Below are 57,671 nucleotides of genomic sequence, written 5' to 3' on the forward strand. Positions count from 1 at the left end.
GCTTTGTTAGGAAATGCCATTTACACAGATTTTGTGACAGGCTCTTCGATGAAACTGTATAGCTTTTATTTTCTTACATTAGTTATAATTCATTATCTTAGTATGATGCTGATATGTACTATCCAAGCAGGATTTTTTTTGCAGATATTAATACCTTATTATTTTATTGTGGGTATTCTTATATTTTTATTAGGAAAAAAAATATTCTATATTAAGTTTTATTATTTTTTGTTTTTTCATATTATCATATCGGCCGGTTCATGGGGATTATTCCTTTGCATGATGAGCATATCATATTTTCTAATATCTGATTTTCTTGAATATTTTTGGATATTCATTTTTAGGGCAAAACAAGATCCTCTTAGTGTTGTAGTTCTTGGTATATTAAATATCTCTTCATATTTTTTTTGTGTACTGGTAGGGTATATAGTTTCAATTTTTAGTGAAAAACTACTGAAAAAAATAAATCAATGAAGGGCAAACCCAAGTTCTGCTAACAATCTTATAAGGCTTTTTAGTATAATTAGGAGTGAAAAATGAAAAAAATAATTATTTTCACTGTTTTTATAATTATTTTATCGTTTATAATGCTTATGCCGATACATGTAGTTACATATGAAGATTTGCCTTCTGAAGAAATTAAAATATATCAGTTATGTATTTATCTTATAATTTTCAGTAGATATAAACTTTTTATTATAAGCAGTTTTGCTATTATATGTATTTTTTTATTAAAAATATGGAGATTGTTCTTCTAAATTATGTATGTTTTAGGAACGTTTATATAAGAGTGTGAGGGATTGCAGCGATATGGCCGTGCGTGAAGTGCTTGCATTAGAACGACACGGCCATACAAGCGAAAAGCCCGACCGCCTGTAAGGCGGGCACGCCCATACAGAGAAGGTATAGGAAGTGGCAGAAGGTAGGCGAGTTTTTTCAGACGCAACACAGAGCAGCCCAAGCGGCTGTAAAAAACTCGGTAAGCACGGCTCACGCAAGGGAGCCGTGCGACCCGGAAGTGCCGGGCACACGAGTACCGCAGAGGCAAGCACGTATTACTACCACAGTGACCACTTGGGCAGTGCACACCTTATTACCGACTACAGAGGCAACGAGTACGAGCGCATAGAATATACACCCTACGGAGAGTACTGGGTGGAAAAAAGAGCGCCGGAAAACAAGACGCTGCCCTTTAAATTTACCGGCAAAGAGCGCGATGAAGAAACGGGACTATATTACTACGGAGCGCGCTACCTGGAGCCGAAGACGAGCAGGTGGCTGACCGCCGACCCGGCGTTGGGGGAGTATATGGCGGGCTCCGCTATCGGTGAAGGCGGGATTTATAATCAGGTAAACTTTAACCTTTACCACTATGCAGGAAATAACCCAATTAAATATACTGACCCGACGGGGATGTTTGACTGGGAAACGAATACGATTGAAGCAGGTGATACTCTGTCAAAAATTACCGATGAGTTTAATAGAAAAAATGATACGAATTATACTTATGATGATATGGCAAAAGCAAATGGAATAGAAGACCCGAATAAGATATATGCAGGTGATAAATTAGATTTTTCAAGTTTATTGCCAGAAAAAACTGTAGCAACCACAACTCTTTCTGAGAAATCAAATAATACATTAGACAATATGCTAAATAGTTTTGAAAGGCCTATTGATGATATAGGGAATTTTTCTACTTATGCATATGAAGGATTAAAGCTCTTTGGAAATGATTTTAAATTTCTAAAAAAAATCTCTAATATTTTTGGTAATATTTCTCTTGGATATGATTTAAAGAATTTTTTTCAAGATCCTATGTTGTCAGAAAATCAACAAAATTTAATGACCGATATTGCAGGAAAAATACATCCATACTATGGCTTTGGTTTGCAGGTTTATTATTCTTATGTTAATTACAGTCTTAATTCTGATTCCTCAAAGAATGCTTTTAATCTTCTGGAAAATAATTTGCTTTCTGGTTCTTATGGGTGTAAGATAGGATGGTAGAATGAAGATACGAGAAAAAACTTTTATTGTTTTAATATGTATACCGTGTTTTATTATTATTTTCTTTGCCGTTAAGTTCAATAATACTTTACTGTTATTGATTTCATTAATTCTTATAGCTTTTCTTACCTTTTTGGGAGGGTTGATTTATGATTATTATATCTTGGATTTTCAATCGACAAGTTTTTTATATGCAGGCCGTGAAGCATTAAAGAGAGGGTACGATCCGCGAGTACAAAAAGGAACGTATCTTGATCCAGAAAAATATTCTGTAAGCGAGATTTACAATTCTTTCCCCTTGAATCGAAGTGCCTTACCTATGAAAGGTACAGCGGGTTTAATGTTTACAACATATGCAAAAGGAAAAAAAAGTAATAAAGTTGAATTCTATATATATAACTCAAATGATGACTGTTTTTTATATTGGCAATTTTTCTTTGATGTATATGAAACTAAACGGGATTTCACACGAGAAAAAAAGATGCAATTAGTAAACATCCCTAAAAACAAAGTTTTTATTGTTTTAAAACCAAGATCATATGAAAGAATCGAGTGACGGAAGACACACCGTATACTACCGCTACGGAGCCGACGGACAAAGAGCGCTTAAAAGCTCAAGTCAAAGCGAAACCTTATACTTTAACACCATGTGGAGCTGGATACACAACTCAAGCGCGTACAATACCGACAGGGAAATAAAGCACATTTATCTGGGAAGCGAGCGCTTGGTAACACGGACGAACGGAGCCGGAAGTGCCGGGCACACGAGCACCGCAGAGGCAAGTACCTATTACTACCACAGTGACCACCTCGGCAGTGCTCATCTTATTACCGATTACAAAGGAGATGAGTATGAGAGAGTAGAATATACACCTTACGGAGAATACTGGATAGAAAAAAGAGCGCCGGAGAATAAGACGCTGCCCTTTAAATTTACCGGCAAAGAACGGGACGAGGAAACCGGACTGTATTATTACGGCGCACGGTACCTGGACGCTAAAACAAGCAGGTGGCTGACAACCGACCCGGCGCTGGGGGAATATATACCCGTGGCACCGGTGAACGATGAGGCGAAAAAGCATAATCAAAATTTGCCGGGTGGTGGTATTTACAACACTCTTAGTACACATTTATATAATTACGCAAATAATAATCCGATAAAATACGAAGATCCGGACGGACGTATGCCGCAAGCTGTAGTTGGTGCTATCGTCGGTGGTATTACTGGTGCTGCTATCAATCTTGCAGTACAGACAGCGTCTAATATGATTAACGGTCAAAGTGTTGGAGATGCTATTAAAAATGTTGATGTTAAATCGGTCGGAGCTGCATTTTTAGGTGGTGCCATTACTGGTGCCATAACCGGTGGAGTGAGTTCAATAAAAGCAGTAGGAGATGTGGTAAAAGTTTATAAGGCAGCAAATATAGCTTTGAATGCATCTGCTAATATGACTGGTGCCGCTATCGGCACAGTTGCGGATAATGCAATGCATGGTGATGAATTGACCAAAAATGTCGGAGTGAATACTGCTATCGCGGGTGTTGCAGGTATTGTAATGGGAGCAACGACAACTACGGGAGCAAAAGTAACATATAAAGATCCTATAACTGGTAAAACTGTCTCGGAAATAAAGTACCTATCAAAGAATGGATTAACGGATATTGCAAAAAATGAAGCGGTAAAAGATACGCTTATTGGAGTATGGCAGGAAGTATTATCCAATTTACCATTGCAGGATAAAAATAAAGGTGGAAATAATGATTAAGATTATAAAAGAAATGGGATTCTATTTATTAATTCTCAGTTATGGGATTTTTATTTTATATGTGACAAAAAACTATGCATTTATCTTTAATTTGTATAACGTTATTTTGAAAATTGTAAAAAATATTCAATTTTCAAGATTTATATTGTTTCTATTTGTTTTAGCATTACCAGAAGGTTTATTAATATGGATATACAGAAGGATCGTTAATTGTTAAGCAATAAAACAATTAATAATATACAAGTTAAATTCACCGTTAAAGAATGCGATAAAGCACGCACAATAGCCAGCCTCTTGTGCGTGGGCTTATACTACTACGGCGCACGGTACCTGGACGCTAAAACAAGCAGGTGGCTGACAACCGACCCGGCGCTGGGGGAATATATACCCGTGGCACCGGTGAACGATGAGGCGAAAAAGCATAATCAAAACTTACCCGGAATGGGGGGAATATATAACACGGTAAACATGCACCTGTACCACTATGCGGGCAATAATCCGGTGAAGTATATAGACCCGGATGGGGAATCTCTTTTAGCAATAGCCGCTGTTGGATTTTGTATTGGAGCTGCAATTGAAACAACATCCCAACTATATGATATTTATAAAGAAACTGGCTCTTTTGATGTTACTCAATTAGATGGCAGAAAAATAGCTATTCAAGGTTTATCAGGCATGGCATCATCGCTTTTGTATGTTACCGGTGCTGGCTTGGCAATACAAGTTGCGGGAAATGCTATGATAAATACTGTTGCAGACTTGGCAGATCAGTTAACTGATAATAAAAAAGGTGTTGATGGTTGGAAGGTTCTTTCTTCCGGTATTTCTGGTGCAATTGGAGGATTAGTCGGCGGGAAAGGAAATAAAGAAATAGGTTCCCAATTAACAAGGATGGAAAAAAGAATTTTTGGTGCTTTGAAAAAAGGTGATTTTTCGGAAATAGGAAAGGCAGTTGCGTATTTCCAAAAAAATACAGGCACTCTTGCAAAGCAATTCAATAAAAAAGCTCTGAAAGATGCTCTAAAGAATTATTTACCTGAGAAAATCCGAGATAACGTAATTGATGAAATTCTTAATTATGTAAAGAAGAATTCAGAGGATTAGCTATGAAAAATATTGTAGGTTTTTTGCTTTTATTTTTTATACATCTGTTTTTTCTGAATCTAGGCATAAATGGAATTTTGTCAAAGAGAGAAAGAAAAATGGTAAAAAATAATATGCCTCTGTTATTAAAATTGTCGGGTTTTTATATTTGGAAGTTGAAGGATAAAAAAATATATAAATTTATGATATTTTTGATTTATTTTCTGCTTTTCTTTAATACTGTATGTGTTTTTATGCTTAAAATTTATGAAACGGATAGAATACATATTCTATTAGATTTTTTCATTGAAACATCATTTTTCTTAGTTCCAATTTTGATAATTGTAAATTTTTGTTACCCAAACAAATAAAAGTAATTTGATTTTTTTCTTAAAACCCCGTAGTTCTCGAAGAAAACTACGGGGTTGCTGCCGCAGGCCCATACAGCAAAAGTGTGCTCTTTTTTGTAGGCGCACAGGCACAGCATACAGCATTTTATGTCCGTGTGAAATACTTAACCGGAACGCCTGTTTGTGCGGGCGTTCAGTTGTTCTAAAAATGTTTTGCAAGTCTGCGGCAGCGACTTTTGCAAACTTGCTAGATATAAAGAATAAAATTGTACAACAGCCTGTAGACAACAGGATTTTTGTATCATACAATAGTTGAAAGAAGGTATAGGAAGTGGCAACAGGTAGGCGAAACGATATGTTTTAATTACCGGAGAAAGCGGTATTCTTATCGGGAATATTTATTAGAAAACATGTTCGTTTTTATACGATAAAAAAGAGATAAGATATGATAAAAAAGATATTAAAGAAAATACTACAGATTTTTTTGATTCTATTGGCCGCATGCATCGGACTATTTTTAATTATGGTGGTGTATGTAGTTATTGACGATAAAAAACAAGCGGAAGAAGAGCGGGTTGCAGAAAAGACATATACGTATGAACAGTTGCAGGAATTTACGGACGTTTTGAATCCGTTAGGGACGTATTTTTGGGATGAGTTTCCGGAATTAAAAGCGCAATATAATTTATCTAGTGAAGAATCGATGATATTAGGACGTTGGAATGGATTTGAAGCATGGGATGAATGGGGCGTAATAATAAGTGAGTGTTCCTATGAATTTTTTCCAAATAGGCTCGCTGTAGTAAATGTTAGCGGACATCGTTTTAAGAATAATGCTGATGTTTGTTTAGGCTTTCTTATAGGCACATGGGATATTGAAAATAATATTTTGAAAATGACTGTTTTTAGTTATTTTACCGCCGGAGGGGCGGAGCGAGAGTATATTAGATGTAATCGCTATAGATTTAACATTATTAATATATCAGATATCGATCCGATCGGGTATACAAAAAAAACGATGGCTCTAATAACAATTCCTGATGAGTTGAAAGAAAAGTTAAAACCGAAAACTATGCGGTATAAGTCGGTTCGAATGGCACGTTCTCTTGTTTCTTACAGTCCTTTTAAGGAAGGGTATGCTTCATATGGCTATTTCAAATATGTTGAAGAAATGGCACGAGAGAATTTAAGCGGGGAAGAAATAGCGAATAGCCCTGAATTAGTATATAGATTCTTTGGGAAACCTTTCTTTTTATGAAATATGAGAGCAGCTAGCGAAGAGAATGCTCGAATGAAAACGGTGCGCTTATAAGGAGGTGATTTTGACTTTGAATATACTTTTAAAGATTATGTGCATTTTGCACAAATAGATGTTGCCGGTAAAAAAAATATTCCAAATGAGCTTATTGCTACCAAAGACGGTTTAAGTTTTGCATTAAATTGGGATGGTGACGGATCCGTTTAAAACGATGTGGAATGAATTGTATCCATCCAAGTTACATAAAGACGATGATTACGGATTTCCCCTGGGAACAGGAGAATATGATTTTTCTGTATGGTCACGGATGGAGGATAAGGCTGAAGAATGGGCACGTAAAAAATACATGGAGCAATTTCATAAACATTATTGGGAAGAGGCTTTGAAAAGACCTAATTACGGGGGAACTATTAGATGAAAAAACGATTAATACTTTTATATATATTTTTTTTCGTATTATTTTTTTTGGGCTTACTGTATGCCGAAGATACGGCAAAGGTACCGGTAGATGAGAATCAAAGCATAGAGGAGCTATTAAATACCAATAGAGTTGGCTTTGATTTTATTGTTGATGGGAGGGCTACGAAGGGATATCTTATTTGCGATAAAGGAAGGTTTCAATGCGGTTTTATAGGTAGTTGGCAAACATATGTTTTCCAGCGGGTCGAATATGTCAATGCGGAGTTATGTAATGTGTATTTTATGGTTAGTACTGAAATTTTCGATACGCCTGATTACAACTTCGATAAATTGGAAACCGGTGACTCCGGTTACTCCGGATACACGCATTGGGATTTCCCTTACGGTTACCGAACTGCTCTTACGAAAGCCGTTGTTTTGGATTATATACATAATGAACGAGGTTTGAAGGTGTTTTACAATTCAGATGAGCGTTATCCGTCTCAATGTCAGGCAATAGTTATTGATAATTTACGGATTCGCAGTAAGCCGAGTATAAATAGTGAAATAATCGGAAACCTTGCGAAATTGTCCGAGATCACATTGTATGAAGAGAGTACCCATGAAGATACTATAGACAATTTTAAGTCACCGTGGTACAAAGTTAAAACGACAGACGGGAAGGACGGTTGGGTTTTCGGCGCTTATGTGAGAATATTTTTTACCGATAAAAAAGGGGTTCAGCCCAGGGAGGCTATATTGAGGAAATTTGGCGGTTAGGCTAGTTTGTAATAGCAGGGGAGTCGTGGTATTGGTACAAAGTAGAAAGCGAAAATTACCCCGTCAGGTCGGGTATACGGCAAGTATCTAGACATAGAAGAGGGTAACGAAGGGGAAGCGGACAAGGGCGGCTACAGTGAACGGTAAAAACTGGGTAGGAGCGGAAAAGCTGGGTGCATACGCGAACATTACAAACAGAAAGGTTTTGGAAGGCTCAATAGTAGCAAAGGTAAACAAAGACGGCAGCTTTACCTATGAAACGGTGGAAGAAAGAATAGGCCGTGATACGAGAAGTTATTATATATACAATGCCGAAAAAAATGAAACGCGGTCGGAATATGGAGGCTTGGATACTCGTACAATAATTTCACGTGATTTAGAGGGAAATATTATTCCTGAAAAGACAAAGAGCTTTGGCGGCTGGACAACAGTACAAAGCATGCTTCCCGGAAAAGACAGTAAAGGAAAGATTCCGTATACGGCTGATGCCTTTATATCGATGAATGTCAGGGATTTATATGGCGGGAAACGCACAATAAGGGTGGGGCCTGAAACTATCACAGAAGGGGCTGTCGCGTATAAGATTTTAAAAATGACACAAAATAAATGGGAATTGAATAAAGGTGATATTTATTTACAAGCCGTTATGGGGAATTTGCTTGCAAAAGGCTATCGTATAGGGGCTGACGGTAACGCAGGTTATGCAGAGGGTAAGCATTTAGGTCATCCGACGAAGAAATACGGAAATACGGGCTGTGAAGTAACCGGAGGGGATAATAATATGACAAATTTTTATAGCTATACCAACTTTTTAACAAAGACACTTGGATTACCGGTAGAAACGGTTCTTTTCGGAAAAATTTATCAAAAAGATAACCCCTATGAACGGGTGTATCGATAAGGAGTATTTGCATGAAGTTAAAACAAATTTGTGTATTCTGTATATGTTTGACTGTATCGTTCCTGTATGCAGAGAATGTGTGGTTTTTTCCTTCTCCTACATATTTTCAGTATCAACATCGCTATAAACAACCGTATTTATTTTCTACCGAAAAAGACCTATACTCTATTAACGGGACGACCGGAGAGTTTCCTGCTTTTCCGTGTTTTGTTGGCGATGATAAGTATATCTATGTTGTATATGAAGTAATAAGCTATAGATTGGATAGAAAAGATATACATATGGATAACGATTTATATCAAAGAGTGGATTTTGATAAAACGCATGCCATAATTATTGAGGGTGGAGGTTTTTTTACCAGTCAAAACAATTTTATCATAACCTCAGAAAAAATAAATAAAGAATTTATCGAACTTCGAAAAGACTTGCTTAAAGATAGCTATGATCCATTTTCAGACAGATATTCTGATTTGCTTGACTATGCTTGGATAATGCCGAATATGGTAAAAAGCATTAAGATGTCCGTTCCGTTTTTAACGGAAACGGTTAAGGGGCACCGAGTAGTATATGATGATGATATACTGCGGTTCCGTTGGTTTCTCAGATGTATAGATAAATCTTCAGATGTTTCGGCATTCTTTGTAAACGATTCGACTCCTATGGTAGAAGGGGCAGCAGGGAATGGAAAGGGTGTCGTATTGGACATTGATTTTCATATTCCCTCGGATAATCTGGTGGTTTTAAACGGTTTTGTAGATACGGATAGGCCGCATTTGTATAAAATGAATGCTCGAATGAAAACGGTGCGCTTACAAGGAGATGATTTTGACTTTGAATACACCTTTAAAGATTATGTGCATTTTGCACAAATAGATTTTCCCAAACAGGTAACGAAAGTAAAACTGACGGTTGCGGATGTGTATGACGGGGAAAAATGGGAGGATATGGCGATATCGGGACTATGGGTAAACCCCGATATATTAAAAACAGCAAATACCGACCTTGCACGAGAGTATCTTAAATATGCTGAAGAAGGGATGACGGAACGCATGTTGTACGGCTGGCAGTTTGAGCGTGATAAGAAAAAACAAGCCGAACGGGAACAAACAGAACATCAAAACTTGGAATAAGACAGGCGGAGTATCTAGACATAGCTTCAAATAACGAAGGGGAAGCGGACAAGGGAGCAAGCTTCTAAAGAACAAAGAGATGTATATACAAAAAAGGGTTAACGATATACAAAAGAACGTAACCGTCTGCGAGTTTTTGCGCAGCAAAAACTCGGTAAGCACGAGCTCCCGTAAGGGAGCCGTGCGGCGGAATGGGCGGAATCCGCAACATAAAATACAATAGCTAGGATTATCATTTATTGCAGGGTGCATGCTGTGACCGAATATTTTAACCGTATTGAAACACTCTTAAAAAATTGCTATATTGTCAGGGATAATATTGAATATGGATATACAAAATACCGCGCCGGTTGACCGGCATAATCTTATAGCTTTTTTTGCCTCTCTGTGTCTTTTTTTATCGGCTATAGAATACGTTATTCCGAAGCCACTGCCTTTTATGCGGCTCGGTTTAGCGAATATGCCGATTCTCTTGGGCCTTTATATCTTTAACCGCAAAGAAACGGCTCTTTTGGTTTTGTTTAAAGTGCTGGGGCAGGGCTTTATTACGGGAACTCTTTTTTCCTATATTTTTTTATTTTCGGCGGCAGGATCCTTTGCTTCGGCCTTTGTTATGCTTATTTTACATCGGACGGGAAAAAAGCGTATCGGAACTGTCGGTATCAGCTTGGGAGGAGCCCTTGCAAATACGGCGGCGCAAATCCTGCTTTCGCATTTTATCCTCTTCGGTAATGCCGTGCGTTATATCGCTCCGGTACTTTTAATTTCGGGTTTTGTAACCGGTCTTGCGTTGGGTTTTATAACCGGCGCTTTTGCCGCGCAGTCAAAGTGGTTTGCTCTGTTGCCGAAAAATGCCTACGCACAAAATCTGTGAGGCGGTGTCTTTATGAAAAAGGTCTTTGATTCTTTAAATCCGTCCCTGTTGTTTATCACGTCTCTTTTGTGTTTGCCCGGTATTCTGTTTCAGCAATCGCTTGCATATTTATGGATAGATCTTGTTCTGTTTGCCCTTTTGTCCGCTCTTAAAAAGGGACGGTTTCGTATTGTGCCGCCCTTGGCAATCTGTTTTTCAATCGTGTTTTTTAATTTATTTCAAGCCGACGGTTATGTTTTGTTTTCGATTTTTTCTTTAAAGGTTACTTCGGGGTCACTTCAGGAAGGCTTAAAAAAAAGCGGGGTACTTTTGGCTATGGTATTCGTTTCTCAATACGCCGTAAGCCGAAACTTAAACTTGCCCGGAAGGACGGGCGGCTTTTTAAGCCGTGTATTTTTGTATTTTGATGCTTTAAGCCAAAAAACCGACTCTGAACGGGAGAATGATTTGCAAGAAAAAACGGGAATCAAAAATAAAAACGCAAAGAAAATAAAGCCTTTTAAAGCAATCGGCGAAAGCGTTTCGCTTCTTATGAAAAAAACGGATGAACGCCTTTTAAACGTATTTTTTTCGATTTCCGAAAACGCTGAAAGCTCTGCATCCCCCGAAAACGCTGAAAACGGAATCGGGGGCAAAGCCTGCGCAAGTACGGGAAAACCGCCCCGTGCGCAAAGGGGCGGCTCCCGCGTTGCGGGCCTTTTTATCAGCGTTCTGCCTCTTTTTCCGGTATATCTTTTGCTGATTTTGTCTTATTTTGGAATCTTTCCGGTATAATAACGGCCGCTACAATGTAGGCTATTAAGCCGCTTCCCACTCCTGCAAATAATAAAAATACGGTTATAAGGCGCACAAGGGTAGGGTCTATGTCGAAATATTCGGCAATTCCCGCACATACGCCGCAAAGCATTTTATTCTCGCTTTTATACAATCTTTTTGCCATTGTCTTCTCCTATGAAAAAAGTGTCATCTTTCATTTATTGTATCGATACATCAATGCTGCCGACCGCTGCCGACAAATCGAGGTGGTTTATTCGTGTACTTCCCGAACTGTTCAGGTTTGCAAGTCCCGACGAAACCGAATCGTTTACCCGTATGTTGCCGAGGGCGGCCTTTGCATCCCATGAATAATCTTCGCCGCCGCTGTCTATGGTCAAGTCGATTTTTCCCGCATTGCAATCGGCTTCGGTTTTGCCGCGCAGGCGGCCGTCAATACGTACTACACCTGCATTGCAGTCTATATCGGTATGCAAACTGGTTACATCCCTGATTGAAACGGAACCCGCATTTAACTCGACGGATAATTCGTTTGCCGTCAGCGATCGGTGGTGTAACGACAGGGCACCTGCGTTCACCGCTATGTCCAATTCATCCAATACCGTGTTTTCGGGAATCGTTACGTCTATATAGGCGGTATCGGGCTTTTTCCGTTTTCGCTTCCAATTAAAGCCGCCTTTTTCATCTATTTCCAAAACGCCGTTTTTTAAGCTGCTGTACACGTTTCTGTGCCGTCCCTGACGAACGGTTACGGAAAAAGTCGTTCCGGTTTTTATGTCGATACGGGCCGCGCTTACATCGATTTCGATTGCACTCACGTTTTTCCCCTCATAGCTGTTTGTAAAAGCGACCGGCAGGGATTTTAATTCGCCGTTTAATTCATCAAAAGCTTCTTTTAATTCATCGTATTCATCGCTCAGCTCTTCCCTTGCTGCCCGTAAATCTTCTTTGGCGTCCAAAATGTCATCAAAATCTTCATCCCAAACGTCATCGGATAAAATAGCGTTTAAGTCATAGATTATGTTAAAAAGATTGTCCCGAAAACGGCGGTTTCCGTTTATTGTATAATTAAAATATTTTAAGTCTTTAAAGCGCGCACCGCCTGCAAGGGCTGCGGCCATAAAAACCGCCCCGATACCCATTAAAATGAGCGCCCATATTACTATTTTTTTTGTTGTCGATTTCATATCTACTCCTATAAAAAGTCATGAAGAAAGTGTCAACTTTCGAATGACTTTTTAATCACGTTCACAGCGAAGCGAGAACGTGCACGTAATAAGCGATGTTTTGCGCAAAGCGCAAAACTCAACGTTGAAGCAAGGCGCGCTATTTGAGCGGCGAGCTTCAACCCATCTCCTATATATTGTCGATAAGCCCGCAGCTTAGCTTTTTCGTCTAAAGGGCAGGCTGCATACTTTTACAATGCCGCGCATAACGGGCGGAAGAATCTTTGTACATATCCGAATAAAAATGATACCGCACAGCAATGCAAGGCCGACTAAAAACAAGCCCGCTCCCAACCCCAATAAGGCGATAAGGGGTGCGCTGAAAAAAAGCGAAATACCCGTAACGACAACGACAATGCCCGCAACAAAGAGGGCCGCCGCTGCAATAACGCCTGCAAAAATAACGGCAATAATTGCGACAATAATACCGAGCGCCGCTGCCAGTAAGCCCAAAACAACCGGGCCCCATACCGGAAAGGTAACCGTCAAAAGCAGTATAAGAAGCAGCATATTGATGCCGCCGGCATTATCCCTAATCGTTTTCGGTTTTCCTTTCGAATTTTCCCCGTCCCTGACCGGATTTTTTCCGGGTACGCAGGCAAAATTCGACCGTATATATGCACCCAATTTTTCCGGTGCTCCCAATTCTTCAATTACGGAAGCGTCATCGCCGGCATCTTCAAAATAATTGCGGTAATAACTCATTGCTTCCTCTTGTTCATCATGCGGTAAAGCCTGCAATTCCGTACGCAGCAGGTTCAGATATTCATCTTTTGTCATCAGTATCCTCTCCGAAAAGAACGTATTCTATGTTTTTGCGGTACGACTTCCACTCGTGTCTGTATCCGTCCAGCCGTATCATGCCGTTTGCCGTTATCTTATAATAACGGCGATTCCGGCCGGCAAATTCCATATCGTAGGTTTCAAGACAATTATCTTTTTGCAAACGTCTTAAAACGGGATAGAGGGTACTTTCCGATACATCCATGATACCGCGCACATCTTGGGTGATTTTGTATCCGTATGTACCTTCAGCTTCGCGGGCAACAACCGCTAAAACGACGGCATCCAAAAGGGCCGCACCGGTGTTAAAGGCCAAACCTATACTCCTATTAGAAATCTTTATAATATAATGTATCTTTTTATATTATATATTATATAATATAAAAAAGTCAATATTATTATGAAAAAAAATGTGTTTAAAATAGCGGATTGTTCCGACCGGTGCGGAACGACGGATTTTTACAGTCCGCTAATCTTACATGCGGCTTTATGAAAAAAGGTTTTTATAAATCCCGCCTTAGCGACATCTCGGTCGGCTATAAGGGGAATTTCTTTTACGATAATTGTATCTGCGCTATAGACGGTTTTACCGATAATATCTCCCGCCTTAAACGGGGCGCGAAGACAGTTTGCATTTTTAAACACAAAAGTGCGCGTCACTGCGGAAGCCGAGGCGGGCAGGGTAAGGGTGTGCGGGCCGCTTTTTCCCGCTTCTCGTGCAAAAACCGCATTTTCGGTTCCGCACGAAACGGCGACGGGAATTGAAATTCCGCGTTCGACCGAAACGCTTTGAAAATTATCGAAAGCGTAAGAAGTTAAAATGCGCGCGTCTTCCAAACGGTATGCGTTTCCCTGTGCGGTTCCCTTTCCCGGCCCGCCGAGGGTAACCGAAAGAATATTCATAGAACCGCGTTCCGCCGTCAAAGCGAGGTTGTAGCCCGATTCGGGAATAAAACCGGTTTTAAGCCCGTTGACGCCCTCGATGCGTCCTAAAGCAGGGTTTGTGTTTTTTTGTATAATCGGCTTTACGGCAGGATAGCGGAACTCTTGTACCGAATGAAAATCCCGTACTGCGTCGGGATACAGCTGTAAATAGGCGCGTGCAAAGACCGCAAATTCGCGTGCGGTGGTACTGTTGTGCTCGCTGTAACCCGAAGAATCGACAAAACGTGTATGCTTTAAGCCCAGTTTTTTCATTTCTGCGTTCATACGTTCTATAAAAGCGCTTTGCGATCCTTCGATATAATCCGCAATCGCAATTGCCGCATCGTTTCCCGAAACGACGGCAAGGCCTAAAAGCAATTCCCGTAACGTTACTCTCTGTCCTTCGGCTAAAAACATTAAAGAAGAACCCGGCGGAGCATTTACTGCCCAAGCGTCGCTTTTAAGCGGTACAATATCGTCAAGAGAAACCCTGCCTGTTGTAATGTCTTGAAACACGACATACATAACGACCAGTTTTGTCATCGATGCGGGCGGTATCATCCGGTCTGCATTTTTTTCGTATAAAATAGTGCCGTTTTTTACGTCTATTAAGATTCCGGATTGTGCATGTATATCCGCTTTTTCGATACCGGCCTTTTCGGTATTCCAAAACAAGGATGAAAGCGGCGGTTCTGCAAAGCGTACCGCTGCGCTTTGAAATGCCGCTTTTTGTTCGGCCGTCAGCGTACCGGGTTTCGGATTTTTAAGCGTGTATACGGAATAACCGAGTAAGGCGGCACACAAAAAAAAGAAGATGAGAAAAACGGCAAGGGCGCTTTTGACATATATGCCGCGCGCCGTATTTGATTTTTTTTTCGGCATGTAAATACTCTCGTTCAGTGTATATGTGCACTTTTGCTGCGAAGATACATATCCGCAAGGCAAATAGCCGCCATAGCCTCTATGACGGGGGCAATCCTCGGACACAAACACACATCGTGCCGGCCTTCTATAACGAGGTCGGTATTTTCATAAATTTTACCGTCCGTATCGGCGGTTCGGGTTATTTTTACGGTTTTTTGCGGCAAAAAAATACTCGGAACGGGTTTTACGGCAGCGCGGAATACAATAGTGTTTCCGTTGGATATGCCGCCTAAAATGCCGCCGGCATTGTTTGTTTCAAAACATACGGCGTCGGCATAGCCGGCATTTTCAGCGTCGGTTGTGTCCTCGGTTTTACCGGCGACGGCGGCTTTATCGGTTGTATGCACGCGCATAGGGTCATTCCATTCGGAGCCTGTCATCCTGCACCCTGCAAAGCCCGATCCGAATTCGATACCCTTTACCGCACCTATAGACAATACGGCCTTTGCAAGTTCCGCATCCAGCTTATCGAATACGGGTTCTCCCCAGCCTGCGGGAATTCCTTCAATGCGGCATTCTACAATCCCGCCGGCACTGTCGCCTTGTTTGCGCAATGCTTGTATACGTTCAAACATTGCCTTTGCACTGTCTTCGTCGGGTACCTTAAGCGGGTTTTGTTCTATACGATTTTTATCGAGGGGCTTTACCGGCGGCAAAGAGCTTGCCGGGCAGTCGATTCCGGCAGCCTGTACCGTATATGCAAATATATCTATATCGGCTGCCGCCCTTGCAGTAGTCGCCGTCCTTGTTTCACTTGTTGTGTGTGCCGCATTTGTCGTACTTGTCGCATTTGCGGCGGCTTTTTTTAAAATAAGACGGGCGACGGCTCCTGCTGCCACCCTGGCTGCGGTTTCCCTCCCCGATGAGCGGCCGCCTCCGCGGTAATCGCGGATGCCGTATTTTTTTTGCCATGTATAATCGGCATGTCCGGGACGGAAGGTATGCGCGATGTTTTGATAATCGGCGGAGCGCGCGGAGGTATTTTTTATTTCAAGGGCGATGGGGGTACCCGTTGTAACCCCGTCGAAAACCCCACTTAAAATACGCACCTCATCTTTTTCGGCGCGGCTTGTAACGGCAGGATTAACCGTTTCGGTACCGTCGGCGGCAACAAAGACGGCGGACGGCCGTCTGCGGTTTAATTCATATTGGATATCTTCAACTTTGAGAGGAATTCCTGCAGGACAGCCGTCAATTAAAGCGCCGAGTGCTTCTCCGTGGCTTTCGCCGAATGTGCTTACACGAAATATAGTACCGAATGTGTTTCCCGACATAAGCTTACTGTAGCATATTGTGCGGATTTTGTCTGCCGTGCCGGATATGTTTTATAATATTATAGGCACCGTCATACATTCCCGTTTTTGCGTTTTTTATAATATGCGTGCAGTATAAATCCAAAAGATCGGTATCTGTCGTTAAAACATCCAAGGTTCTGTACAAACCCGAAGGGGATGATGTTTCTATCGTTCCGTCTCCGCATTCGGAACTGCGGATAGCTCCCCATGCTTCATGGCGTCCTACGCGGTGAATAAAGAGCTTGGGAACGGGGTAAAAGGACAATTCGCTCGGTTTTGTTATCAGCACATCGCATACGCGCATAAGCAAGTTCGTTGCATAGACGGCGGCATAAAAATCATCGTGCAAAAAAATATGTACCCCCGTAACATCTCCTTCTCGTACTTCGTTTATAAAGTTGCGCGTTTGTTGCCAGTCGGTATGGAACGTCCATTTAATGCCGCTTGAGCGCAGTTCCTGTTCCAATAAAGCCCAGCGTCCCTTGTGATCTCCCATATTGATAAATAAAACCGCTTTTCCGGCTTCAATCGCACCTTTTCCTTTTCGGGCAATGTCGGCGAATTTCATTACTTGAGCACCGGCTCCGCCCATGCTGAGCAAAAAACGGCGGGGTTTGCCGTCCTTTATGCGTTTGCGCCGCAGATCGCAGTCGTATTCTATATTGGATACGATTTCGTGATCCACAAAATGTCCGGCTTCAAAAATATCGCCGGGCGGCATACAGTTTTGTATGCCGAATCCTTTGTCGCCCATCGCAAACAAGGTTCTGTAGCCCATAAAGCTCGACGGCGACTGCACCGCATGAGTTGTTCCTTCGACAATGTGAAAGGCGAGGGGAAAGTTGTCGGGAACGACGGTGATAATGTTTTGTAACCCGGCGCGTACCGCCCCCTGTCCCACCCAAGGATGAGTCGATAAAACGCTCATGTTTGCCGGAATATCGCGGAAAAGAGCGGCATATATGTCGGCCATAGCGGCATTTTTAAGCGAAGCCGAAAGGGTTTGTGCCGAAACCGACGTAATTTTTTCCCAAAACAAGGTTTCGAACAATTTTGAATGCTGTGATATGCGCGATCCGAGATTATACCAGTGTTCAAGACTGCGTATTGTTTTTCCTGCGGTCGTATCGGGAAACGAAAGCATATCGAACCAATAGGGAATAAAACCCGCATGTTTTGCGGCGGAAGCGAGGGCAATGGCCATTCTGCAATGCCCGAATCCCATGCGCATAGTACCGAGTAAAACACCTTTTTCGGTGTTCAAAGCGGTTTGTTTGTCTTTAGCAACGGATTTTTTTTCAACTACCGCCATTAAACCGAAGTCTTCATAGCCTCCGGTATGCGGAACGGCCGTAAGAGAAGGCGGCTGTTCGCTGTCGAATCCGTATGCATGTGCATAATATTTTGACAAAAAATTTCCGATACGCAGTTTTTTAGGTGGAACGAGGTTTCCGTATACAGTATAGTTCATCCGCTGACATTCCTATTCTATAAGATATATCGGTGTATAAAAGAATTTACAAGAGGCCGGGTTTTGTTTATTGACTTTTTTTATATAAAGTTTTATAAATACTTAAATACTTTAGTGTAAATAAAATTTTAAGAGAATGGTATGGGAAAAACGATAGCCGAAAAAATATTCGATGCACATCTTGTCGATAAACCCTTTGAAAACATGTGCGTTTTAAAACTGGACAGGGTTTTTTGCCACGAAATAACCACACCGGTTGCAATTATGGATTTGACGGAAAAAGGAAGGGATAAGGTATTCGATCCCGAAAAAATTAAAGCCGTTATCGACCATGTAACGCCGGCGAAGGATTCGAAAACCGCAGAACAGGGAAAGATTTTGCGCGATTGGGCTAAACGCAATAAAATTCGTGATTTTTTTGATATAGGTTCAAACGGCGTATGCCACGCTTTGTTTCCCGAAAAAGGCTTTGTGCGCCCCGGTTATACGATTATTATGGGCGACAGTCATACCTGTACACACGGAGCGTTCGGCGCTTTTGCGGCAGGGGTCGGTACCACCGATCTTGAGGTTGCCGTTTTAAAAGGCGTGTGTGCGTTTTACGAGCCTAAAACGATTAAAATCGAATTGAACGGTTCCTTAAAAGAAGGAGTATACGCAAAGGATGTTATTTTACACATCATTGCACAACTCGGCGTAAACGGAGCTACGAACTGCATTATGGAGTTTTCCGGCACTGCCGTACAACAGATGTGCATGGAAGAACGCATGACTATTTGCAATATGGCTGTAGAAGCCGGTGCTACATCGGGAATATGTATGCCGGATACGGTAACGGTCGATTATTTATGGCCTTTTATAAAGGACGAATTCGAATCCAAAGAAGCGGCTTTAAAAGAATATACCGCATGGGCTTCCGATGTAGATGCCGTTTACGAAAAAGCGTTCAGCTTCGATGTAAGCTCTTTTGAAAGCGTGTGCACCTTCGGTTATAAGCCGGATCAAGTAAAAACTCTCAAAGAAATGGCCGGAACAAAGATCGACCAAGTGTACATAGGCTCCTGTACGAACGGCCGTATAAGCGATTTACGCATTGCCGCCGCCGTGTTAAAAAAAGGACTTGATAACGGAAAAAAAGTTGCCGACGGTATTCGCGCCATCGTATCGCCGGCTACGCCCCTTGTGTACCGCCGCGCTTTACAGGAAGGCCTTATCGACATTTTTATGGAAGCGGGTTTTTGCGTTACCAATCCGACATGCGGAGCCTGCTTGGGTATGAGTAACGGCGTCCTTGCAAACGGAGAAGTATGCGCTTCCACAACAAACCGCAATTTCAGCGGCCGTATGGGCAAGGGCGGTACCGTCCACTTAATGAGTCCTGCCGCCGCCGCAGCCGCTTCTCTTGCAGGCCGTATAACGGCAGACTGGTAGCATTTGATTGTACACGTATTTTATGTAAAACGGGGAGACTTCCATGACAGTTTTTGAAGGCAACGTACTTTTTTTAGACAGATCCGATATAAATACCGATGAAATCATTCCGGCCCGCTATTTAACCGAAATTTCAAAACAAGCTTTAAAACCCTATTTACTCGAAGATTTAAAACTTGAAGGTTTTAATCCGCAAACCGATATAGACGGAAAAAGCATTATCATTACGCGCAATAATTTCGGCTGCGGTTCTTCACGCGAACACGCCCCGTGGGCATTGGAAGTAAACGGTATTTATGCCGTCGTAGCGGTTAATTTTGCGCGCATATTCCGTCAAAATATGTTTAACCGCGGAATGCTTGCCGCCGAGCTTGACGAACAAAGCGTTGAAAATATATTTTCTCTTTTTGCCGATAAAGACTGTAGATGCCGTATCGAAGTAGGGGATACGGCATCTACAATAGCTGTAAATACGGCTGCGCTCAGTAAATTGTATCGATTCCATTTAAACCCCTTTGATAAGGCCCTTGTCGAAAGCGGCGGCTGGCTGGGGTATGCGGAACGTCACTATTAAAATCCTGCAATACGGCAGTGTATCGGGCGGCTGCTTTTACCCCAAAACATCAAAACCGCATAACTGTATTGCGTTTCGTATTGCATGTTCGATATCGGGTATTTTTTCATCATAGGTTACAAAAACTTGGGCTTTTTCATAGCTGACAACACAGTGAGAAACGCCCTGTACCGACAAAACCGCCGAAGCGGTTTTTTGTTCGTCCTCAGTACTTCCCAATCCTTCTACGTAAATCTTTTGTTCCATTTTTTAACTCCCTCTGTTCACGATCTTTGCGTATAAAAACATTGACAATCCGTATGTTCACCTTTGTCAATCCGCTTTATTCCGATTGTGTTTTTCCCAATTGGCCGCACGCTCCGGCAATATTTGAGCCGCGTTTTGTCCGTATTGTTACGTTAAGCCCGGCACCTTTAAGCTGCCGATAAAACGATGCAATTTCTTCAGCGCTCGGAGTTTGATAGGGTAATCCCTCCGCCTTATTCCACGGAATAAGGTTTATATGAACGGGAAGGCGGCGGGCAAAATTAATTAAATTATGCGCGCTTTTTTTTCCCGTATTGACACCTTTTAACAATGCGGCTTCCAAAGTACAGCGGTGCCCCGTTTTATCACTGTAATATTGTATCGCTTTTGCCAATTTTTCAAGGCTCTGGGACCGTGCAATCGGCATAAGTTCTTCGCGCAAATCGGGATCCGCCGTTGTAAGCGATACCGCCAAACGGACAGCCGGGCCGCGGTCGGCCAAATCATAGATACCGTCAATGATACCGCAGGTAGAAAGCGTTATTCTGCGTAAAGACAAAGCGCGCCCCTTTTTATGCGAAAATATACATACCGCATTTCGCACTTCTTCCAAATTTAAAAGAGGTTCGCCCATACCCATAAAAACGATATTTTGCAGCTTTCCGGCCCTTTGTTCAAGATATAAAAATTGTTCGACAATCTCCGCTGCCGATAAATTGCGGGCAAAACCTAAAGAACCCGTTTTACAAAAAGTACAGCCCATAGCGCAGCCCGCTTGAGATGAAAGACAAGCCGTTTTTCGCCCTTCGCCGTCAAACAGTAATACGGTTTCTATCATTAAACCGTCGCCTAAATCTATTTGCAGTTTTGTCGTACCGTCCGTATCTTCCAGTATTCGGCTTACGGACGACGAAAATAATGTTGTTTTTTCGGCTAAGCTGTGCCGCAATGAAAGCGGAATATCGGTCATTTGATCGAGGGACTGCGCGCCCGATGCAATCCATTTGAATATTTGCATACCTCTAAAGGGCGGCTGCGACGGGATAAGTTCGGCTATACGTTCCGGCAGCAAACCCGATAGAGCAATCTGCGGTGATTCGACGGTCAACACGGATTCCTTACTGTTGTGTCAATTTGTCAAGCATTTCGGTAACGGCTTGGCTGCGAACGCCGTGCTTTTGAAAACTTTGCAGCACATCTACCGCTTTCGCTTTTTGGTTTGTTTTTATATAACAGTCGGCAAGATCCATATATAAACGGTAATTTTTGGGATCCGTTTGTATTAAGCGGCTTAAACTGATAATGGCTTCTTCATATCTGCCTTCACCCTTGCTGATAAGGGCGAGTCCCAATACTGCATATAAATCGTATTCGATATTCAATGCCCGATTATAATAATCGGTTGCGGTTTTGTAATCGCCCATATTGCGGTATGCATCGCCGGTACGGGTCAATATTACCTTGTTTTTAGGATCCAGCTGTAAGATTTTATTCCAATGTTCTATCGAGCGGAACTGTTGATTCATTCCGCGGTAACAATCGGCTAAGCCGAATAAGGCATAAAAGTTTTTCGGATCCATTTTTAATGCGCGCTCGAAATAAGAAACGCCCTTGTCGAAGGTTTTTAATTTACGGTGACAGTTTCCTATTGAAGTAAGGACGCGGATGTCTACGGCAGCTTCATTTACTTCAAGCATTTTTGTCCAATAATATAAGGCATCTCTGTATTCTTTAAAATCATAATGTAAATGCCCCAAGCCGATAAGGGCATATGCATTTTCTTCTTCCATATCCAAAACACGTAAATACAGCTGTTTTGATTTTTTCAAATCGCGGATTTTCCGATATGCATCGGCGACACGGGTTAACACTGTTATGTTTTTATCGTCATGAATTAAATACTGTTCCCAAATTTCTATTGCCTTATGGTATTGATTCATAGCTTTGTAACAATCCGCAAGCCCGAACAATGCATAATTGTTTCCCGGATGCGAGGAAAGGCATTTTGAATAATATACGGCGGCTTCGCTAAAATGATTTTCTTTACGTTCGGCATCGCCTAAACCGACAAGGGCATAGTTGTTGTTTTCATCCAATTCCAAAATGCTTTTAAAGGCTTCTTTCGATTCTTCTATTTTATTTTCTTTTATTAATGCATACCCTTTTTTTGACAATTCGGCTATTTGATTTTCCAGCGTGTCGGCGCCTTCCTGCCCGCTTTTTTGAATTGCATCTTCATCACATTCCGTTGAGGTACTTGATTTTAAATTCAAATCTTCCTGCATATATTAATCCTTTTGTTTTAAATAAAATGAAACAGTATCCGCTATTTTTTCATATAACAGTTCGCTTTTTGCCGTATTGTGTGCAAGCAGGTAGAATTTAAGAGCGGATAATATATCTCCTTCTTCCTGATATACATCGCCGACTCTTGTAAGTCCGTCGGAATAACCGGTTGTTATAAACAACCGCTTTGCATTTTGAATATCTCCCTGATTGAAAAGAACATTACCCTTACGGTTTAACAGTACTTTTTGCTCGGAAGTTAAAGAACCTACGGGCGTATCCGATGTTTTTATAAAACCGCCGGATTGCTGTTTTTCAAATATTTTTTTTAAATCAGAGGGCATTTTATTTCCTTAACTGATTATTTTACATTATATGATAACCGAAAAAGTTAAATTAGTCAAAACCTTTTTGATAAAAATCGACAATTGAACGTCCGTATACCCGTTTATCTTTTTTTACAAGGCATCCTATAGTGTCGGGCATATCGATTTCGGCGGGGCGGTGTATGAGGACGGTACCGTTTTTCTTTAATAAAGCGTTGGGCGTACGGCTTTTGTCGGCTATGCTTTGTATAAGCTGAATGTGAAATTTATAGGGGAATGGCGGGTCGCAAAAGATAATGTCGAAAGAATTTTTCGAACGTTTTATAAAAAGTTCAACGGGCATAAAACGGCATTCTATTTTTTTATGCATTTCTTTTTCACTGAGCGAAACGTTTTGCAAAAGAGTAGTAATTTTTAACTTATCTTTTTCACATAAAACCGCGCATTCGGCACCGCGGGAAACCGCTTCAAGCGCGATAATCCCGCTGCCTGAAAACAAATCCAAAAAAGATTTTCCGTCAAGCGGTCCCAGTATCGAAAAAAAAGATTCGCGCATTTTATCCATTGCAGGTCTTATAATGCCGTCGGGGCACTTTATAAGCCGCCCCTTTAATTGTCCGCCGGTTATACGCATGTGTAAACTATAAACAAAGTTTTTTTATGTGTCAAGTTTTATACAGTCGAAGGGGGACGATACCGGAAGGGGCAAAAACGCTCTTTTTCGCTGCGGCATATCTTTTAAATGATATATTTTTTTTTAAGGATACATTTTTTTTATTGCAAACCTTTGCAATAGTTATTAAAATAGGTTTTGTGTAATTGCTATATCTAAAAAGCTGTGTTTTCGGATTTATAATGAGGAGAAAATATGAAAAAAACATGTTTTATGAAAAATTTTGTATGTATCATATGTACCGCTTTTTTGATTTTTACAACCGTATCCTGCGGTAAATCAAAATTAAAAAACGGAACCTATACGGCTTCCGTTTACGGTAATAATGATTACATAAATGTACAAACGGTTTTTAGTGCAGGTAAAATTGCTTCGGTTAAGGTTTTACAACATTCCGAAACACGTTTTATCGGAGATTTTGCAATTGACACGATATCAAAAGATATTGTGGATTATCAAACGGTAAATGCGGATACTGTAAGCGGAGCGACGGTTACAAGTGCTGCGCTTAAAGCTGCCGTTCAACAATGTATTACAGATGCCGGCGGCGATATATCCGCTTTTAATAAACCCGTTCCGCCAAAGGGAACTAAAAAAGATACGGTTACTGTAGAAAAAGCCGATATCATTGTAGTCGGTTCCGGCGGTGCCGGATTATCCGCTGCCGTAACCGCAGCCGAAGGCGGTGCAAGCGTTATCGTTATAGAAAAAATGCCCGTTATAGGCGGCAATACGATTCGCTGTGCAAGTGCGTTTAATACTGCAGATCCTGAATTGCAAAAGCTTTTACCGATGACGGACACATTAAAAAAAGCGGTTCTTAAAGCTATCAATGAAAAACCCGTACATACGGCTCACGCACAACTTATAAAGGACGTAAAAGCAAAATATGATTTATATATATCGTCGGGAACGTCTACACTTTTTGATTGTCCCGAATGGCATGCTTTACAAACCTTTAACGGCGGCGATAAGGTAGCGGATGTTGCATTGATACGAAAATACACTGAAAATACGTTGGATACCCTGCATTGGATGGAAAGTTTGGGTATGCCTGTGCGCAAAAAGGTAAGTCAGGGTGCCGGTGCATTGTGGCAAAGAACACATCAGATGGATTCGCCTGCGGGAACGGGTATTATAGGTCCTTTATATGAAGCGGCCGTAAAAATGAATATTCCGATTATAACAAATATGCGCGCCGATAAGCTGATTGTCGAAAACGATAGAATAACGGGCGTTCATGCAGTCGATAAATTCGGCAGCGAGTATACGTATATGGCCTCCAAAGCCGTTATCCTTGCTACGGGCGGATACGCCAATAATAAAGAAATGCGTCAAAAATCAAATCCCGGTTTAACGCCCGATATGGTATCCACTAATCAGCCCGGTACGACAGGCGACGGTATTGTTATGGCCCTTGAAATCGGTGCGGGTACTACGGGTATGAACTACGTTCAAACCTATCCTCTTGCAACTCCTCGAACCGGTACATTGCAAGGGCGCGCACGTAAAATGTCCGGTCTTGACAATGTGATTAATGTCAATAAAGAAGGCAAGCGTTTTGTCAATGAAGATGCCCGCCGAGACGCTTTTGTAGCTGCAATTAAAAAACAAACGGACGGTATGTGTTATGATATCAATGATTCAAGCATCGTAGAAGTAAAGAATTCTTTTAACGAAAACGTTGAAACCTTGGTTGCCTTAGGACGCATTTACAAAGCCGATACCTTAGCCGCCTTGGAAGAACAACTAAAAATGCCGGAAGGCAGTTTACAAAAAACGGTTTCCGAATATAACCGAATGGTAGCGGCAAAAACCGATCCGGAATTCGGCCGCAAACTTTTTGCAAATCCGATTGAAAAACCTCCGTTTTATGCAACACCGCGCGCCCCTTCTATTCATCATACGATGGGAGGCCTGACGATTAATACCGACGCACAAGTATTGGATACATCCGGAAAGGTCATCAAAGGTTTGTATGCGGCCGGTGAAGTAACCGGCGGAATACACGGTTCGAATCGCTTGGGCGGCAATGCGACTGCCGATGTACTTACCTTCGGCCGTATCGCAGCTAAAGCGGTTTTGAAAAACTGAACCGGCATGTTCGAAAACACGGCTTTTTTCCTACTTGCAAACCTTTGCAATATTTGCTATAGTATATGCACTAAACCCCTTGGGGCGGGTTTTTTAACCTGCTTCCAAAGACCGTAAGGAGTATACATGAGAAAGTACGAATTGATGACAATCTTTCCGTTGGAAGAAGATTTGTCGAAAAGCGGTATTGAAGCTGTGCGGCAAACGCTTGCTTCCTTCGGTGCCGAAATCCAAAGCGAAGAACCTTTTGGGGATCGCGATCTTACCTATGAAGTAAAAAAACGCAATAGAGGCCGTTTTGTTTTACTTAATATTAAAGTCAATCCTGCAAAGATTATCGAAATTGACCGACAGTTTAAGCTGAATACAAACTTATTGAAATTTATGTTTGTACGGATTGACGAATAAGAGGGTTTTATGACTGACCTTAATCACGTTATGCTGATCGGACGGCTTACCCGCGATGCCGAATTAAAATACACTGCAAACGGTTTTGCCATATCCAATTTTTCCATAGCGGTAAATCGCCGCCGTAAAAACGGCGAACAGTGGGTCGAAGAAGCCAATTTCTTTGATATTACCTTGTACGGAAAATCGGCGGAAAGTCTTAAGCAGTATTTGATAAAAGGAAAGCAAATCGCCGTAGACGGTGAACTTCGCCAAGACCGCTGGGAACAAGACGGTCAGCCTCGCAGCAGAGTGGTTATAGCCGCCAATAATGTACAGCTTTTAGGCGGCGGCTCGGCTTCCGGTTCGGGTTCATACAATGCCGGAGCAAAACCTTCTTATGATAAGCCCGCTTACAATGCGGATTATCCGGTAAAAAATGAAGGCCCCAACTACGACAATCCTCCCGTTTACGGCGGCAACGAAGCCGATTTTCCCGAGGATATTCCGTTTTAACTAATTATTATAGGAGATTATTATGTCTGATGAAATGAATACAAATAGCGAAACAATGGATCAAGACGATTTAAAAGAAGATGTTATAACCGAAGAGCAAATGAATGCCGCAATGCGTGACGACGGCCGCGACGGAGAAGACCGCAACGGACGTGCAAAGGGAAAACAGTTTTTCCGCAAAAAGGTATGCCGCTTTTGTGCCAATAAGGTGAAAATCGATTATAAAGACCCCGATGCATTGCGCCGTTTTACAACCGAACGCGGCAAAATTCTTCCGCGCCGCATAACCGGTACTTGTGCAAAACATCAGCGCCGTTTGGCTTTGGAAATAAAACGCGCGCGTTCTATTTGTTTATTGCCCTTTGTTGCCGACTGATTCGCATAATCGTGACAAATCGATTCGGCTGTGTTTTTGCAGCCGCATAATTTTAACGGAACGATCCCACTCCTGGTAACGTTTCCGTTTATTGTATAGGAGCTTGATAATGAAAGTAATTTTAAATGAAGATGTAAAATACCTCGGTGAAATGGGCGATGTAAAAACCGTTGCAAACGGTTATGCACGAAATTATTTGTTTCCCCGTTCTCTTGCCCTTCCGTATAACGATGTTACGGTTGCATGGTTCGACAGCCGCAAAGAAGAAATAGAAGCGCGCAAACAGGCAAAACGCGCCGATTCGGCCAGTTTAAAAGAAAAACTTACGGCTTATACGCTTACTATTGTTATGACCGCAGGTCCTAACGGAAAGCTTTACGGTGCCGTTACGGCGCAAACGGTTGCCGACGCTTTGGCAAAAGACGGATTTGAAATTGAACGCAAGCGTATCGACGTCCCCGGTGTAACGATAAAAAGTGTGGGAAAATATACCGTTACAGTGCGTTTATATGAAGCCGAAACGGCGGAAATTCCTCTTATTGTAGAAGCACAAAAAGAACCCGAAGCGGCTTCATCCTCTAAAGCAAAAAGCCCCAAAAAAGACCGACGGTCTTTTGATGCAGCCGCAGCCGATTCGACATCGGCACAAGATTCTACTTCAGCCGAAGAATCATCGGCTGAGCCGGCCGCCGGCGAAACTGCGGACAGTGCAAATAACGAAACGGACGAAGAAAAAACCGATATCGATACCGATCAAGGAGAATAAAGTTGGCATCTCTCAAGGATAAGGTTCCTCCCCATAATCTTGAGGCCGAACAAGCCGCTTTAGGAGCCTTGCTCCTTGATTGGGATGCCGTCGGAACTGCAATACGTTTTTTGCGTCCCGAACGCTTTTATTCGCTTCAAAACCAAAAAATATTCGCCGCGATACTTAAATTATATAATGAAGGTGTACGCGGCGATTTGATTACCCTTATCGAAAAATTGCGTTCCGAAGGCGAACTTGAAGCCGCCGGCGGCCCTGCCTATATCACTTCTTTAACCGACACGGTAGCAACCAGCGCGAATATAGAATACTATGCACAAATCGTTTTCGATCAAGCTATCAGACGCGATTTAATCAGAATTTCGGCGGAAGTTGTCGCTCAATCTCATAATGAAACCGTAGGCAGCCGTGCCGTTTTGGAAGACGCACAACGAAAAATTTTCGAACTTACCGATTTAAATACCGTTCATTCTTCCGTTTCCATACAGGATTTGGTTACCGATGCGATAGACCGAATTCAAAAATTGTATGCGGATAAAAAAGCATATACGGGTATTCCTTCCGGCTTAACCGACTTGGACAAATTAACCAGCGGCTTTCAGCCTTCGGAATTGGTTATTATCGGAGCGCGCCCTTCTATCGGAAAAACGGCAATGGCTCTTTCGATGGTTCAGCATATAGCGATTTCCAATAAAGTATGCACGGCTTTTTTTTCGCTTGAAATGTCGAATATGCAGATAATTATGCGCCTTTTAGCCCAAGAATCGGGTATAGCTTCGGAGCGCATCCGTACCGGCTATTTACGCCAATCGGATTTTTCAAAACTGCAAGATGCGGCGGGTAAAATATACGATGCCCCTCTGTATATTGTCGATACTCCGAATATGAAACTTTTGGATTTACGTGCTATGGCGCGCCGTCTTAGGGCGCAAAAAAAAGTTGAAATTATCTTTATCGACTATATAACACTGATTCAAAGTGAAAATACCTTAATTCCGCGCCATGAACAAATTGCCGAGATTTCGCGGTCACTAAAAAGTTTAGCGCGCGAACTCGGTATACCCGTTGTCGTCTTGTCGCAAGTTCGCCGCGATGCCGAAAACAAACAGCCGAACCTTTCCGATTTACGCGAATCGGGGTCTATAGAACAGGACGCCGACGTTGTTATGTTTATACACCGCGACAGAACGGATAAAAAAGAAGCTTCGGACGACGATACCGAAAAGGGAATAGAAACGGAATTGATTTTGGCAAAACAGAGAAACGGACCTACCGGGCTTGTAAAAATTTTATTCCAGCCGACATATACCAGATTTGTAAATGCCGACTTTTCGGAACACCGGTAATTTATCGCACAATTTAAAAATCAAACTATTTAAAATTCAAGCCATTCTCCGTCGACGGTTATATACCAATTTTTATACAATTGCTTTGTGTCGGCATCGTACCACGATATGCTCCCGTCTTTGTTCAATACGGCCAGTACCGAATCCGTTCCGGTAATTTTTACGGGTAAAGATGCGGTACGTTCCAAAAGCGTATCTTTATTTTCGGCGATATTGTATGCATGGATTTGCGTTTTTCCGATATTGGTAAATAAAGTGCCGTTTTTTACCCATGTAAAGGCATTGTTGTCTTCATCCGCCCATTTAAAAATCGTTTTATATTGTTTTGTTTCGGGGAAAAAAGCGAATATTTCGGTTTTTCCCGCCGAAGATGCCGCTGTAAGAGAAACACCGTATACGGGGCCTTTTTTAGAATCGTCTTGCGAAAGCGAAAACATAATATCGATTCCGTCCATAAGGGCTGTTGTTTCTTTTGTAGACGGATCTATTTGTATAAGGGGTGTTTTAGGATGGGCGGCGGAACTTTTTGCCGCATATAATTGCTCCGGAGTATATAAGAGAACATCCTGAATACCCGTACCGTTGTAGGGCTGTGTCATTGTACCCGTTTGTAAATCGTATATTTTAACCTTTGTATTTCCTTCAATCATTACCAGTTTATCGTAATATACGTGAAGTACTTGCAGCGGCTGTGCAGGCGTAAAAAGCGTTTTCGCAGGTTTTCCTTCGGATACAAGCTGGACGCTTTTTTTAGTATTTTTTGACCACAAAATAAGATTGTCACGATACGGCTCCATATTGGTTTGATTTATGCCGGAAAAAAGCGAATAAACGGTACCTTCTTCATACGAGGCTTTAAAAAGCATTTTTTCGGTTAAAAAATAAAAGAAATTTTCTTTGCGGGCAATATCGCATATTTTATCGTATATCCGTTTTGAAATTTGCATTGCCTGCGTTATTTGTGAATCGGCTTCGGCGCTTAGCGTATACAATTGCCCGTTTTTGGTACCGATATATATATTGTTGCCGTTTTTTATTGCAAGGACCGGAACTTCTTTTTGCGGAAGAAAAAAAGTTTTGACGATTTGCGGCGACTGCTTAATATAACCGTTTTCAACTTCAAGCATCTTTAGATACAGATTTTTTCCGCTTATATCAAGATAATACAAGTTCGTATCCGAAACAGAGGTGCATAACAAAGCTTTTTTTTCGGGTACAAAGGCGGCTTTTTCTCCGGTATCCGATCGGAAAACATAGATACTGCCGTTTTTTACTCCGGCAAAAAGAATATTATTATAAAATAAACAATTTTGATGCAGGTTTTGTTCTATGGAAAAGCGGGCTTTTTGCTTTCCGCTTCGCAAATCCGTATAGATAAGAGAACCCAATGCCGAGTACATTATGCATGTGTTTTCACTGGGACTTGTCAGTGCAAAACCGACGGCAGCGGCTTGTTCCTTTATTTTATGCTGCACAAGTTCACCGTTTTGTGCATTAAAACAGAGTATGCCGTCCATATTCGACATACCTACAAGCACATAATTTCCTTTTGCCGAATAATTCAAGCTAGCCGGCGGGGCATTTAAACGTTTTGCGAATTTTCTTTTTTGCGAATGCCAATCCCATACCGATAAGCGATTGAGCGCGAAGCCGTCCGTTTCATAAATTGCAATTTCCTTACCGTTGGGGTGAACCGCCATAAGTTTTATTTGATTATCCGAAAATTGAAAATGCTCTCCCGATTCAATGTCCGTCCATTTGATAATAAAACCGTCTTCGCCGGCCGTAAATACGGGTAAAAAATGATTGTCGGAATCCCGTGAGGATTGCGGCATTTGCACTGCCGCGGTAAGAGCTCCGCTATGCGGATGGGATGACATATGTACTTGTGCATATAAAAGGCAAAAAAAACTTTGTACAATAAGTCCCGCACATACATACCGGAGCTTTCGCATTTTCGTATAAAAAAAATTGTTCATAATTATTGACCTTGTAAATGTTTAATAATACGGCTTATATCGGTAAACATACCGAACATAAATATAACCGCTATAAAGGCGATTCCTATAAATTGAATTTTATAAAGGGTTTGCGGTTTTAAGCTTTTTTTTCGTATAAGTTCGACAAGCGCAAACACTATAAGGCCTCCGTCAAGAATCGGTACAGGCAAAAGGTTCATTAAAAACAGCGATATGCTGATAACGGCTAAAAAATTGCACACGGTGACAAGCCCGGCAAAAAAACCGACCGAAAACCCTTCTTTTGCCGTTTCGCCGAGCATAACGGTAATTCCGATAGGCCCGGAAACCGCTTGCTTTACGTCCACACCTTTAAATAACAATCCTATACTTTGCAGTGTTACACCCAAGAGTTTAAACGTTTCCTTTGTACCTTGAATAAAAGCCGGAAAAAACGAAAACGTTTTTGAGTGCACTTTTTCCGTTTGCCACTGTATGCCGTCTATAAGGGGAGTCTTTTCGGTAAGTTCGGTATTTTCGGGAACTGTCAGCTGTGCCGAAATCGTTTCGCCGTTGCGTTCGTACCGTATATGCGCATTGCGCACGCCTTTGAGCTGTGTGTATATGTCGATTGTATTATAGACGTTTTTACCGTTTATTTGAACGATACGGTCCCCGCTTTGTAAACCGGCGCGTGATGCCGGACTGTCCTCCGAAACAATGTGTGCAATAAGGGGATCGGTCCAGCTTACAATTCCTATTTTGCCGGCACCGGTGGCTTTGTCAAGTTCCGGAATAACGGTGTAATTTATAAAACCGCCGTTTCTTTCGACTTCGATATGCAGGGGCTTTTTTGCCGAAAGGGCTACGGTTTCGACTATATCGGAAAAATACCGAATCCGTGCACCGTTTATCGCCGTTATTTTATCTCCCGTCCGCAATCCGGCTTGAGCAGCCGCTCGGGAAGAGTCGGGGTATACTTCCGTTGCTAAAATTATTTTATTCGAGGATGTATAGTATTCATAACCGATCATTGCAACAAAAGACAGTGCGATAATTGCGGATACAAGATTGGCAAAGGGACCTGCGAAGGCAATACCTATGCGCTTTAAAGGATGTACCCCGTAAAACGAATCTTTTTCGGCCCGTATATAATCGAGCTTTTCGTCTATCGCTTTTTGAAAATCCTTTTCGCCTTTCATGCCGCAATAACCGCCGAAGGGAATAAGAGAAAGCCGGTAATCGGTGTCCTTTATGCGCTTGTGCAATAAAACGGGACCCATACCGATTGAAAAACTTTCAACTTTTACGCCGAAAAGCCGTGCGACGGCAAAATGTCCGAGTTCATGAATAAAAATAATAATGCTTAAGCCTAACAGCCCGTATATGATAGTCATAATATCCTTTTTGTGCCGATTTTTTCGGCGGCCTCAAGCGATACGATGCGCACTTTTTTATCCGTTTCGAATACATCTTCAAAAGTTTGCGTTTCGCCGCTCCAATCCTTTGAAAGCACGTCCAAAACCGTTTCGGCAATTCCCGTAAAGCTCAGCTTTTTTTCCAAAAAAAGAGAAACCGCAACTTCATTTGCCGCATTGTAAGCAATCGTATAGGACGCTCCGCGTTTTTGCGCTTTATAGGCAGCCCCCAAAAGCGGAAAGTCATCAAAACGCGCGGGGAAAAAACTCATTGTAACGCCTTCGGCGTTTCCGTCCGGATTGCCGAGTGCGGAAAACAAATCGAGTTTTTTAAGATTGTTTTCGATCATTTCAGGATAGGTAAGCGCGCTTATAATCGGCCGTTTCATATCGGGTTCGGATATTTGCGCATATAAGTCGCCGTCAACCGTTTCTATAAGGGAGTGGACGAGGCTTTGCGGGTGAACGGTAACCTTAACTTTTTCAGGCTCCATATCGAAAAGGCGGCATGCTTCGATAACTTCCAAGCCCTTATTAGCCAAGCTTGCGCTGTCTATGCTGATTTTTTGCCCCATATTCCATGTCGGATGCTTTAAGGCGTCTTCAGGCTGCGCTTTTTCTATTTTATCGCGCGTCCATGTGCGAAAAGGCCCGCCTGAAGCGGTTAAAATCAACGAATCGATATGTTTTTTACCGAAACGTTCGATAAGCGCGAACAGTGCCGAATGTTCCGAATCGACGGGAATAAGGCGGCGGCCGTTTTTTTTTGCAAAATCTTCGATAAGATGGCCGGCCATTACAATTGTTTCTTTGTTCGCAAGGGCAAGATCGATACCGTTTTTTAAACATAAAACCGAAGGCATAAGGCCGGCAGCTCCGGCAATGCCGTTTACGGCGATATCCGCCCCGGATTTTTCTATCAGCTTTGCTATTTTTTCGTTTGATGCTGCCGCTGCGCTCAAATCCCGGTGTACAGCCGTATTGTCCGCTTCGGCTTCGGTTCCCGTAAGCGCCGTATTTTTACAGCCGAATTCGGCCGCCGCTTCTTTGAGTTTTTTTTCGTTTCGGTGAGCGCTTAAACCGCATACTTCAAAACGGTCGGGAAAAGAGCGTATAATATCAAGGGTGCTTGTACCGATAGAACCGGTACAGCCCAACACAAGAACCTTTTTTTTCATAAAATGCACCGCTTACTCATAAACCGCCGTTATACAAAGAAAAAGTTTATAACGATAAAATAAACGGGTGCGGAAAATAAAATGGAATCGATGGAATCCAAAAAACCTCCGCGGCCGGGAACAACCGCCCCCGAATCCTTACATTCGGCAGAGCGCTTTATAACCGATTCGGTTAAATCTCCGGCTATTGCCGCTAAGGATACGCATAGGGCGGCGATAATCAATTCGACCGGTTTGTGTAAAAATACTTCGGGGAAAAAATAATATACGGCTAAAGCCGCCGCCGCCGAACCTGCAATGCCGCCTAAAAAACCTGCAATGCTTTTATTGGGACTTACGGCAATCAAGCCCCTGTTGCTTTTGCCGAACAGCATACCGAAAAACCACGCAACCGAATCGCATGCAAACACAAGCAAAAAAAACAAGGCGATAAACACTTGCGAATGCTGCAAAACCGTTAAGCGCGATATATACGTAAGCAAAAAGCCGATATAAACAATGGTAAAAGTTGAAGAACACAAACGCGAAATTGCATTTGCAAATGATTTTTTGTTTTCGGGAGAAAATATTTCATAGCTGTAGCTTGCCAAAAGCGAAACGATGAGCGCTAAAGAAATCCATGACGGCGAGCGGTCCAAAAGGCAGGTGAGGGCGGCGATAAAGGGAATAAAGGCGGCCGAAAATACCACCATAAATTTCGGCTGGCTGGGCAGTTTATGCTTTAATATACCGTGCAGTTCCATAGATGCGATAATTGCTCCGCCGACAATCGCACAATGTAAAACAATATGGTGTGCAAAGGATATAACGGAAACGGAAACCACAAGCGGTACGCCGATAAAAAAAGTCAATAAACGTTGGGTGATTTTATTCATGTTTCCTCCTCGGTATTTCCGCCGAAACGCCGGTGCCGTTTTTGAAAGGCGGCAACGGAAGTATAAAATTCTTCTTTTGTATAATCCGGCCAAAGCGTATCCGTAAAATCGAATTCCGCATAAGCCGCATGCCACAATAAAAAATTGCTTAAACGTTTTTCGCCGCCCGTTCTGATAATAAGATCGGCGTCCGGTAAAAAGGGAATATCAAAAAAACTGCCGATATGTTCGGCAGAGAGCACCGCTTCGGTGTCTTTTGCCCCCGGTTTTTCCGCGCCCGGTTTTTCCGCGCCCGATTTTTCCTCTGCCAAAGCAATCATTTTTTGTGCGGCTCTGATTATTTCATCGCGGGCGCCGTAATTAATTGCCAATACCAAATTCATACCGGTAAAATCGCGGCTTTCGTTTTCAACCGTTTCGATTTCGCGCACAACATCTGAAGGAAGGCCTTTTTTGTCGCCCAAATGTAAAACTCGTACCCGTTCGTTTTTATAAAATTCGAATTCGGCGCGCAAGTGAGCTTTTAAAAGTCCCATTAAAAAAGAAACTTCTTCGGCTGTCCGCTTCCAGTTTTCGGTTGAAAACGTATACAGGGTTAAATACCGCACACCGATTGCCGCAGCGGCTTTAATTATTTCGCGTGCGGTATTTACACCCTCTTTATGGCCGCCGCTTCGCACCATATTGCGTTTTTGCGCCCAGCGTCCGTTCCCGTCCATAATAATTCCTATATGAACGGGAACGGCGGCTTTATCGATTAACTGCGAAGCGTCCGACATCAGCCTTCCATTATTTCTTTTTCTTTGGCTTCAAGAATTTTGTTGATTTCGGTAATGAATTTGTCCGTTGATTTTTGCAAATCTTCTTCGGACGTCTTTAGTTCGTCTTCGGTAAGCTTTGCATCCTTTTGCATTTTTTTCAACTCTTCATTACCGTCACGCCTGATATTACGGATGGCAACCCTGCTGTTTTCGGCGGTGGCCTTTGCCTGCTTTACCAATTCTTTACGCCGGTCGGCAGTCAGGGGCGGAATTGCTATGCGGATTATCTTTCCGTCGTTCGACGGATTTAATCCCAATTCCGATTTTTGTATCGCCTTTTCGATTTCACCGATTAATGATTTATCGAAGGGCTGAATAACTACCGAGCGGGCTTCCGGTATGGAAATTGTAGCTACTTGATTAAGCGGCGTGGGTTGACCGTAATAATCGACACGTACCTTATCGAAAAGCGAAGCCGATGCACGGCCGGTTCTTATTGCATTGAACTCGTCTTTGAGAGCGGCAATGCTTTTTTCCATTCTTTGCACACTTGCTTCATTCATATTCTTATGCACCTAATTGAAAATTAACAACGGTTAAAAGATTCAATTTTGTATTTGTTTCTTTTCCGACTTGTTCCATTTTTTTTGCAACGGAAACCTTATCGTCTTTTACAAACATTTGATCCATAAAACAGATTTCCGCTAAATGTTTGTTTAATTTTCCCTGCACAATGCCGGCTTTTACATTGTCCGGTTTATCCAATTCGGCGGTTTGTGCGGTAAAAATTTCTTTTTGCTCGTCTATATAGGCGGCATCTACATCTTCGCGTTTGATATACCGGGGGGCAAAGGCGGCAATATGCAAACAACAATCGAATGCGAATTGTTTAATATCGGCATTATCCGCGGATGAAGCCGGATCGCAGCCGAATACCGTAATAACGCCGGTTTTACCGTCGCTGTGAACATATGTGGCGGCGGCGGCTCCTGCAGGTACTTCTACAAGCTGTACACGGTTTACGTTCATGTTTTCGCGGATTTTGGTCGCCAAATCAAGAAGCATGTTCGACAAAGTGTCGTTTACGCTTGTATAGCCTTTGGACAATATTTCGTTTACGATATTTTCGCCGACTGCCAAAAAATCGGCATTTTTTGCGACGAAGTCGGTTTCGCAGGTAAGTTCGGCAATGGCTATTTTTGACCCCTGAGCTTTGATAAAAACGCGACCTTCGCCTGTGGATCTTCCCGAACGTTTTTCGACTGCAGCTAAGCCCTTTTCTTTTAAAAGTTTTGCCGCTGCATGTGCATCGCCGTTGCATTCCACAAGAGCGTTTTTACATTCCATCATGCCCGCACCGGTTACATCGCGCAGGGCTTTGACATCTGCTGCTTTAATTTCCATGTATTTTCTCCGTGTTTATTCGTATAATTTATCTTCGTCCACGAGCGAATCGTCGCCTTCGTCTTCGAAATCCTTATCTTCTTCTTTCGGCTCGGTCGGAGTGTAATTACTGTAATCGATAATTTCTTCATCGTCCGTGCGGATTGAAGCCGTATCCGTAAGATCTTCTTCTTCATCCTGAAGATTTTCGATGATTTTAAGACCCGTTTCGTTGTCCGCTTCGATAACGGCATTTGCAATTACTTGAGTAAAGAGGGTAATCGCACGGATTGCGTCGTCGTTACCGGGGATGGGGTAGTCTATGCCTTCGGGGTTGCAGTTTGTGTCCACAACGGCAACAATCGGAATGCCCATGCGGCATGCTTCGGCGACGGCTATTTGTTCTTTATGCGTGTCGATAATGAACAAAATACCGGGCAGCTCTTTCATTTCTTTAATACCGCCGAGGTTTTTTTCCAATTTTGCTTTTTCTTTTTGAATGGCTGCAATTTCTTTTTTGGTGAGATTTTCAAACGTACCGTCAACTTCCATCTTTTCCAGTTTTTTTAACCGTAAAAGGGATTTTTTGATGGTACTGAAGTTTGTCAGCATGCCTCCGAGCCAACGGTTGTTTACATAAAACATACCGCAGCGTTCGGCTTCTTTTGCAATAGCCTGCTGTGCTTGTTTTTTTGTACCGACGAACAGGACCGATTTTCCTGCCGAGGTTACTTTGCGGACTGCTTCATACGCTTCTTTAATCGAAGCCATTGTTTTTTGCAGATCGATAATGTGGATGCCGTTTCTTTCCGCGAAGATATATTTCTTCATGCGGGGATCCCAACGCTTAACCTGGTGGCCGAAATGCACACCCGATTCAAGCAAACTCTTCATGGTTACTACTGCCACGAAATACTCCTTCATCGGAAAAGATTTTTTTTGCAGGACTCATTAAAGATTCCGTTGCTTTTAATCTCTTCCCCAAACTCTGTTTCTCGTCACCGATAATTCGGTACGGAAGATTGCATGATTGCGTTATTCAACCGAATACGCACAATCAGGGCATATTTATGCCGAAGCGGTAATTATGCTCTTTAAGTATCTCATAAAATTCAAAAATAGGCAAGCCCATAATGGAAGAGTACGAACCGTCCATATGTTCGATAAACGTTCCGGCAAAACCTTGAATTTTATAAGCGCCTGCGGCATCCTGCCATTCGTTTAAATTAAGATATCTGTCTATTTCGGTTTCGCACAATTTTGCAAAACGGACGCGGCTTATGCAAGTACGCGAAATTGTGGTTTGCGTTTCGCGGTTATATACCGCTATTCCCGAATATACCTTATGCGTTTTTCCTGAAAACGAGCGTAAAAAGGCGCGGGCTTCTTCTTTGTTTTTCGGTTTTCCGTATACATTATTTTTAAACACAATAAGGGTGTCCGCCGCGGCTATTAAACGGGCGTCGGGGTACCGTGCGCAAGCCCCTTTTTTTTGTGCCAAAAAGCGTGCGCTGCTGAGCGCTTTTTGTACGGCAAAGTATTCGGCGGCATTTCGGGCGGCCGTTCCTTTCGGGAAAATTTCTTCAAAGGAGGGGGAAACGGTATAAAAGGGAATACCCAAATTTTTAAGAATGTGTTTACGCCGCGGCGAAACGGAGGCAAGAATAATTTTTTCCGCTTTTAAGTCCATGTTTATTTAAACCGTGAATTTATTTTTGCTTTTATATGCTCAATCGAAAGAATACGCTTTTTGTTTTGTATGGACGGAAATTTTTTGAAAAAGCGTTCGACTGCGGGATAGCGCTGAGAAAACGAATCGATTTTTTGCAAAATGCGCTCCGATATTTCTCCCTTACGCATCCGGGAACGTTCTTTAACCGCGGCAAACATATCGGTAAGCGATTGTGATTTAAACCATGCTTCATTTTCATACCGCTCTTTTAGAGATTCCGCAAAATCTTCCAAACGGGTAAGGTATTCGGTAAAGTTGACCAATTTATGAAGGGTAAGGGCCAAGTCGGCGGCAAATACGGCTAAAAGCCCCAACGCCGCATATTGGCGCACCCGCTGTGAAAGATTATCCACACATGCGGCTATATGCGGATGCACAAACATAACGGCTATGCTTCCGCCGGCTGCAAATAAAAGCAGGTTCCATAAACACACACGCCCTTTTATATTGAATTTGCGCTGCGAATAATCCCACCACTTTGTGTTAAACAGGATTTCCAAAAGCCATCCGGTTATATATTCCAAAATTCCGGTAATTAAAAATGCGGCAGGGTAGAGTATATACAAGTTGTTTTTAAAAGGCCGTAACAAACCTATAACGAGTAAGCCGCCGAATCCGTATACCGGACACCACGGACCGTGTAAAAAACCGCGGTTTATAAATTTATGCGCAAGAGTACCGCAATAGATAACTTCGCATATCCAGCCGACGGTACTGTAAATAATAAAGAGTAAAAATAAGCGCGAAAAAGTAATCGTAAACATACGAGTGATACAGGATTCGAACCTGCCACCTTCGCCTCCGGAGGGCGACGCTCTATCCGAATGAGCTAATCACTCAAGCGGGGTTGTGTTTTTTCTTTTTTTTGACTTTTAACAACCCTTAAAAAGACGGGGCGGTTTTCGGTAAAATCCGCCCCTGCTTAAAGGCGTTTTAGTTGCGTAAAGAAAACAGTAATTCTTTTGCTTTTTGGCGCACGGGAATTACATAATTATAGTTCGTTGCAATGGCCGCAATCGTTTCGACCAAGGCGCCGGAATTCTTTACGGTTGGAGCAAGTTTGCCGTATGCATCGAGTACCGAATAGGCAAGACTGTCCGTCGGATTTAAAATCGAAAAACGTTTATGAATCATTGAAATTTGGTCTACAACTTCATCGTTTTCATTTACTCCGATATTGCCGAGCGCATAAATAGCCGCCGATAACACCATCGGCTCGTCTTCGTCTTTTATAAGACGCATAAGGGTATTTTTGCGCTCCTTTAACTGCTCTTCGGAAAGTCCGTCGGTTTGACCGAGCATAATGCATGCTTGGCGGCGTACTTCGGTATAATTATTCATTAACCGGCGGCCGGTACGCGATTGATTAAAAACACCCTCACCGGCCATGTTTTGCAGGGCGGTTTCGATTGCGGGAGAAGAACGTCCTTCATCAAGCGCCGTTTTTATGTATTGCAGCGTTAAAAGCTTTGTTTCATAATCGTCAACTTGACTCATTTCGCTTATGATCAAATCTTCATTGGTGCCGAAATATTCTTCTTCGACGGTAACTTCGGAACGGGTATTTCCCTGTGCCGACGCATGTAAGACTACAAAGCACAAGACAGCCGCACACAGCGCGACTTTGGATATTTTCATGTAAATCCTCCTAATAATTCCCTTTACCTATTGTAAATACCGCCTTAAGTATACAGGTATTCGGGAAAAAAATCAATATTTGCCTTACTTATAGTGTCGGCAGTTTTACGAGCCAGCGTCCGTCTATTTTTTCAAATTCGTAATAAATAATGTCTTTATTGTCCTGTACTTCTACCGCCTTTACTTCGGACGGCGCTATATACCGGATTTCGTTTACCTTACGGTCTATGCGCGAGGGGATAAAAACGTGTGTAAAATAATCGCCCAAGTTTCGCAGCGTTAAACCTTTTTTCGGCAGTTTTGTGGCAATAACCTGTAAATTGAATTTATTGTTCCAATATGAAATGGAACCGGGCGTAAGATAGCTGCGCCAAAGATTATAATCCCTATTTTTCATACTTTTATCCAAGTCGGCTATAACGGTTAAAATTGCCGCTTTATCGCGCTGAAAATCGTCGTAACTTACTTTCGTACCGCTTAATGCGCTGACCGAGCGCGAATATTCGGCATCTTCGGCGATTTCGATTTTTTGTACCGTTTCGGTACCTTTGCTCTTGGCAGCCGGCTGTACCGCCGTTTGTGCCGCTTTTTCGGTTGTTTTACAAGATACAAACAAAACGCCGAGTGCTACTAAAAAAATAAATTTTACTTTCATGAGCTTAATATAATAGTATTGTTGTAAATTGTCAAATATGTTATAGTTAAGCAATGGTAAAAGCTTTGTTTCCGGGTTCTTTCGACCCGCCCACATACGGACATTTGAATATCCTTGAACGCGCACGCAATATTTTCAGTGAAATAGATGTGGTGATTGCGGACAATCAAAATAAAAAATATCTGTTTTCCGAACAAGAACGTTTGCGTTTTATGCAGGATTTAACATCCGCTTGGGATAACGTGAGCGTACATGTGTGTCACAGCCTTGTCGTCGATTACGCACATAAAACCGGTGCCAAGGTTCTTATCCGCGGTATACGCAATACCGCCGATTTTTCGTATGAATTCGATTTGTCGCTTTTGAATCGGGCTTTGAATGCGCATATCGAAACATTGTTTTTTCCGACGGACTCGCGTTTTTTTCTTTTAAAATCAAGTGCAATAAAAGAGCTTGCCTCTTTCGGCGGAGATGTATCCGATATGGTTCCCGAGCAAGTGGAAAAAGCTTTAAAAGAAAAATTCGGTGCGCACAAGTAAAAATATCCGTAATCGCTGCATGCTGGTTGACAAAAACTCAGAAAATGTTATACTGTGTTTTAACACTTGACGGTCTTGTCATAATATGGCATTTCGGTTATAATAATTGATATTTTTAGAGAGGTTATATAATGGCAGTACCCAGAGCAAAAACGTCAAAAGCGCGTACAAGAAGACGGCAGGGAATAAATATGCGTTTGAACGCTCCCCACCTCATTGAATGTGCTAATTGCGGAAATTTAATTATGCTTCACCGTGTATGTCCGAAATGCGGATTTTATCGCGGAAGGCAGGTAATTACGCCGGAAACTAACGGCTGACAGGAGTTTTAACAATGGATGAATTATTCAGCAAAATGCAAAAACTGATTGCCGACAAATTGGAAATTGAAGAATCGAAGGTTACACTGGATGCTTCGTTCCGTCAAGACCTCGGTGCCGACAGTCTTGATACCTATGAATTGGTCTATGCTATTGAAGAAGAATTGGGCGTAAGCGTCCCGGATGATAAGGCAAGCGAATTCGAAACGGTGCGCGATGCCTATGAATTTTTAAAAACCCAACAAGCATAAGTTTGTTTTCGGGAAACAAAAAATAAGCGGCTTTTAAACAGCCCTTTTCGGGAACCGGACATGGACGAAAACTTTTTTTTGCGTATGTCCGGTTTCCGCTGTGTGCCAACCTACGTGCGTTCCTTTTTTAAAACAAATAAAACCATATCTTCTCGCCGTAAACCCTTGCTTAACGATTTTCAAAAGCGTTTAGGCATTAAATTTAAAGATATACAACTTTTGGATACGGCGTTTTATCACCGTTCTTTTTCAAACGAAATCTCCGGAATTGCCGAGAATAACGAACGCCTTGAATTTTTAGGCGATGCCGTTTTGGGAATGGTAACGGCGGCATATTTGTATAAATCGCTGGCGGAACATCCGGAAGGCGAGTTGACAAAAATAAAATCTTTTGTGGTATCCGAAACGTCTTTATCCGAAATTGCCTTGAGCATCGGCGTCGAACAATGTTTGTGCTTGGGCAAGGGCGAAGAACTTTCCGGAGGGCGCGGGAAAAAAGCGATTTTAGCCGATGCGATGGAAGCGGTGTTCGGCGCCTATTATTTGGATTCGGGTTTTAAAGCGGTTGAAAAACTGATACTTGATTTGTTGATACCCCAGATACAAAAGGTAAAAGAAAATCGGCATGAAAAAGATTATAAAACCTTGTTGCAGGAATTCTATCAAAAAAAATATAAACAATGCCCGCATTATGAGTTGGTGAAAAAAAGCGGTCCGGATCATGAACAAATATTTTGGATAAGCGTTTTTTTGGGCGATAAGGTGTACGGGCCGAAGCAGGGCAAAAGTAAAAAGGAAGCCGAGCAGGCTGCGGCACGCTATGCATGGGAACACTTACGGGAATCGGGCGAGGGGCAAAGTCAAAAGTAGATAAATAAATGAATTTTGTATATTTTTGTACGATTTTCATTGACATTATATGTTTTTTTTTGTATGGTTATACTATGAAGAATAAAAAATGCACATTGGTGTTGCTTTTATGTGTTTTTATAGGCTTTCCTCTGTCGGCTTTTCAAGGCGGTCCTCTTTTGTACTTGCGTGCCGACTTCGGCGGCGGTATAACACTGCCGAGTATTTCGCAGGCAAGTTTAAAAGAATTCAATAAAGACGCCGTTCGAATGAGCGGTATGATGAGCAGCTTGTTGATGAGCGGGGAGGTTGAAGGCGGCTATGTGTTTGATTCGGAGCGTTTTTTCGGATTGCGTAAAAATCATCCCTTCAGTGCATTGGGAACCTTTGTTGCCTTAGGCGTGGGGCAGGGAAACACTTCTCAAAAAGTTGAAGCGGTTACTTCCGCAGGCCCGTTCGATACCTTTATGATTGTGGATTTTACCCCTGTCGTTAACTTCGGTTTAAGTGCAAAGGCTTATTTTTTTAACAATCGATTAACTGTCGGTGCCGCTGTGGGCGGCCGCATGATAGCTGATATGAGCCCGAATTATCTGGTATATTCGACGGATCCGGGAGTTATTCAGACCGAGGTCGGTCAAATTATCGTTACTCAGGAAATGATGAAAAAAATGAACCCCCTGATGTTTTCGGTTAAGGGAACCCTTGAATATAATATTCCCGTTTTGGATACAACGGATATAGTTTTGGGCTGGTATACCCGCTACAATATTTACCGTCCCAAATATTTAACCGCACCGAAAAAACTTGCCGATTTGGCGGCAACAAACGGCGGGGACATTACAAAGCCCTTTCCCGATTATTGGCTTAATTCGCTTGACTTCGGCATAAACTTGGGTTTTGCCTTTAAATTATAAACGGTTTTGCAAGGAGGATATATGAAACCCTTTTCTCTATCAAAGCTTTGCTTCATCTTTATTTTTGCCGCTCTTTTGTTTTGGGCTTGTTCATCCCCCTATATGAATTCGTATTATATACAGCAGCAAAATAAAAATGTACAAGGCGGCGGCAGTCCGGAACCTGATTGGGGAGGCGGCGATACTCCTCCTCCGCCTCCGGAGCAGCCTCTTGAACCGGGAACAATATCTATGTTTTCGGTGATATTGCGTGACGGCAAACTTGCCGAACCGAATCACGATACAACCGTTTATACTCAATTGGCGGGAAAGTTATCCGCTTCCGACGGCTTTCCCTTTGCTCTTTATCCGACAAATAAATTTACCGATTGGAAATTCAGCAGTAATTTTTCGGCTGCAAATGTGCCCGAAATGCAGTATTCCGGTACGGTACAGTGGGAAGGTTCGGAAGAAGAACAGTGGTACAACGGAAGTAATGCGTCTGCCGGGGGAAACACCATAAGTTCTATGAAATATTTCCGCTATTGCGGTAAAAATCCCTTTAATCTTTACACTAACGATGAATACGATTTATACGGCGAAGACGGTAATCCCACAGGTGAAAAAGAAGTGCTGATGAAACGGTTTATATTTTACCGTTTTACAGGCAACGGAGGCGGTGTCGTTTCATTAAACAACTATCTTGTTGCTGTAGATACGTATTCGAAATTGGTATTTTCGTTTGCAAAACCCGTCGAGTTTAAAAATGTGCTCGGAAATCAGGTGCCGACAAAATGGGCGCCCGTAGATATAGTTTCTACGGGACCGGGCGGAAAAAAATACCGCTTTTACGAATACGATCCTTCAGGCTATGTAACCGAAGACGGTACGTTTCACATGAGTGCTGCATACAAAAATAATTTGGCAAGCGGCAACTACGATCCCGCCTTTACCGGAAAATCTCCGTATCTGGGTTTTGTCGGCGACGTTCAAAAGCCCATGTTCAAAATATCGAATATTATTCTTAAAAATATTTCAATAAAAGATGTCGGAGGTGATTATCCTATAGCAGGAGGCACCGATAAAGCCGAATTCAGGTATGAGTTAAAACTCCGCCACAATAACGGTGAATGGGATATTTTTTCGACGAATAACGGCAATCATTTATCGATAGACAGGGGAAGTCAGGCGGATTTGGTGGGAAATTATGCGCTTACAATTGAAAAACCCGAAGAAGGTACTCATCGAATAGATATAAGCTGTGATATATGGGAAAACGATCCTTTGGCGGGTAATGCCGATGATGTAATCATTAAACATGAAAAATCGCTTTTTACACTTGTATATGATGAAGCGGATAATTCATGGTCGTTAACGGGAAATCCCGTTCAGTCATATAAGGACGATGACGGAGAATGGAAAGTTACGGCGGTAACTATGCCTAAACTTGAAAGCGGACAAAAAGAAACGATGACAATAGGCATTTCAGCCTATATTTGGGATTGGATAGCCGTTTTCAAAAGGGCCGGCTGGGGCGATATGGAATTGTCCTTTGATGTCGAGTGGAAGTAAGCCGCTGAAATAAAACACGTAGCAAAAAAGGCTGTTTCGGAAAAATCCGGACAGCCTTTTTTATGAGGGGCGGCTGTACCGCTTTCCGCCTCTGTGCAGGAAGCGGTATCAGTCAGTTTCCGCTTTTTTCTTACTTTTTCTTTATTTCCCGTATGTGCTCTTTAGGCAGTGCGGATTCTACCGTTTTGCGGATTTGCGCGGGGATTGCGGCCTGTTCTTCCTTTGTCAAACCCGCTGTCGCAACGGGAGGATGTATGGTCAGTATAAGATGACCTTTTTTAAGCGATTTATGTTCTTCCCACAAGCGCCAGGTTCCGTCAATCGTAAAGGGAACTATGGGAGCTTCGGAACGGTAGGCCAGCTTAAAACTTCCCGCTTTAAATTCGGCCACCGGTCCTCCGCGGCTTCTGGTGCCTTCGGGGAAGATAACAAGGGGGTAGCCTCTTTGTACGGTTTTTACCGCTTCGCTCATAGCTTCAACCGATTGGCGTCGGTCTTTGCGGTTGATAAACACGCACTGCATTTGTTTCATCCATGCGGATAAAAGCGGCACCTTTAATATTTCGATTTTCGAAATAAAGGCGATGCTTTTGGGAACATAACCTAAAAGAAGCGGAATATCCATATAGCCTTGATGATTGCCTATCATAACAAAGCTTTCGCTTTGAGGAATATTTTCCATTCCCCGCACTTCAACGGTACTGCCGCTCAAACCGATAACCATCTGTGTCCATTCGGCAATCTTTTCTTTTACTATTGCATCGCGCTCGGCGATTTTTCCCTCGGCTTCAAGGCGCCTTACCGTTTTTAAAAGGGCGCGTGATGCGATAAGATAAACTGCAAATTTAAAAAAAGCGATTATTGTATGCAACATAAAGATGAGTATAGCGGATTTTACCTAAAATGTATACGGTAAAATCCGCTTGGGATATCAGTTCAAATTGTTATCGGCAAGGACGGCTTTATACGATTTCAAATCGACATAGATATCCTGTGTAACGGGGCAGCGCTTTGTCTTTTTGATCTGTATAATTTCATATACCAATACCGCAAGGTTCGATACAATCGATAAAATACTTATAACCGTCAAAGCCGCAGGTTTATAGCTTGATGTTATCGAAAACAGGGGCGAAGTTGAATAACTTGAAAAGGTTATTGAAAACATTGCCCACAAAGCGAGGGTTTGGGCGCGGTGCTGAAGCCATGCGCCTTTTTTAAGAAAAAACTCACTGATTGTGCACGAAAGCAGCAATAAAAGACCTGCGTACATCGAGCGAGTGGATATACAGTTATAACAGTATGAAAGGTTCCACAAATCGTAGGCAATAATCCAAAACCACAATTGGTCGGGCCAAATCATATCCTTTGACTTTGTTTTTGCAACACGTATGCCGAATATACCCGTTAAAGTTAAAATCAATACGATACCGGCGATTGCGTTTAAAATATTCCATATGCCGCCTTGCATAAACAAACCGTCTACGGGATTGACAACCGCTTGACCGGCATATGCGGCATATACTTCAAAGTCGCGGTATACGGCTTCGGCAATATTGATTGATAAAATCAAAGCGGGAAAAAACAACAGCCACTTTTTTGTGTCGGCACCCTTTATGTAGCGGATTGCCATAAAGCCGATAACACCGGCAAGGGCCGAATAGGTTTTTACGACGGGAAACCAGTCGCCGCTTCCGCGCACGGCCGTTTTAGGCCATACCGTAAAAGTTAACACAAGGGGTAAGACGATATATACGGCAATCGACAGCCATTTACTGCGCCGTGTAAGATCATTGACCAAAATAAGGCCGGCAAGAACGGCTAAAGCGATTAAAATATTTTGCCATGTATAATTTGTAAAAAAGAACATAATTCCTCCATGCGGAGCGGGCGAAAGCCGAAGTTCCGTCCGCCCCGAAAATCGGTTAAAAAGATATTTTTATATCCGATATCGGATAGGCTTTACACGAATGTATATAGCCGAATTTTTCGTCCGCCAAGCGCAAGAGGGCGCCGCGGGGCATAAAAACCTTGCCGTCTTCCAGTTTGACGCGGCATAAACTGCATTCGCCGCTTCTGCAGCACACGTTTACGCGCACGCCCGCACGCTCAAGGCTGGTAAGAAGCGATTCGCTCGATTTTCCTTCAATCGTTTTACCGCCGACCGAAATTTTAAACACTTCTTTACCTTTAAGGTTTTCGGGCCAAAAGGGTTCGTTTTGAATATCCTGACGCGAGCCGAACATTTCGCGGCGGATATTTTTCGGTTTAATTTTTAATTCTTCAAGCGCTTTGGTGCAAAAATCGGTCATAATGTGGGGGCCGCATAAATAGTAGGTTGCATCCGCCGGCTTTTTTACAAAGCTTTTTATGCGTTTTGCATCGATAAAACCTTTTTCACCCTTGTATTTGGGATCGTCGGATATAACCAGCTGATAGTGAAAATTCGGATAGTTTTTGGCAAAAGCGCTCAACTCTTCGTGATAGGCCGCATATTCTTCCGTGCGGTTGCCGTAAATCAAAAAGATTTCCCGGTCTTGGCCGCTTTCAAGAATTTCGCGCGTCATACTCAAAAAGGGCGTAATACCGCTTCCGCCGGCTAAAAACACCGAGCGTTTTGAGTGGAACACGGGGTTGTAATGAAAGCGTCCCGAAGGAGAAGTCGCCGTAAAGGTATCGCCTTTTTTTACCTTTTTCAAAAAGTAATTGGAAACAAAACCTTTTTTTACTCCTGCAACCGTAATTTCGTAATAGGAGCGCTGTTTGGGCGAAGACGAAATACTATAGGGCCTGCTTGTACATACGCCGTCTATTTCGACATAGACATTGATGTATTGACCTGCTTCAAAGGGGGGAAGGTAGCCCGTTTTCGATACAAAGCGGAATACCTTTGTGTCTTTGGCGACGGTGTAAATATCCGATACGGTTAATTCCAATTTGCCCGGATGCAGTTTTGCAAGGCAGCTTTGTACCGAATCCTTTTGGACTAAGATATCCATACCGCTTTTGCGGGCGAATTTAATTTCTTCAAGCACTTCCTTTCCGTTTTCCATAGTGCCGATAAGGGTTTCTTTGATAGTAGGCATCAGTCCATCTCCTTTAGAATTTTTTTAGCGACGGTATTGCCGTACATATAGTTAGGGCCGAATCCGCACGTGTTTACCCAGCCGCTTGCAAAGTCGAGGTTGGGGATAAAGGTATCGCGCGGAAAGAAAAACACGGAAGATTTTAAATCCTGCTCATAACCGTAAATCGCTCCTCCCGGATGATTTAAATAACGCATGTGGGTAATCGGCGTTGCGATTTCCATTTCTTCGATATGGCTTCTAAAGCCCGGATAGCGTTTTTCGAGGCGCTCTACAATCGTGTTTGCCGCATCGTACTTTGCTTTGTGGTATTGTTCGGGCGAAAGTTTTTCCCAAGCGGTACCGTATTTGAGGGTTCCGGCCGTTACGATACTCGTTCCTTTGGGCGATACTTCAGGGTCGTCAACCGTGTAACAGGTGGAAACAATCGGGTCTATGCTCGTATCCAATTCATAGGAGTTCATAAAATCGCGGTTTGCATCCAAACTGTCGTAGGTTAAATTGAACGAATCGGTAAAGCCGATTGTTTCGGGCGGGCAGTCCAAACCGATAAAGCAGGTGAGGGCGGAAATACCGACGGTGTACGCCTTTAAATATTCGCGCGCTTCGGCAGGAACTTCTTTTTCGTCGAGGAGGTTTGCATAGGTTGCCGTCGGCGAAATGTTGGAAATGATTTTTTTACAGCGGTATTTTTCGCCGTTTTCGTCGATAACTCCGACCGCCTTACCCTTTTCCAAAACGATTTTTTTAATGCCCAAATTAAAAAATACCGCGCCTCCCGCTTTTTTTATCGCTTCGGTTAAAGCCTGCGAAATAACCTGAGAACCGCCGCGGAGGTAGTAGGGCTTGTCTTCGGTGTAAATATAAGTACAGCGTGCCAAAATCGTAAAGGGAAAGCGCGCGGGCGGCATACCCATAAAGCACCAGTAGGCCGAAAGGCAAAGCTGTAATTCTTTACTTTTAAAGAATTCGTTTAAAACGTCGTCCGTGCTTTTAACCCCGTATTTTGCAAGGGTGGGGTACAGTTTCGGGAATCCCGCTTTCATAATCAGTTTTTTTAACGCAGGAGGCTCGCCGCCGGAACTTTTAGCGCTTTTTTCCATAAAGGCGACGGTTTCTTCGTTAAACTTCCATACCATTTCGTAGTAGCGTTTTATTGCTTCTTTTTCTTCGGGAAAGGCTTTGATAAGAGCCGCTTCAGCCTTCATTCTGTCCGCAGGAAGCGCAACGCCTTTTCCGCCGGGTAAATTGATTTTATACAACGATTCGATTTCTATCCAATCGATTTTATCGGTAATACCGTATTCGTCGAAGAGCGTGCGAAGCGGACCGGGTTTTTCCGGCGTTCCCATTGAACTTAATTGGTGCAAAGCTACTTCGAATTCGAACCGTCCGCGGCAAAAACTTGTTCCGCATCCGCCGGGAATATTGTGCCGCTCGAATACGGCAACCTTTTTTCCCGCCTGTGCCAAAGTAACTGCGGCCGAAAGTCCTCCGTTACCGGCACCTATAACAATAACATCATATTGCGGCATAATGCCTCCTATAAAATTATCACGGGCTTGTCTGAAAACAAACGGTTCTTGAAACAACCGTCTTTTAAAACAGCCCGTGTCGATAAGCAAAAATTATAAAACGATTTTTATTTTACTATGCTCATAATTGCAAAATAACAGGGAACGGCCATTAAAATCAGGTTTATAATCATGAGAACTGCCTGTACCCCCGTTTTTTGACTGGCCTTAACAAAGGCGGTAACTTTTTCGCTTTTTAATTTTTCTTCAAAGATTTGTTTACATGAAATCTGTAAAATGCCGCCGACGGTCAAAGAATTTGCACGGAACAAAAGCCATAAACCGGGGTTTCGTGTGATAATACAGCCGAGAAGAGGCATACCGAGGATGGCAAAGTGCAGGTAGGCAATCGAGGGACTGAATTCGTCGGTAACGAAAATCCAATTCCAAATCGTGTATGCGATAATCCAGCATACGGTTCCCCAAAATACGTACTGTTCGCTTGCTCCGTAGCTGTTTGCTTCGTAGATGTACGAAAAGACATAGCTTTTGCCCGAAAGGTTATACCACGAGGGTGCCAATGCCCACACGGATACCGCCAAAACCAAACCGGTTACAAAGTTAAAATATTTTTTATATTTTAAATCGGTAAAGGTTGCTTCAAGAATGTTGATGCTTAAAAACGCCAATACCACCCAAACAAACCACTTACCGTTAATGCCGGCAAAATAGTCCAAAAAGACGGCGGCAACGATTGCGGTGCGAAGAACGATAAGCGTCGAAAGTTTAAGCTTTTCGAAAAAAACGGTTTTTAAATACATTAAAACCAAAAAGGGAAGCACTACATTAACGGGTATGTTCGCCCAAATCGGAAAATACGACGTTAAAAAAGATACAACCCAAATGATGAGCGCGGTGCATACCCATACGCCGAAATGCGGCAAGTTTTTTGCCATAACACGATTTTGAAAATTGTTCATGGAAATCCTCACTGGTTGGAAATACTTATATAGATATTATATTATATAATTAAAACGGCATAATGGCAAGGGGGAAAATCGATGATTTTTAATTAAAAGCGATACATATTGTGTCAGTGCTTTTTAAAAAAAGACAATAGGCGTTTTTTAGGCTTTGCCGTTTTCCCCGACGATGAACTTTCGCTTTTGTCTTGACCGGTCATATTTTCATATAATTGTTTTACCGTTTCGCTGCCTGAGGATATAATCGTATTTTTTTCAACGATAACAAAGAGGCCGCGGACATTATTGTTTTTTTCGCACACGGGGAAAAAGCGGAATGTGTGTTTTTCACCTTTTTCGATATGCTCGGTACGGCTGTACGATACCGTTGTAAAAATATCGTCGTACTGTATGCCGGGATACAAATCCGCAAAATGCGTACCGTTTCCCTGCTCAAGGTTATTGCTTTTTTCAAACCCCTTTGCCGCATATTTTATTTCGCCCACGTCGTTTACAATAGCGATATTTTCATTCGATTCGCCGCATACAAGATGCAAAGCCCGGTCGAGAAAAACGATTCTTTGTGCACGCCGTTCACTGATATCCAAGATGTTTTCAAAAAAACTTTGAAAGAATTTTCCCAGTTTTCCGAATTCGGAAAACCGCTTTATTGCGGCGGCGCTGTTTACGCGCACCAGTTTATTTATACGGTACAATGCACTGCGCCTTTGCCGCGAATATATAATAACGGAGGCAAAGCACAGGCATAAAAACAGGGCGGCGCAAATCGAAATAAACAAAAAATTTTCGGCGCTTATTTTATTTTCCGTGATAAAAAAACGGTATGCGGTGATACCCATACCCAAGCTTAATCCCGCTGAAAAAATAAATAAAAAAATAAACATGGGCAGCGATATAAAAAGCATCGGTTTCTCCTCATCCTTACAAAATCTTTTTAAACTCTTCGATATCGCCGTGCCTTCCGGCCGCCATTAAAATATCGGACGCTTCAAAAACAAAACCCTTGTCGGGAAAGACAATCACTTCTTCCCGTGTGGGATTTCCCAAATCGTCTATGTCGGTTTTAATGCGTTTTACCATACACAAATGCAAACCGAATTTTTCTTTTAAGCCGATATCGCTCAGTTTTTTGCCGATAAAGGGTTCGGGTACATAAAGTTCGGCAAAGCTGTATTCGCTTGAAAGCGGAATCGTTTCCAAAATTTCGGGGGCGATTAAACGCTGAGCGAGCGATTTTCCGACGTTTTCCTGTATATTGATAACTTCGTTTGCACCGATTTGCTTTAAGATTTCTGCATGAACATCGGAAACAGCCCTGCTTATAATATAAGGAACGCCGCGCTGTTTAAGCAGTACGGTTGTAATAATGCTTGCTTCAAGATCGTCGCCGACCGTTACGATTGCAATATCGGTATCGTCCAGCGGCGCTTTTTCAAGCGCTTTTTTATCGGTTGAATCTATGTGCAGTGCGGTGGTAACCTTGTTTTTAAACTCTTCAACTACTGCAGGATCGTTATCGACTGCAATAACTTCCGCCCCCTTTTCCGTCAGGGCATCGGCAATCGTTTGACCGAATATGCCCAAGCCGAATACCGCAAAAACCTTTTGTTTTATCTTCGCCATATTTACTCCATTGTGCAAGTGTTTTACATTATCCTATTGCAATATCGGCTTGGGGCAAATTGATATTTACCCTGTCCGATTTAAAAACCGCCGCCGCCATTATCGTCAACGCGCCCAAGCGGCCGAAAAACATTAATAAAATAACAACCGCTTTTCCTGCAAGCGACAAAAGGGGCGTAATACCCGCCGTAAGGCCTGCCGCGGTAATTGCCGAAAATACTTCAAACACAATATGTACCAAATTATGTTTTTCGGTTATCGACAGTATAAAAATTGCGCTTAACACGGTAATAATGCCTGCAAAAAAAATAAGGACGGCGCTTTTAACTTTATGTTCCGGCACTTGAAAACGGCCGATAACCGGTTTATCGCCGCCCGCAAAAAAAGCTTTTCCCGCCGCAAACAGTACGCTCAGCGTTCCCGTCTTCATACCGCCTGCCGTTCCGCCGGAGCCGCCGCCTATAAACATAAAGGCGCACATAAATAAATAGGTGGGCGTTAAAAAATGCGAAAAGGGAACGGAGTTAAAACCCGCTGTCCGTAAGGTTGCCGATTGGAAAAATGCCGAAAGGTATTGTTCTGCAAGACCGTAGTCGGCCATGGAGTTTCCGTGCTCAAAGCCGTAAAAAAGCAGGGTTCCGGTAAGCAGCAATCCGGCCGTTAAGCTTAATGAGATACGCGAGTTTAAACCGATATGATGTTTATAGGCGGTTTTTTCTTTAACGACGCAATGCGCAATGCGTTCTTTAAAAAACAGCCTAAGCTCTTTTAATACGGAAAATCCTATACCGCCGAAAATAATTAAAAAAGCTATCGTAAGCAAAATAAGCGGGTTCAGTCTAAACGTTTCCAGACCGGTGTCGTAAAGGGAAAAGCCCGCATTGCAAAAAGCCGAAACGGAATGGAAAATCGAATAATAGAGATTTTTTGCGCTCAAACCCAGCGTCGGCACAAAACCGATAAAAAGCAATACGGCTCCAGCGGCTTCAAGAACAAGGGTTACGGCGACGATTTCCAAAACGGTGGAACGCAAACTTGACGAATCGTCTTCGCTGAGCATATAGCTTAAAAGCATTTTATCCTGCAGCGATATTTTTTTTCCCAGTAAAAATACCGTAAAAAACGACAAAAGCATAATGCCCAAGCCGCCTATTTGCATAAGAAAAAGCAAAACGATTTGTCCTGCAAGAGTAAAGTCGCCGACGGTTGATTTTACGATTAAGCCGTTTACGCAGGCTGCCGATGTAGCCGTAAACAGGGCGTCTATAAAGGAAATACCTTTTTCATCGACGGTACTGAAGCTCATCATTAAAAGCAGGGTGCCGGCTAAAATCAAAAATACAAAGCTGAGTAAAATATTTTGCGCAGGGTTTGCCGTAAAGCGTTCAAAATAGGATGACAGTTTTTTTATGCGCGTATAGATTTTAAAGCCGACCACGAGGTTGCGTAAAAATAAAATCAATACGGCCCAATTGCTTGCAACTGCATGTGAATGAAAAATCTTTGCATAAGCAAAGGTCAGCAGTGAAAAAACGGTAAAACTCAAGGTAAACCAATTCGAGCGTATGTACAAAGTTTTATATTTTGTTTGAATAATCGGTACGGACGTTTCGATAAGTAAAATTAAAATGAGTAAAGCGTCGACCGCATTTGTAAAAATGCGCAGTATAAGGCCTTTGCCCGGAATTTGCTCCAAAAAGAGGGCGACAATGCTTAATAAAACAAGGGCAAAAATAAAGCGCTCATACAGTTTGACGTTTTTTTCTTCTTTCACAGTTCGTCCCTTTGTGCAAAAAAACGTTTAATTTCGCGTTCGGCAACGGCCTTTTTTATAAGAGCGCTGCAGTCAAGTTTTTCATAGTGTAGACGCGCTTCTTCGACGCTTGCGCGCAGTACCGGATGTTTGGGGGCAAATAAAACGCAGCAGTCTTCGTAGGGTAAAATCGATGTTTCATAAGTACCGATTGCAATTGCACTTTGTGTTATTTCTTCTTTATCCATGCCGATAAGCGGCCGTAAAAGTGGAATATCCCCTGCGCTTTCGGTAACGCTTAGATTTTCGATTGTTTGGCTTGCAACCTGCCCCAAGCTTTCTCCGCTTATAAGGCATAAAGCCCCGACTTCACGGGCAATTGCGCTTGCAGCCTTCATCATGCACATACGAAGCAGCATGGTAGACCAGTTTTCCGGTCCCGCCTGTTTTATGCGCATTTGCACTTCGGTAAAAGACACAATATGCATACGCATACAGAGGGCGTAGCGCGCCAATACGGCTGCCAAATCTTCGGTTTTCTTTTTTGCTTCGTCCGAAGTATAAGGATAAGCGTGAAAATATACGGCCTCCATGCTCATGCCGCGCCTGAGCATGCGGTAGCCTGCAACCGGAGAATCGATACCGCCGGAAAGCAAAAGAAGTCCTTTTCCGCCCGTTCCGACCGGAAGGCCGCGGTGAGCTTTGTGAGGATTTCCGTATACAAAACAGCGTTCGCGCACTTCGACGTGTACGGTAAGGTCGGGATGATGAACATCTACCGCCAGCAATTGCGCATCGCAAACCGGTGCTGCGGCCTCACGGCAAATATCGTAGGAAGTAAGCGGAAAGTTTTTATCGCTTCTGCGCGCTTCTATTTTAAAAGTTTTCGCACCTTTTTCTTTTGCCGCCTGAACTTCTTCGAATACGGCTTTTTTTACGGCTTCGATATTTTTTTCGCATATACGTGCACGCGCCCAGCCGCTTATACCGATAAGATGTGCAAGCGCATATTCGATATCCTTTGCATACGCTTCGTCGGCTTCCGCATACATTCTTCCCGCACGCAAAGCGATGTGCGCTCCGGTGTGTTTTAAATAGGCTTTTATATTATCGAGAAGTTTTTTTTCAAAAAATCGTATATTCGAACCTTTTAAAGTCAATTCACTCAATTTTATAAGATAGCTGCAATTCATACTCGGCTATTTTAGCATTTTTTTTATGCATAGTCTATGAATTTTCAATTTTTTCATATATACTTTATGCGGATATGTATAAGAAAAGTGTCGATAAAACTTTACCGGTTAATTTGCCGCTTTTATTCCAATCAAGAGCAAAGATGTGTCCGTTTGTAACCGCTCAGGCTGCAAAGAATTCAAAAGGGGTTTTTAAGTTTTACGGTTTTAAAAAAGTATATGAACAAATCCTTTTATGCGCGCTTGCACTGAAAGATATCGGTATTACAAAGGGAACTCATGTTGCCCTTATTTCCGACAACAGAAGAGAATGGCTGATAACCGATTTTGCTTTACTGTCTTTAGGAGCGGTAGACGTACCGCGCGGCTGCGATTCCACCGCCAACGAACTTCATTATATTATTTCTTTTGCTGATTGTACCTACGGTGTGTTTGAAAATATGCATCAGTTGAATAAGGTTTTAAATAAAATACCGCAGTTTTTAAAAACGGTTATATTGTTTGAAAAAGCCTCAAAAGATGATGTTGAAAAGGTTGAAGCTTTAGGTTTAAAACTCTATGATTTTCACAGTTTAATGAAGCGGGGTAAAAACATAGGGCTTTCACATCGGGGCGAAATTGAAGACGGAATGTCGGAAATTAAAGGTTCCGATCTTGCAACTATTATTTTTACATCGGGTACAACCAATATTCCTAAGGGCGTTATGCTTACGCACCGCAACTATATTGCACAATTGGAAGTAGTGCATACGGTTTTAACGGTTCAAGAAGGCGATATGTGGCTCAGCGTTTTGCCCGTATGGCATAGCTTTGAGCGTGTTATGCAGTATATAGCGATTACTTTAAAAAGCGGTATTGCATATTCGAAGCCCGTTTCGCATATATTACTGTCCGATATGAACAAAATTAAACCGCAATGGATATGCGGCGTTCCCCGTTTGTGGGAAGCATTGGCGAACGGTATATACCGTACTATGCGTAAAGAAGGAGGTATTGCATATTCGCTTTTTGTATTTTTTATAGATATCGGAAAGCGTTTTACATGGGCAAAAGAACGCGTATACGGCCGTGTATGCCGTTATACAAAAAAACCGCGTATCTTTGATTTTTTAATCGGTATATTTCCCTTTCTTTTTTTTCTGCCGTTGTATATCTTAGGAGATTTACTCGTGTATCGAAAAATAAGAAAAAAATTCGGCGGCCGCATTACTGCCGCCATATCGGGCGGAGGAGCGCTTGCTCCGAAAATAGATGAATTTTATAGGGCCATTAATTTCAAATTACTTGAAGGCTATGGGGTAACCGAAGCCGCTCCCGTATTGTCCGTGCGCGATTGTATTAAGCCTCGTCCCGGATGTGTCGGGATAGTGTATCCTTCAGTCCAAATAAAAATAGTACCGGAAAAAGACGGCTGTGCAATCGGTACGGCGCCGCTTTCTCCCGGACGCATAGGTCTTATTTTTGCCCGCGGCGAGCAAATTATGAAAGGATACTACAAAAACGACGATTTGACTTCTGCCGTTATCGATAGTGAAGGGTGGTTTAATACGGGCGATTTGGGCATGCTCAGTTTTGATAACGAAATTAAAATTACCGGACGCGCAAAAGATACTATCGTACTTTCCGGCGGTGAAAATATCGAGCCTGTCGTTATTGAAAAAGCATTATGCGTCAGTTCATTTATAGAAACGGCATTTGTAACCGGGCAAAATCAAAAATATTTGGGAGCGCTTATTGTTCCGGACAGAGAGGATTTACGCAATTTTGCCAAACAAAACAATCTTTTGTATACCGATTATCAGGATTTATTACAATTGCCGCAAATACAAAAATTGATACGCAGCGAAATAGACAGTTTAATTAATGAACATACGGGTTTTCGGTATTGTGAACATATTTATCGATTTTGTCTTTTGCCGAATTCCTTTGTTATAGGACGCGAGCTTTCCGCCAAACAGGAATTTATGCGTCATAAAATACATGAACTATATAAGGTTCAAATAGAATCGCTTTTTTAGAATACGGCCGTATAAAAAGCATTGTTTTACTTATTTATGCCGATATATAAAGTATGAAGTTTTTTCTTAAATATGCATGTTTTATTTTTGTATGTTTTAATTTTTTTAAATGGTATTGTCCGGCACAAAGCGAACCGTATTCCGTTTTAAATGAAAAAACGGAAGCCGATAAAACCGAAGGTTCGGATACAAAACCGCTTTTTTACGGCATATGGGAAAACAAAGAACGCATTATTTATTTTGCGCAAGAAAGTGATAAAACAAAGGGGGCAGTCGTTTTAAAGCCTTTTTATCGTTATTATTATGACGGCATATATGAACCGCATCCGGATATGGATAATATACCATTGGCTGTTTTCGGCGATGATTTATATATGCAGTTTTGGACCGCCGTCCCGACCGAAAACGGGGTATTTTGGTGCCCCGAAACAAACCGCAGCGAATTTTCAATAGACAGCGTTCCCGTTCAAACTGAATTAAGCGGCTATTATACGGACGGTTCGAATGTGT

At 42.4% G+C, this 57,671-nt stretch carries 60 protein-coding genes, 1 tRNA gene and 1 pseudogene (1 of these 62 running past the window's edge); 28 read left to right on the forward strand and 34 right to left on the reverse strand.

From position 1 onward, the window contains the following. The 12 genes and pseudogenes from H0R92_RS00005 to H0R92_RS00060 all read left to right on the forward strand — a co-directional run. On the forward strand, positions 1-474 hold a 474-nt coding region (locus H0R92_RS00005; RefSeq protein ID WP_432959897.1), incomplete at its 5' end, for a hypothetical protein. Positions 475-912: 438 nt separating this feature from the next. After that, complete coding sequence (locus tag H0R92_RS00010) at positions 913-2,010, forward strand: RHS repeat-associated core domain-containing protein (RefSeq protein ID WP_432959899.1); 1,098 nt, start codon at positions 913-915, stop codon at positions 2,008-2,010. Position 2,011: 1 nt separating this feature from the next. Continuing rightward, complete coding sequence (locus H0R92_RS00015; RefSeq protein WP_432959901.1) at positions 2,012-2,566, forward strand: hypothetical protein; 555 nt, start codon at positions 2,012-2,014, stop codon at positions 2,564-2,566. Further along, on the forward strand, positions 2,550-3,776 hold the full coding sequence (locus H0R92_RS00020) for an RHS repeat-associated core domain-containing protein (RefSeq protein ID WP_432959903.1): 1,227 nt from the start codon (positions 2,550-2,552) through the stop codon (positions 3,774-3,776). The genes H0R92_RS00015 and H0R92_RS00020 overlap by 17 nt, the downstream gene beginning before the upstream one ends. Before the next feature lie 249 nt (positions 3,777-4,025). Further along, positions 4,026-4,313, forward strand: a pseudogene (locus tag H0R92_RS00025) (RHS repeat-associated core domain-containing protein); the annotation flags it as partial. Positions 4,314-5,654: 1,341 nt separating this feature from the next. After that, positions 5,655-6,467 carry a hypothetical protein gene (locus H0R92_RS00030; RefSeq protein ID WP_432959905.1) on the forward strand — a complete coding sequence of 271 codons (813 nt, stop codon included), beginning with the start codon at positions 5,655-5,657 and terminating at the stop codon, positions 6,465-6,467. 211 nt (positions 6,468-6,678) lie between these two features. After that, the gene (locus H0R92_RS00035) at positions 6,679-6,885 is read left to right on the forward strand and encodes a hypothetical protein (protein WP_432959907.1); all 207 of its coding nucleotides are present in this window, start codon (positions 6,679-6,681) and stop codon (positions 6,883-6,885) included. Further along, positions 6,882-7,646 (forward strand): SH3 domain-containing protein, encoded by a 765-nt coding sequence (locus H0R92_RS00040; RefSeq protein ID WP_432959909.1) that lies wholly within the window; start codon positions 6,882-6,884, stop codon positions 7,644-7,646. The genes H0R92_RS00035 and H0R92_RS00040 overlap by 4 nt, the downstream gene beginning before the upstream one ends. Positions 7,647-7,782: 136 nt before the next feature. Continuing rightward, positions 7,783-8,547 (forward strand): hypothetical protein, encoded by a 765-nt coding sequence (locus H0R92_RS00045; RefSeq protein ID WP_432959911.1) that lies wholly within the window; start codon positions 7,783-7,785, stop codon positions 8,545-8,547. 281 nt (positions 8,548-8,828) lie between these two features. Continuing rightward, complete coding sequence (locus H0R92_RS00050) at positions 8,829-9,677, forward strand: NADase-type glycan-binding domain-containing protein (protein WP_432959913.1); 849 nt, start codon at positions 8,829-8,831, stop codon at positions 9,675-9,677. Positions 9,678-10,002: 325 nt separating this feature from the next. Further along, a complete protein-coding gene (locus tag H0R92_RS00055) occupies positions 10,003-10,551 on the forward strand; it encodes a Gx transporter family protein (protein ID WP_432959915.1) in 549 nt (182 codons plus the stop codon). A gap of 12 nt (positions 10,552-10,563) precedes the next feature. Further along, the gene (locus tag H0R92_RS00060) at positions 10,564-11,325 is read left to right on the forward strand and encodes a hypothetical protein (protein WP_432959917.1); all 762 of its coding nucleotides are present in this window, start codon (positions 10,564-10,566) and stop codon (positions 11,323-11,325) included. Here H0R92_RS00060 and H0R92_RS00065 read toward each other — a convergent pair. From H0R92_RS00065 to H0R92_RS00095, 7 genes are all read right to left on the reverse strand, one after another. After that, entirely contained in the window at positions 11,255-11,491 is a 237-nt protein-coding gene (locus H0R92_RS00065; protein ID WP_432959919.1) for a PspC domain-containing protein, read from the reverse strand. The two genes, H0R92_RS00060 and H0R92_RS00065, sit on opposite strands and share 71 nt — an antisense overlap. 34 nt (positions 11,492-11,525) lie before the next feature. Continuing rightward, positions 11,526-12,512 (reverse strand): DUF4097 family beta strand repeat-containing protein, encoded by a 987-nt coding sequence (locus H0R92_RS00070; protein WP_432959921.1) that lies wholly within the window; start codon positions 12,510-12,512, stop codon positions 11,526-11,528. Positions 12,513-12,707: 195 nt separating this feature from the next. After that, positions 12,708-13,331 (reverse strand): DUF1700 domain-containing protein, encoded by a 624-nt coding sequence (locus H0R92_RS00075; RefSeq protein ID WP_432959923.1) that lies wholly within the window; start codon positions 13,329-13,331, stop codon positions 12,708-12,710. After that, positions 13,318-13,650, reverse strand: coding sequence for a PadR family transcriptional regulator (locus tag H0R92_RS00080; protein ID WP_432959925.1), 333 nt, complete (start codon positions 13,648-13,650; stop codon positions 13,318-13,320). Before H0R92_RS00080 ends, H0R92_RS00075 begins: the two co-directional genes overlap by 14 nt. Positions 13,651-13,793: 143 nt before the next feature. Continuing rightward, positions 13,794-15,140, reverse strand: coding sequence for a serine hydrolase (locus tag H0R92_RS00085; RefSeq protein ID WP_432959927.1), 1,347 nt, complete (start codon positions 15,138-15,140; stop codon positions 13,794-13,796). Between the two features lie 14 nt (positions 15,141-15,154). Continuing rightward, complete coding sequence (gene aroC / locus H0R92_RS00090) at positions 15,155-16,456, reverse strand: chorismate synthase (RefSeq protein ID WP_432959929.1); 1,302 nt, start codon at positions 16,454-16,456, stop codon at positions 15,155-15,157. 4 nt (positions 16,457-16,460) lie between these two features. Then, on the reverse strand, positions 16,461-17,948 hold the full coding sequence (locus H0R92_RS00095; protein WP_432959931.1) for a DUF6938 domain-containing protein: 1,488 nt from the start codon (positions 17,946-17,948) through the stop codon (positions 16,461-16,463). A gap of 141 nt (positions 17,949-18,089) precedes the next feature. Between H0R92_RS00095 and H0R92_RS00100 the strand changes: the two genes are divergently transcribed. Then, a complete protein-coding gene (locus H0R92_RS00100) occupies positions 18,090-19,379 on the forward strand; it encodes a 3-isopropylmalate dehydratase large subunit (protein ID WP_432959933.1) in 1,290 nt (429 codons plus the stop codon). 43 nt (positions 19,380-19,422) lie between these two features. Next, complete coding sequence (locus H0R92_RS00105; protein ID WP_432959935.1) at positions 19,423-19,953, forward strand: 3-isopropylmalate dehydratase small subunit; 531 nt, start codon at positions 19,423-19,425, stop codon at positions 19,951-19,953. 36 nt (positions 19,954-19,989) lie between these two features. Here the strand turns inward: H0R92_RS00105 and H0R92_RS00110 are convergent, their stop codons facing one another. The 5 genes from H0R92_RS00110 to rsmD form a co-directional block, all read right to left on the reverse strand. Continuing rightward, positions 19,990-20,199 (reverse strand): cation transporter, encoded by a 210-nt coding sequence (locus H0R92_RS00110; RefSeq protein WP_432959937.1) that lies wholly within the window; start codon positions 20,197-20,199, stop codon positions 19,990-19,992. 76 nt (positions 20,200-20,275) lie between these two features. Then, positions 20,276-21,307, reverse strand: a complete 1,032-nt coding sequence (gene rlmN / locus H0R92_RS00115; RefSeq protein ID WP_432959939.1) for a 23S rRNA (adenine(2503)-C(2))-methyltransferase RlmN — start codon at positions 21,305-21,307, stop codon at positions 20,276-20,278. A gap of 10 nt (positions 21,308-21,317) precedes the next feature. Beyond that, a complete protein-coding gene (locus H0R92_RS00120) occupies positions 21,318-22,484 on the reverse strand; it encodes a tetratricopeptide repeat protein (protein ID WP_432959941.1) in 1,167 nt (388 codons plus the stop codon). Positions 22,485-22,487: 3 nt separating this feature from the next. Beyond that, the gene (locus tag H0R92_RS00125) at positions 22,488-22,829 is read right to left on the reverse strand and encodes a hypothetical protein (protein ID WP_432959943.1); all 342 of its coding nucleotides are present in this window, start codon (positions 22,827-22,829) and stop codon (positions 22,488-22,490) included. 52 nt (positions 22,830-22,881) lie between these two features. Then, complete coding sequence (gene rsmD, locus H0R92_RS00130) at positions 22,882-23,445, reverse strand: 16S rRNA (guanine(966)-N(2))-methyltransferase RsmD (RefSeq protein WP_432959945.1); 564 nt, start codon at positions 23,443-23,445, stop codon at positions 22,882-22,884. 234 nt (positions 23,446-23,679) lie between these two features. On the opposite strand from rsmD, the gene H0R92_RS00135 reads away from it, so the two are divergent. The 6 genes from H0R92_RS00135 (at position 23,680) to dnaB (ending at position 28,969) form a co-directional block, all read left to right on the forward strand. Further along, positions 23,680-25,578, forward strand: coding sequence for a flavocytochrome c (locus H0R92_RS00135; protein WP_432959947.1), 1,899 nt, complete (start codon positions 23,680-23,682; stop codon positions 25,576-25,578). 126 nt (positions 25,579-25,704) lie between these two features. Continuing rightward, the gene (gene rpsF / locus H0R92_RS00140; RefSeq protein WP_432959949.1) at positions 25,705-25,986 is read left to right on the forward strand and encodes a 30S ribosomal protein S6; all 282 of its coding nucleotides are present in this window, start codon (positions 25,705-25,707) and stop codon (positions 25,984-25,986) included. Positions 25,987-25,995: 9 nt separating this feature from the next. Next, a complete protein-coding gene (ssb, locus tag H0R92_RS00145) occupies positions 25,996-26,481 on the forward strand; it encodes a single-stranded DNA-binding protein (RefSeq protein ID WP_432959951.1) in 486 nt (161 codons plus the stop codon). A 22-nt stretch (positions 26,482-26,503) separates the two neighbouring features. Further along, positions 26,504-26,857, forward strand: a complete 354-nt coding sequence (gene rpsR, locus H0R92_RS00150) for a 30S ribosomal protein S18 (protein WP_432959953.1) — start codon at positions 26,504-26,506, stop codon at positions 26,855-26,857. A gap of 109 nt (positions 26,858-26,966) precedes the next feature. Beyond that, on the forward strand, positions 26,967-27,623 hold the full coding sequence (gene rplI / locus H0R92_RS00155; RefSeq protein WP_432959955.1) for a 50S ribosomal protein L9: 657 nt from the start codon (positions 26,967-26,969) through the stop codon (positions 27,621-27,623). A gap of 2 nt (positions 27,624-27,625) precedes the next feature. Next, positions 27,626-28,969: a replicative DNA helicase gene (dnaB, locus tag H0R92_RS00160; RefSeq protein WP_432959957.1), complete on the forward strand. Its 1,344-nt coding sequence runs from the start codon at positions 27,626-27,628 to the stop codon at positions 28,967-28,969. Between the two features lie 29 nt (positions 28,970-28,998). Here dnaB and H0R92_RS00165 read toward each other — a convergent pair whose 3' ends face one another. The 13 genes from H0R92_RS00165 to H0R92_RS00225 all read right to left on the reverse strand — a co-directional run bounded on the left by H0R92_RS00165 (position 28,999) and on the right by H0R92_RS00225 (position 40,567). Then, positions 28,999-30,948 (reverse strand): hypothetical protein, encoded by a 1,950-nt coding sequence (locus H0R92_RS00165; RefSeq protein WP_432959959.1) that lies wholly within the window; start codon positions 30,946-30,948, stop codon positions 28,999-29,001. Between the two features lie 2 nt (positions 30,949-30,950). Continuing rightward, positions 30,951-32,324, reverse strand: coding sequence for an RIP metalloprotease RseP (gene rseP, locus H0R92_RS00170; protein WP_432959961.1), 1,374 nt, complete (start codon positions 32,322-32,324; stop codon positions 30,951-30,953). Further along, on the reverse strand, positions 32,321-33,523 hold the full coding sequence (gene dxr, locus H0R92_RS00175) for a 1-deoxy-D-xylulose-5-phosphate reductoisomerase (RefSeq protein ID WP_432959963.1): 1,203 nt from the start codon (positions 33,521-33,523) through the stop codon (positions 32,321-32,323). Before dxr ends, rseP begins: the two co-directional genes overlap by 4 nt. Before the next feature lie 29 nt (positions 33,524-33,552). Next, positions 33,553-34,398: a phosphatidate cytidylyltransferase gene (locus H0R92_RS00180; RefSeq protein WP_432959965.1), complete on the reverse strand. Its 846-nt coding sequence runs from the start codon at positions 34,396-34,398 to the stop codon at positions 33,553-33,555. Then, positions 34,395-35,177: a polyprenyl diphosphate synthase gene (uppS, locus tag H0R92_RS00185; RefSeq protein WP_432959967.1), complete on the reverse strand. Its 783-nt coding sequence runs from the start codon at positions 35,175-35,177 to the stop codon at positions 34,395-34,397. Before uppS ends, H0R92_RS00180 begins: the two co-directional genes overlap by 4 nt. Further along, the gene (gene frr, locus H0R92_RS00190) at positions 35,177-35,722 is read right to left on the reverse strand and encodes a ribosome recycling factor (RefSeq protein WP_432959969.1); all 546 of its coding nucleotides are present in this window, start codon (positions 35,720-35,722) and stop codon (positions 35,177-35,179) included. Before frr ends, uppS begins: the two co-directional genes overlap by 1 nt. A 4-nt stretch (positions 35,723-35,726) precedes the next feature. After that, the gene (gene tsf / locus H0R92_RS00195) at positions 35,727-36,563 is read right to left on the reverse strand and encodes a translation elongation factor Ts (protein ID WP_432959971.1); all 837 of its coding nucleotides are present in this window, start codon (positions 36,561-36,563) and stop codon (positions 35,727-35,729) included. 15 nt (positions 36,564-36,578) lie between these two features. Beyond that, positions 36,579-37,451: a 30S ribosomal protein S2 gene (gene rpsB / locus H0R92_RS00200; RefSeq protein WP_432959973.1), complete on the reverse strand. Its 873-nt coding sequence runs from the start codon at positions 37,449-37,451 to the stop codon at positions 36,579-36,581. 148 nt (positions 37,452-37,599) lie between these two features. Then, positions 37,600-38,232: a Maf family protein gene (locus tag H0R92_RS00205; protein WP_432959975.1), complete on the reverse strand. Its 633-nt coding sequence runs from the start codon at positions 38,230-38,232 to the stop codon at positions 37,600-37,602. Positions 38,233-38,234: 2 nt separating this feature from the next. Then, positions 38,235-39,038 (reverse strand): putative ABC transporter permease, encoded by an 804-nt coding sequence (locus H0R92_RS00210; protein WP_432959977.1) that lies wholly within the window; start codon positions 39,036-39,038, stop codon positions 38,235-38,237. Position 39,039: 1 nt separating this feature from the next. After that, positions 39,040-39,113 (reverse strand) — tRNA-Arg (locus H0R92_RS00215). Between the two features lie 94 nt (positions 39,114-39,207). After that, positions 39,208-39,912, reverse strand: coding sequence for a HEAT repeat domain-containing protein (locus H0R92_RS00220; RefSeq protein ID WP_432959979.1), 705 nt, complete (start codon positions 39,910-39,912; stop codon positions 39,208-39,210). 88 nt (positions 39,913-40,000) lie between these two features. After that, on the reverse strand, positions 40,001-40,567 hold the full coding sequence (locus H0R92_RS00225; protein ID WP_432959981.1) for a hypothetical protein: 567 nt from the start codon (positions 40,565-40,567) through the stop codon (positions 40,001-40,003). A gap of 53 nt (positions 40,568-40,620) precedes the next feature. Between H0R92_RS00225 and coaD the strand changes: the two genes are divergently transcribed. The 6 genes from coaD to H0R92_RS00255 all read left to right on the forward strand — a co-directional run bounded on the left by coaD (position 40,621) and on the right by H0R92_RS00255 (position 44,994). Beyond that, positions 40,621-41,106, forward strand: a complete 486-nt coding sequence (coaD, locus tag H0R92_RS00230; protein WP_432959983.1) for a pantetheine-phosphate adenylyltransferase — start codon at positions 40,621-40,623, stop codon at positions 41,104-41,106. A 131-nt stretch (positions 41,107-41,237) separates the two neighbouring features. Continuing rightward, complete coding sequence (gene rpmF, locus H0R92_RS00235; protein ID WP_432959985.1) at positions 41,238-41,426, forward strand: 50S ribosomal protein L32; 189 nt, start codon at positions 41,238-41,240, stop codon at positions 41,424-41,426. Positions 41,427-41,440: 14 nt separating this feature from the next. Beyond that, positions 41,441-41,677, forward strand: coding sequence for an acyl carrier protein (gene acpP / locus H0R92_RS00240; protein WP_432959986.1), 237 nt, complete (start codon positions 41,441-41,443; stop codon positions 41,675-41,677). An 84-nt stretch (positions 41,678-41,761) separates the two neighbouring features. Further along, positions 41,762-42,547, forward strand: a complete 786-nt coding sequence (gene rnc, locus H0R92_RS00245; protein WP_432961163.1) for a ribonuclease III — start codon at positions 41,762-41,764, stop codon at positions 42,545-42,547. Between the two features lie 74 nt (positions 42,548-42,621). After that, positions 42,622-43,443, forward strand: a complete 822-nt coding sequence (locus H0R92_RS00250) for a hypothetical protein (RefSeq protein ID WP_432959988.1) — start codon at positions 42,622-42,624, stop codon at positions 43,441-43,443. Positions 43,444-43,464: 21 nt separating this feature from the next. Continuing rightward, a complete protein-coding gene (locus tag H0R92_RS00255) occupies positions 43,465-44,994 on the forward strand; it encodes a hypothetical protein (RefSeq protein ID WP_432959990.1) in 1,530 nt (509 codons plus the stop codon). 130 nt (positions 44,995-45,124) lie between these two features. On the opposite strand, the gene H0R92_RS00260 is transcribed toward H0R92_RS00255, so the two are convergent. The 9 genes from H0R92_RS00260 to thiI form a co-directional block, all read right to left on the reverse strand. Next, complete coding sequence (locus tag H0R92_RS00260; protein WP_432959992.1) at positions 45,125-45,868, reverse strand: lysophospholipid acyltransferase family protein; 744 nt, start codon at positions 45,866-45,868, stop codon at positions 45,125-45,127. Positions 45,869-45,925: 57 nt separating this feature from the next. Next, a complete protein-coding gene (locus H0R92_RS00265) occupies positions 45,926-46,861 on the reverse strand; it encodes a DUF5692 family protein (RefSeq protein WP_432959994.1) in 936 nt (311 codons plus the stop codon). Between the two features lie 55 nt (positions 46,862-46,916). Further along, positions 46,917-48,077 (reverse strand): FAD-binding oxidoreductase, encoded by a 1,161-nt coding sequence (locus H0R92_RS00270; protein WP_428768234.1) that lies wholly within the window; start codon positions 48,075-48,077, stop codon positions 46,917-46,919. Then, positions 48,077-49,612, reverse strand: coding sequence for a phytoene desaturase family protein (locus H0R92_RS00275; protein ID WP_432959996.1), 1,536 nt, complete (start codon positions 49,610-49,612; stop codon positions 48,077-48,079). Before H0R92_RS00275 ends, H0R92_RS00270 begins: the two co-directional genes overlap by 1 nt. A 107-nt stretch (positions 49,613-49,719) precedes the next feature. Further along, entirely contained in the window at positions 49,720-50,547 is an 828-nt protein-coding gene (locus H0R92_RS00280) for a DUF5692 family protein (RefSeq protein ID WP_432959998.1), read from the reverse strand. A 137-nt stretch (positions 50,548-50,684) separates the two neighbouring features. Beyond that, positions 50,685-51,479, reverse strand: coding sequence for a hypothetical protein (locus H0R92_RS00285; protein ID WP_432960000.1), 795 nt, complete (start codon positions 51,477-51,479; stop codon positions 50,685-50,687). Positions 51,480-51,495: 16 nt separating this feature from the next. Next, on the reverse strand, positions 51,496-52,197 hold the full coding sequence (locus tag H0R92_RS00290) for a potassium channel family protein (RefSeq protein WP_432960002.1): 702 nt from the start codon (positions 52,195-52,197) through the stop codon (positions 51,496-51,498). Between the two features lie 28 nt (positions 52,198-52,225). Then, entirely contained in the window at positions 52,226-53,971 is a 1,746-nt protein-coding gene (locus tag H0R92_RS00295; RefSeq protein WP_432960004.1) for a potassium transporter TrkG, read from the reverse strand. Then, positions 53,968-55,143 carry a tRNA uracil 4-sulfurtransferase ThiI gene (thiI, locus tag H0R92_RS00300; RefSeq protein ID WP_432960006.1) on the reverse strand — a complete coding sequence of 392 codons (1,176 nt, stop codon included), beginning with the start codon at positions 55,141-55,143 and terminating at the stop codon, positions 53,968-53,970. The genes H0R92_RS00295 and thiI overlap by 4 nt, the downstream gene beginning before the upstream one ends. A 74-nt stretch (positions 55,144-55,217) precedes the next feature. Here thiI and H0R92_RS00305 point away from each other — a divergent pair, with 74 nt between their 5' ends. Then, positions 55,218-57,161, forward strand: a complete 1,944-nt coding sequence (locus H0R92_RS00305; RefSeq protein ID WP_432960008.1) for an AMP-dependent synthetase/ligase — start codon at positions 55,218-55,220, stop codon at positions 57,159-57,161. A 53-nt stretch (positions 57,162-57,214) separates the two neighbouring features. Next, positions 57,215-57,671, forward strand: partial view of a hypothetical protein gene (locus H0R92_RS00310; protein WP_432960010.1) — the 5' portion only. Its footprint extends 404 nt past the window's final position; the window shows 457 of its 861 coding nt (coding positions 1-457); the start codon lies at positions 57,215-57,217; the stop codon falls past the right edge of the window.

Origin of the sequence: Treponema sp. OMZ 840 (genome assembly GCF_050937815.1) — a bacterium.
In the GTDB taxonomy this organism is placed as follows: domain Bacteria; phylum Spirochaetota; class Spirochaetia; order Treponematales; family Treponemataceae; genus Treponema_C.

Coding starts and splice junctions, on each gene's coding strand:
- H0R92_RS00060 (WP_432959917.1), top strand. CDS start 10,564: ATGAAAAAGGTCTTTGATTCTTTAAATCCGTCCCTGTTGTTTATCACG.
- H0R92_RS00285 (WP_432960000.1), bottom strand. CDS start 51,479: ATGCTTTTTATATCGCTGCCCATGTTTATTTTTTTATTTATTTTTTCA.
- H0R92_RS00030 (WP_432959905.1), top strand. CDS start 5,655: ATGATAAAAAAGATATTAAAGAAAATACTACAGATTTTTTTGATTCTA.
- H0R92_RS00260 (WP_432959992.1), bottom strand. CDS start 45,868: ATGTTGCATACAATAATCGCTTTTTTTAAATTTGCAGTTTATCTTATC.
- H0R92_RS00100 (WP_432959933.1), top strand. CDS start 18,090: ATGGGAAAAACGATAGCCGAAAAAATATTCGATGCACATCTTGTCGAT.
- H0R92_RS00050 (WP_432959913.1), top strand. CDS start 8,829: ATGGATAACGATTTATATCAAAGAGTGGATTTTGATAAAACGCATGCC.
- H0R92_RS00085 (WP_432959927.1), bottom strand. CDS start 15,140: ATGCCGAAAAAAAAATCAAATACGGCGCGCGGCATATATGTCAAAAGC.
- H0R92_RS00280 (WP_432959998.1), bottom strand. CDS start 50,547: ATGGCAAAAAACTTGCCGCATTTCGGCGTATGGGTATGCACCGCGCTC.
- H0R92_RS00290 (WP_432960002.1), bottom strand. CDS start 52,197: ATGGCGAAGATAAAACAAAAGGTTTTTGCGGTATTCGGCTTGGGCATA.
- H0R92_RS00095 (WP_432959931.1), bottom strand. CDS start 17,948: ATGAACTATACTGTATACGGAAACCTCGTTCCACCTAAAAAACTGCGT.
- frr (WP_432959969.1), bottom strand. CDS start 35,722: ATGAATGAAGCAAGTGTGCAAAGAATGGAAAAAAGCATTGCCGCTCTC.
- tsf (WP_432959971.1), bottom strand. CDS start 36,563: ATGGAAATTAAAGCAGCAGATGTCAAAGCCCTGCGCGATGTAACCGGT.
- rseP (WP_432959961.1), bottom strand. CDS start 32,324: ATGACTATCATATACGGGCTGTTAGGCTTAAGCATTATTATTTTTATT.
- thiI (WP_432960006.1), bottom strand. CDS start 55,143: ATGAATTGCAGCTATCTTATAAAATTGAGTGAATTGACTTTAAAAGGT.
- acpP (WP_432959986.1), top strand. CDS start 41,441: ATGGATGAATTATTCAGCAAAATGCAAAAACTGATTGCCGACAAATTG.
- H0R92_RS00070 (WP_432959921.1), bottom strand. CDS start 12,512: ATGAAATCGACAACAAAAAAAATAGTAATATGGGCGCTCATTTTAATG.
- H0R92_RS00180 (WP_432959965.1), bottom strand. CDS start 34,398: ATGAATAAAATCACCCAACGTTTATTGACTTTTTTTATCGGCGTACCG.
- H0R92_RS00265 (WP_432959994.1), bottom strand. CDS start 46,861: ATGTTCTTTTTTACAAATTATACATGGCAAAATATTTTAATCGCTTTA.
- H0R92_RS00165 (WP_432959959.1), bottom strand. CDS start 30,948: ATGAACAATTTTTTTTATACGAAAATGCGAAAGCTCCGGTATGTATGT.
- rpsF (WP_432959949.1), top strand. CDS start 25,705: ATGAGAAAGTACGAATTGATGACAATCTTTCCGTTGGAAGAAGATTTG.
- coaD (WP_432959983.1), top strand. CDS start 40,621: ATGGTAAAAGCTTTGTTTCCGGGTTCTTTCGACCCGCCCACATACGGA.
- rpsR (WP_432959953.1), top strand. CDS start 26,504: ATGTCTGATGAAATGAATACAAATAGCGAAACAATGGATCAAGACGAT.
- H0R92_RS00305 (WP_432960008.1), top strand. CDS start 55,218: ATGTATAAGAAAAGTGTCGATAAAACTTTACCGGTTAATTTGCCGCTT.
- H0R92_RS00125 (WP_432959943.1), bottom strand. CDS start 22,829: ATGCCCTCTGATTTAAAAAAAATATTTGAAAAACAGCAATCCGGCGGT.
- H0R92_RS00020 (WP_432959903.1), top strand. CDS start 2,550: ATGAAAGAATCGAGTGACGGAAGACACACCGTATACTACCGCTACGGA.
- H0R92_RS00275 (WP_432959996.1), bottom strand. CDS start 49,612: ATGCCGCAATATGATGTTATTGTTATAGGTGCCGGTAACGGAGGACTT.
- H0R92_RS00270 (WP_428768234.1), bottom strand. CDS start 48,077: ATGCCTACTATCAAAGAAACCCTTATCGGCACTATGGAAAACGGAAAG.
- uppS (WP_432959967.1), bottom strand. CDS start 35,177: ATGTCGGACGCTTCGCAGTTAATCGATAAAGCCGCCGTTCCCGTTCAT.
- H0R92_RS00255 (WP_432959990.1), top strand. CDS start 43,465: ATGAAACCCTTTTCTCTATCAAAGCTTTGCTTCATCTTTATTTTTGCC.
- H0R92_RS00035 (WP_432959907.1), top strand. CDS start 6,679: ATGTGGAATGAATTGTATCCATCCAAGTTACATAAAGACGATGATTAC.
- H0R92_RS00055 (WP_432959915.1), top strand. CDS start 10,003: ATGGATATACAAAATACCGCGCCGGTTGACCGGCATAATCTTATAGCT.
- H0R92_RS00225 (WP_432959981.1), bottom strand. CDS start 40,567: ATGAAAGTAAAATTTATTTTTTTAGTAGCACTCGGCGTTTTGTTTGTA.
- H0R92_RS00065 (WP_432959919.1), bottom strand. CDS start 11,491: ATGGCAAAAAGATTGTATAAAAGCGAGAATAAAATGCTTTGCGGCGTA.
- H0R92_RS00110 (WP_432959937.1), bottom strand. CDS start 20,199: ATGGAACAAAAGATTTACGTAGAAGGATTGGGAAGTACTGAGGACGAA.
- rplI (WP_432959955.1), top strand. CDS start 26,967: ATGAAAGTAATTTTAAATGAAGATGTAAAATACCTCGGTGAAATGGGC.
- H0R92_RS00075 (WP_432959923.1), bottom strand. CDS start 13,331: ATGACAAAAGATGAATATCTGAACCTGCTGCGTACGGAATTGCAGGCT.
- H0R92_RS00135 (WP_432959947.1), top strand. CDS start 23,680: ATGAAAAAAACATGTTTTATGAAAAATTTTGTATGTATCATATGTACC.
- H0R92_RS00040 (WP_432959909.1), top strand. CDS start 6,882: ATGAAAAAACGATTAATACTTTTATATATATTTTTTTTCGTATTATTT.
- rsmD (WP_432959945.1), bottom strand. CDS start 23,445: ATGCGTATAACCGGCGGACAATTAAAGGGGCGGCTTATAAAGTGCCCC.
- dxr (WP_432959963.1), bottom strand. CDS start 33,523: ATGAAAAAAAAGGTTCTTGTGTTGGGCTGTACCGGTTCTATCGGTACA.
- H0R92_RS00015 (WP_432959901.1), top strand. CDS start 2,012: ATGAAGATACGAGAAAAAACTTTTATTGTTTTAATATGTATACCGTGT.
- rnc (WP_432961163.1), top strand. CDS start 41,762: ATGTCCGGTTTCCGCTGTGTGCCAACCTACGTGCGTTCCTTTTTTAAA.
- H0R92_RS00105 (WP_432959935.1), top strand. CDS start 19,423: ATGACAGTTTTTGAAGGCAACGTACTTTTTTTAGACAGATCCGATATA.
- H0R92_RS00120 (WP_432959941.1), bottom strand. CDS start 22,484: ATGCAGGAAGATTTGAATTTAAAATCAAGTACCTCAACGGAATGTGAT.
- H0R92_RS00205 (WP_432959975.1), bottom strand. CDS start 38,232: ATGGACTTAAAAGCGGAAAAAATTATTCTTGCCTCCGTTTCGCCGCGG.
- H0R92_RS00250 (WP_432959988.1), top strand. CDS start 42,622: ATGAAGAATAAAAAATGCACATTGGTGTTGCTTTTATGTGTTTTTATA.
- ssb (WP_432959951.1), top strand. CDS start 25,996: ATGACTGACCTTAATCACGTTATGCTGATCGGACGGCTTACCCGCGAT.
- rpmF (WP_432959985.1), top strand. CDS start 41,238: ATGGCAGTACCCAGAGCAAAAACGTCAAAAGCGCGTACAAGAAGACGG.
- H0R92_RS00210 (WP_432959977.1), bottom strand. CDS start 39,038: ATGTTTACGATTACTTTTTCGCGCTTATTTTTACTCTTTATTATTTAC.
- aroC (WP_432959929.1), bottom strand. CDS start 16,456: ATGTCGGGAAACACATTCGGTACTATATTTCGTGTAAGCACATTCGGC.
- H0R92_RS00220 (WP_432959979.1), bottom strand. CDS start 39,912: ATGAAAATATCCAAAGTCGCGCTGTGTGCGGCTGTCTTGTGCTTTGTA.